The 40649-nt window shown below is 63.7% G+C and carries 40 protein-coding genes and 1 pseudogene; 25 read left to right on the top strand and 16 right to left on the bottom strand.

The window, feature by feature from the left end; translation table 11 throughout:
- Positions 1-56: 56 nt before the first annotated feature.
- The 4 genes from BST44_RS30180 to BST44_RS23435 all read right to left on the bottom strand — a co-directional run bounded on the left by BST44_RS30180 (position 57) and on the right by BST44_RS23435 (position 3634).
- Positions 57-1022, bottom strand: a complete 966-nt coding sequence (locus BST44_RS30180; RefSeq protein WP_158086674.1) for an IS3 family transposase — start codon at positions 1020-1022, stop codon at positions 57-59.
- Between the two features lie 294 nt (positions 1023-1316).
- The gene (locus tag BST44_RS23445) at positions 1317-1955 is read right to left on the bottom strand and encodes a TetR/AcrR family transcriptional regulator (RefSeq protein WP_083179448.1); all 639 of its coding nucleotides are present in this window, start codon (positions 1953-1955) and stop codon (positions 1317-1319) included.
- A 171-nt stretch (positions 1956-2126) separates the two neighbouring features.
- Positions 2127-2306: a hypothetical protein gene (locus BST44_RS23440; protein ID WP_047323905.1), complete on the bottom strand. Its 180-nt coding sequence runs from the start codon at positions 2304-2306 to the stop codon at positions 2127-2129.
- A 26-nt stretch (positions 2307-2332) separates the two neighbouring features.
- Positions 2333-3634, bottom strand: coding sequence for an MCE family protein (locus BST44_RS23435; RefSeq protein WP_047323916.1), 1302 nt, complete (start codon positions 3632-3634; stop codon positions 2333-2335).
- A gap of 886 nt (positions 3635-4520) precedes the next feature.
- Here BST44_RS23435 and BST44_RS23430 point away from each other — a divergent pair.
- The 3 genes from BST44_RS23430 to BST44_RS30175 all read left to right on the top strand — a co-directional run bounded on the left by BST44_RS23430 (position 4521) and on the right by BST44_RS30175 (position 6911).
- Complete coding sequence (locus BST44_RS23430) at positions 4521-5588, top strand: IS110 family RNA-guided transposase (protein WP_192579516.1); 1068 nt, start codon at positions 4521-4523, stop codon at positions 5586-5588.
- 14 nt (positions 5589-5602) lie between these two features.
- Positions 5603-6337, top strand: coding sequence for a TetR/AcrR family transcriptional regulator (locus tag BST44_RS23425; RefSeq protein WP_047323904.1), 735 nt, complete (start codon positions 5603-5605; stop codon positions 6335-6337).
- Between the two features lie 397 nt (positions 6338-6734).
- Positions 6735-6911, top strand: a complete 177-nt coding sequence (locus BST44_RS30175) for a hypothetical protein (protein WP_156181225.1) — start codon at positions 6735-6737, stop codon at positions 6909-6911.
- Between the two features lie 2 nt (positions 6912-6913).
- Here the strand turns inward: BST44_RS30175 and BST44_RS23420 are convergent, their stop codons facing one another.
- Together BST44_RS23420 and BST44_RS23415 are read right to left on the bottom strand one after the other, a co-directional pair.
- Positions 6914-7123, bottom strand: coding sequence for a hypothetical protein (locus BST44_RS23420; RefSeq protein ID WP_047323903.1), 210 nt, complete (start codon positions 7121-7123; stop codon positions 6914-6916).
- A 184-nt stretch (positions 7124-7307) separates the two neighbouring features.
- Positions 7308-7934, bottom strand: coding sequence for a TetR/AcrR family transcriptional regulator (locus tag BST44_RS23415; protein ID WP_089150880.1), 627 nt, complete (start codon positions 7932-7934; stop codon positions 7308-7310).
- A 319-nt stretch (positions 7935-8253) separates the two neighbouring features.
- Here BST44_RS23415 and BST44_RS23410 point away from each other — a divergent pair, with 319 nt between their 5' ends.
- From BST44_RS23410 to BST44_RS23395, 4 genes are read left to right on the top strand one after another with little or no spacing between them, the layout of a single operon-like run.
- A complete protein-coding gene (locus tag BST44_RS23410; protein ID WP_244184918.1) occupies positions 8254-9204 on the top strand; it encodes a tyrosine-type recombinase/integrase in 951 nt (316 codons plus the stop codon).
- A 57-nt stretch (positions 9205-9261) separates the two neighbouring features.
- Positions 9262-10383: a tyrosine-type recombinase/integrase gene (locus BST44_RS23405; RefSeq protein WP_208619873.1), complete on the top strand. Its 1122-nt coding sequence runs from the start codon at positions 9262-9264 to the stop codon at positions 10381-10383.
- Between the two features lie 50 nt (positions 10384-10433).
- Positions 10434-12857 carry a tyrosine-type recombinase/integrase gene (locus BST44_RS23400; protein ID WP_142274664.1) on the top strand — a complete coding sequence of 808 codons (2424 nt, stop codon included), beginning with the start codon at positions 10434-10436 and terminating at the stop codon, positions 12855-12857.
- Entirely contained in the window at positions 12854-13441 is a 588-nt protein-coding gene (locus BST44_RS23395; protein WP_083179445.1) for a hypothetical protein, read from the top strand. Before BST44_RS23400 ends, BST44_RS23395 begins: the two co-directional genes overlap by 4 nt.
- Positions 13442-13444: 3 nt before the next feature.
- Here the strand turns inward: BST44_RS23395 and BST44_RS23390 are convergent, their stop codons facing one another.
- Together BST44_RS23390 and BST44_RS23385 are read right to left on the bottom strand one after the other, a co-directional pair.
- The gene (locus BST44_RS23390) at positions 13445-14479 is read right to left on the bottom strand and encodes a tyrosine-type recombinase/integrase (RefSeq protein WP_083179444.1); all 1035 of its coding nucleotides are present in this window, start codon (positions 14477-14479) and stop codon (positions 13445-13447) included.
- 147 nt (positions 14480-14626) lie between these two features.
- A complete protein-coding gene (locus BST44_RS23385; RefSeq protein ID WP_083179443.1) occupies positions 14627-15241 on the bottom strand; it encodes a PAS and ANTAR domain-containing protein in 615 nt (204 codons plus the stop codon).
- Between the two features lie 72 nt (positions 15242-15313).
- On the opposite strand from BST44_RS23385, the gene BST44_RS29725 reads away from it, so the two are divergent.
- The 10 genes and pseudogenes from BST44_RS29725 (at position 15314) to BST44_RS23340 (ending at position 24263) form a co-directional block, all read left to right on the top strand.
- Entirely contained in the window at positions 15314-15559 is a 246-nt protein-coding gene (locus BST44_RS29725; RefSeq protein ID WP_142274663.1) for a hypothetical protein, read from the top strand.
- Positions 15560-15774: 215 nt separating this feature from the next.
- Positions 15775-16515, top strand: coding sequence for a GAF and ANTAR domain-containing protein (locus BST44_RS23380; RefSeq protein ID WP_244184917.1), 741 nt, complete (start codon positions 15775-15777; stop codon positions 16513-16515).
- A 201-nt stretch (positions 16516-16716) separates the two neighbouring features.
- Positions 16717-16893: pseudogene (locus BST44_RS31050) on the top strand (tyrosine-type recombinase/integrase); the annotation flags it as partial.
- A gap of 103 nt (positions 16894-16996) precedes the next feature.
- Positions 16997-17632, top strand: coding sequence for a hypothetical protein (locus BST44_RS29720; RefSeq protein ID WP_136246050.1), 636 nt, complete (start codon positions 16997-16999; stop codon positions 17630-17632).
- 79 nt (positions 17633-17711) lie between these two features.
- Positions 17712-17969, top strand: coding sequence for a hypothetical protein (locus BST44_RS23365; RefSeq protein WP_074021056.1), 258 nt, complete (start codon positions 17712-17714; stop codon positions 17967-17969).
- 137 nt (positions 17970-18106) lie between these two features.
- Positions 18107-18619: a hypothetical protein gene (locus BST44_RS23360; protein ID WP_047323914.1), complete on the top strand. Its 513-nt coding sequence runs from the start codon at positions 18107-18109 to the stop codon at positions 18617-18619.
- 446 nt (positions 18620-19065) lie between these two features.
- Positions 19066-21018, top strand: a complete 1953-nt coding sequence (locus BST44_RS23355) for a hypothetical protein (protein WP_047323898.1) — start codon at positions 19066-19068, stop codon at positions 21016-21018.
- Positions 21019-21321: 303 nt separating this feature from the next.
- Positions 21322-22830 carry an AlbA family DNA-binding domain-containing protein gene (locus BST44_RS23350; RefSeq protein WP_232512930.1) on the top strand — a complete coding sequence of 503 codons (1509 nt, stop codon included), beginning with the start codon at positions 21322-21324 and terminating at the stop codon, positions 22828-22830.
- Between the two features lie 187 nt (positions 22831-23017).
- Complete coding sequence (locus BST44_RS23345; protein WP_047323896.1) at positions 23018-23257, top strand: hypothetical protein; 240 nt, start codon at positions 23018-23020, stop codon at positions 23255-23257.
- A 226-nt stretch (positions 23258-23483) separates the two neighbouring features.
- On the top strand, positions 23484-24263 hold the full coding sequence (locus tag BST44_RS23340; RefSeq protein ID WP_047323895.1) for an SseB family protein: 780 nt from the start codon (positions 23484-23486) through the stop codon (positions 24261-24263).
- A 197-nt stretch (positions 24264-24460) separates the two neighbouring features.
- On the opposite strand, the gene BST44_RS23335 is transcribed toward BST44_RS23340, so the two are convergent.
- Complete coding sequence (locus BST44_RS23335) at positions 24461-24997, bottom strand: hypothetical protein (protein WP_047323913.1); 537 nt, start codon at positions 24995-24997, stop codon at positions 24461-24463.
- Between the two features lie 198 nt (positions 24998-25195).
- Between BST44_RS23335 and BST44_RS29715 the strand changes: the two genes are divergently transcribed.
- The 3 genes from BST44_RS29715 to BST44_RS23325 all read left to right on the top strand — a co-directional run bounded on the left by BST44_RS29715 (position 25196) and on the right by BST44_RS23325 (position 27136).
- On the top strand, positions 25196-25333 hold the full coding sequence (locus BST44_RS29715) for a hypothetical protein (RefSeq protein ID WP_167380249.1): 138 nt from the start codon (positions 25196-25198) through the stop codon (positions 25331-25333).
- Positions 25334-25545: 212 nt separating this feature from the next.
- Positions 25546-25992 (top strand): hypothetical protein, encoded by a 447-nt coding sequence (locus tag BST44_RS23330; RefSeq protein WP_047323894.1) that lies wholly within the window; start codon positions 25546-25548, stop codon positions 25990-25992.
- Positions 25993-26314: 322 nt separating this feature from the next.
- A complete protein-coding gene (locus BST44_RS23325) occupies positions 26315-27136 on the top strand; it encodes a hypothetical protein (RefSeq protein ID WP_047323893.1) in 822 nt (273 codons plus the stop codon).
- 55 nt (positions 27137-27191) lie between these two features.
- Here BST44_RS23325 and BST44_RS23320 read toward each other — a convergent pair whose 3' ends face one another.
- On the bottom strand, positions 27192-27821 hold the full coding sequence (locus BST44_RS23320; protein ID WP_047323892.1) for a uracil-DNA glycosylase: 630 nt from the start codon (positions 27819-27821) through the stop codon (positions 27192-27194).
- 123 nt (positions 27822-27944) lie between these two features.
- On the opposite strand from BST44_RS23320, the gene BST44_RS23315 reads away from it, so the two are divergent.
- A complete protein-coding gene (locus BST44_RS23315; protein WP_047323891.1) occupies positions 27945-28973 on the top strand; it encodes a hypothetical protein in 1029 nt (342 codons plus the stop codon).
- A 613-nt stretch (positions 28974-29586) separates the two neighbouring features.
- On the opposite strand, the gene BST44_RS23310 is transcribed toward BST44_RS23315, so the two are convergent.
- From BST44_RS23310 to BST44_RS23295, 4 genes are all read right to left on the bottom strand, one after another.
- Positions 29587-29925 (bottom strand): hypothetical protein, encoded by a 339-nt coding sequence (locus tag BST44_RS23310; RefSeq protein WP_047323890.1) that lies wholly within the window; start codon positions 29923-29925, stop codon positions 29587-29589.
- A gap of 13 nt (positions 29926-29938) precedes the next feature.
- Positions 29939-30601, bottom strand: coding sequence for a hypothetical protein (locus tag BST44_RS23305; protein WP_136246053.1), 663 nt, complete (start codon positions 30599-30601; stop codon positions 29939-29941).
- A gap of 190 nt (positions 30602-30791) precedes the next feature.
- Complete coding sequence (locus BST44_RS23300) at positions 30792-31034, bottom strand: hypothetical protein (protein ID WP_052955347.1); 243 nt, start codon at positions 31032-31034, stop codon at positions 30792-30794.
- Between the two features lie 467 nt (positions 31035-31501).
- Positions 31502-33358, bottom strand: coding sequence for a transposase (locus BST44_RS23295; protein WP_136246054.1), 1857 nt, complete (start codon positions 33356-33358; stop codon positions 31502-31504).
- A gap of 423 nt (positions 33359-33781) precedes the next feature.
- Here BST44_RS23295 and BST44_RS30700 point away from each other — a divergent pair, with 423 nt between their 5' ends.
- Complete coding sequence (locus BST44_RS30700) at positions 33782-34825, top strand: hypothetical protein (protein WP_047323887.1); 1044 nt, start codon at positions 33782-33784, stop codon at positions 34823-34825.
- A 66-nt stretch (positions 34826-34891) separates the two neighbouring features.
- On the opposite strand, the gene BST44_RS31375 is transcribed toward BST44_RS30700, so the two are convergent.
- Positions 34892-35014, bottom strand: coding sequence for a hypothetical protein (locus BST44_RS31375; protein WP_257790680.1), 123 nt, complete (start codon positions 35012-35014; stop codon positions 34892-34894).
- 320 nt (positions 35015-35334) lie between these two features.
- On the opposite strand from BST44_RS31375, the gene BST44_RS23285 reads away from it, so the two are divergent.
- From BST44_RS23285 to BST44_RS23275, 3 genes are all read left to right on the top strand, one after another.
- Positions 35335-35925, top strand: a complete 591-nt coding sequence (locus BST44_RS23285) for a helix-turn-helix domain-containing protein (protein WP_047323886.1) — start codon at positions 35335-35337, stop codon at positions 35923-35925.
- Positions 35926-37212: 1287 nt separating this feature from the next.
- Positions 37213-38181, top strand: a complete 969-nt coding sequence (locus BST44_RS23280) for a ParA family protein (protein ID WP_047323885.1) — start codon at positions 37213-37215, stop codon at positions 38179-38181.
- A complete protein-coding gene (locus BST44_RS23275; protein ID WP_083179449.1) occupies positions 38178-38786 on the top strand; it encodes a hypothetical protein in 609 nt (202 codons plus the stop codon). The genes BST44_RS23280 and BST44_RS23275 overlap by 4 nt, the downstream gene beginning before the upstream one ends.
- 7 nt (positions 38787-38793) lie before the next feature.
- Here the strand turns inward: BST44_RS23275 and BST44_RS30170 are convergent.
- Positions 38794-40649, bottom strand: a 1856-nt coding sequence (locus BST44_RS30170) for a hypothetical protein (protein WP_083179441.1), incomplete at its 5' end; no start/stop codon positions are given.

The raw sequence follows: 40649 nt of genomic DNA, 5'->3' as shown, positions 1-40649 counted from the left end.
ACCGGTCAAGCATTTCCGTTGTTGGCGTGTCGTTTACGTGATTCAGCCGGCCACGATTAGCCGGTCAACAGGCAGTCGCCCACGGTGCCGAATGAGCCGAGCAGGCCCCAACGTCTCATGTTCTCCCCGAAGCTCCAGGACGTAAATTGCGTGCCGTGGTCGGCGTGCAGAATGGTTGGGCTACTTAGGGTTCTGTTGTCGACAGCCATGTTGACCGCGTTGTTGACCAGTGCGGTGTCGGCGGTGGTGGAGAAGGTGCGGGCCACGATCATCCGTGAGAAGCAGTCCAGGATCGCGCAGCAGTACACCTTGCCGTCGCGGGCGGGGTGTTCGGTGATGTCGGTGCACCACAGTTGGTTGGGCCCTGTGGCGGTGAATCGCCGATTGACCAGGTCGACTGGGGTGTCGACACCGATCAGGTTGGGCTTTCGTCGCCCCGGACGCGGCAGCCCGTGCAGGCCGTATTCGGACATGATCGAGTTGACCAGCTTGTGGTTGACGTTCATCTCGTAGTCGGCCAGCAGCGCGGCGCGGATCCGTCGGCGGCCGTAGGTGCCGCGTGATCGTTGGTGGATCTCGGTGATCGTGTCGGCCACGATCAGTCGTCGCACTTCGCGATCCGGGACGGGTCGTCGCCGGTGGTACTGCAGCAAGGACCGCGTTAATCCTGTTATCCGACAGGCGGATCGGCCGGAATGTCCTCGCGCGATCAGTCCTTCAGTGATCGCGCGTCGGCGTTTTGGGGGCACCACCGCCTGCTCGTCGAACAATTCGCACGCATCGCGGGTGAGGGCCAGCTCGGCCTCGAGCTGCGCGATGCGCTTGTAGGCGGCCGCCAGCTCGTCGGCTTCCACGCTCGGAATGCCCTCGATGAGCCCGGCGTCGATGAGTGCCTGACGTTTCCATCGGAACAGTGTGGCCTGACAGATGCAGGTCTCGGCAGCCAAGGCGGCAACGGGTTCCCCTGATCGCAGCCGTGCAACGATTTGCCGGCGCACCGAAGACGAATACTGACGGGGCATGTGACCTCCCGATGATCACTCTGCCCTCGACTCTCACAACCCTGGACCAACAACACGGGTACAGATCTGTTGGACTCATTCACAGGGAACACGCCAGGTCAGCCTGCCTAGGCGCGGCCGCATGTACCGAATCAGGATCGCTGACCAGGAAGCGGATGAGCGGGACGGCGTCGTTGGGGGCGGTGCCGTCCATCACCGTGGTGGCGTCGGGTGAGTTTTTGGCGATCTTCGACGGGGGATGGTCGGCTTCAGCACAGCTGAGCCCAACGGGTCACCATCATAACGGCCGTCCCGCTAATCCTCGGGTGGGCAAAGCGCCCCTTCCACGAGTTGGCGCAGCATTCGGGTCATGGCCACCATCTCCGGGTAACTCCGGACGTAGCCCGCGTACACCCCCACGCCGCAACCCACGACGAGCAGCGGTTCGACCATTGCCGATGCATCAATATCCGCAGCGAGTTCGCCGCGCTCAATCGCATCGTTGACGAAGCGTGTCAATACTTTCCGAATGATCCAAAGGGGATCGTTTTCGGTGCCAACCAATTCGGGATGGCGCTGCGATTCGATTACGCCAGTGACTAAAAACGCAGACCCGGCGGAAGTTTCCGAACCGGCTCTCATCGCCGCGGAGATGAACGCCATCAGGCGAGCCACCAGCGAATTCTCGATGTCCGCATGTTTAACACCGGCTCCGATGACGCATTCGTTGGTCTCAACCAGCACTTCCTGATACAACGCTCGCTTGCTCGAGAAGTAGTGGTTGATCGCCGGCCGGCTCAGTTCGGCGCGCGCGGCGATGTTTTGGAGCGTCGCGCCGTCGTAGCCGCGTTCGCTAAACACCAAACGAGCAGCTTGGACAATTCGCTGACGCGCGTCGCCGGCCGTCGCGGCAGGCGGGCGGCCCGGTCTGCGATTACCCTTTTGCGGCGCCATTTCAGTGTGTCATTTGCCGCGGTGCGGCATTAGCGGTTTTGGCGGCATGATGCCAAGTGCGGGTCGTCGCCTCGATCATTCCATGCGAATGCTCATCGATTCCACGCGGGTGTTCAACAAAAGCCGCAGTGGAATACCGGCTCGCGAATCGGCTGCGCCCCGCGAAGGCAATCACCACTGGCCGATATTGCTTGCGCCCTGGATGAGCCTGACTGGGATCTGCGCCACGTGATGCTGCATCACCGGGATCTGCTTGATGACCAGATCCGCGTCGGCGCAGGATTGCGTCGAGAGCTGTCCCGGATGCTGACTGTGCTCGCACGCGAAAACCCTCCCACCACAAAAGCTCATCGCCCACTCTATGCGGGAATGCCCATTTATGGGTTGATTGTGTTATCCCCTACCTGGCGGCCCCAGACGTATTCGATCGCATACGGCGATCCAGTGTCCAGGTGGTTGTACGGTGCAAGGCTGTTGCCGGAGTCCATCACCAACTCCGGTGCGGGCCACAAGTCGTGGGTGATCGGCTGCCAGCACCCCGGGGCTCCCCCGGGCCCACCGCGGGCGTTCACCCGCGGCAGGTTCTCGGGGTAGATGTAGGGGTTGGGCGCCCCACCGACCACCCCGGCGACACCGCCCACCAGCGAAGCGATGACGGGCGCCGCGGACACCGGGTTCGCGATCAGTCCCAGCCCGGAGAGCACCTCGGTGTCCATGTTTAACGAGTAGCCGTTGAAGCCTCCTTCGGAGGCACCCGTGATGGGCACGATGTCGTGGTAGTTGCGCAGGGCGCAGAACAGTTCGGGGCTGTAGGTGTCCAGTAGCTGGGCCGTGGGCACCAGGTCGGCGGCGCCTCGCGCCAGATACGGCCCGCCCTTGTTGAACAGCTCGGCACCGGTGTTACCGAACCCGGCCGCCGCCAACAACGCCTGATCCAAATCCTTCTGCTGCGCATTGATGGTGCGCGAGGTGATCACCGCGTTGTTCAAGAAGTCGAACAGATCCGGCGACGCATCCGCATACGTGTCCCCCAGCGCCGCCAACCGCGCAATATCCTTGCGCGCCTGCGGCAGCTGCGGATTCACGTCATCAAGCAAGGCGTTAGCGTTGGTCACCGACTGACCGAACTTCTCCCCCAACCCCGTCAACGACTGCGCCGCCGCGCTCAACGTCAAATTCAGCTTGACCGGATCCACCTTCTGCGCAATCGAGGTGATCGTCTGAAACAAGGTATTGATCTCGGTGGTCACCGACCGCGCATCGATCACCGTGTGCGACGAAATCTTCTGCGGCGACGGATGAGCCGGGGTCGTCAACGCCACATACTTACCACCGAACACCGTCGTCGCCTTGATATCGGCATTCACATTCGACGGAATCAACGCCAAATACCGCGGATACACCTCCAAGGTGAACTTCGCCGCCGGCTTCCCATCACGCACCGTCTCCGCGATCTTGCCCACCCGGCCGATCTGCACCCCGTTATAGGTCACCTTCGAACCCGGATCCATCAGTGACCCGGCGCGGGTGGCGATCATGGTCAGCTGCGTCTTTTCGGTGAAGGCACCCCGGAACTGCCCGTACACCAAGGCCAAAATCAGCGCGAAAACGAGCAACACGGCCACGGCGATCCACTTATACGGCGGGGTCCGCGGGGCGTTGGTCTGAGTCCTGACCAACGTCCAGTCAGCGTTTCGGTACCTCGCGCAGGACAGCACGTACCCTCCTTGGCGCGCAGGTGATTTGACGATGGCGATGCACCATCGCCGAAACCTTGTCAGTTTCATGAGCGGCGTAAGCGAAATGCCAGCCGGGAGGTTAGTCTGATCGGCTCCTCGCGCAAGTGGTCATGCATTTCCCGGGTCATTAGGCCGTCGTCGAGGTATGAGCAGCAGCGAGGCGGGTAATGACGTGGACGCACGCGGCCTTGGTCGGCCGGCGGCGGTCGGTGCATGCCACTGGTAATCGCGCGGCCGGTGAGCCTGAAATCCCGAACCGCACGTGTCCACACGTGAGGCTTGGTTGGCGCAAGCAGCATATTCATTGCAGACCATCGCTCTCCGTCTGCGCGATTTCGCTCGCACAACTCGGAAAGCTCGTTCGACAGCCAGACGACATGGCATGTAGTGGCAGCATCGAGGAGCTTGTGAGCCAGGGATCGTTCGACCGTTTGCCTGACATGAATCCTCCTCCGGCGTAAAGGCGGATATGGATAAAGGACTACTAGTAGCGCTACACTACTACTAGTAGCGCTACACCACTACCAGTAGTGTTAGTTGCGTTGGGACGGGTCAATCGTCCGATGCAGGCACGATTCGGTGCGTGCCAGGTACCCGCGGGGCTTACGGTGATTTCAGTGTCAGGGTGAGGTCGCCGCGTGTTGCGGTGGTTGGATCCTGATCACCTGGTGTCTGGCTCATAGGCTCGGTGCTGCCTTCGGGTTGGCGTGCATGCGTTTTGTCGGCATCAGGTGTGAAGGACCGGCCGGCGTGACTTGATAGGAGCGTGGCATCCCCCCCGACTGAGATGTGTCCGCCGACCGGCCCAACCGTCACCTCACAGTGAATGGAGGCAACCACCATGGTTGTTGTTGGAGCCGATGTACACAAGCGCACGCACACCTTTGTCGCGGTCGACGAGGTTGGGCGCAAGCTCGGGGAGAAGGTCGTCGAAGCGACCACCGCCGGGCATGCTGGAGCGGTGATGTGGGCCCGGGAATGTTTCGGTGCCCAGCTGGTGTGGGCGATCGAGGATTGCCGGCACCTATCAGCCCGGTTAGAACGCGACCTTCTCACCGCAGGGCAGCAGGTCGTGCGCATCCCACCGAAGCTGATGGCTCAGACCCGTGCCTCAGCACGCACGCGCGGTAAGTCTGACCCCATCGATGCACTGGCGGTCGCGCGCGGGTTTCTGCGTGAACCTGATCTGCCGATTGCTTCTCATGATGAGATATCGCGCGAGCTGAAGTTGTTAGTTGACCGCCGCGAAGTCCTTGTGGCACAACGCACGGCGACGATTAGCCGGCTGCGTTGGCGAGTCCATGAACTCGATCCCGAACGGGCCCCCAAGGCTGCATCGCTGGACCGAGCCAAACACCGCCAGATCCTGGGCGCGTGGCTGATCACAGTCCCGGGCCTGGTTGCCGAACTGGCTTGTGAGGAGTTGGCCGACATCACCCGGCTCACCGAGCAGATCGATGCGTTGGCCAAGCGCATCGGCGAACGCGTTCGCGCCGTGGCGCCTACCCTGCTGGCAATACCGGGCTGTGGGGACTTGACCGCGGCCAAACTCGTTGGGGAAACCGCCGGAGTGACTCGTTTCAAGAGCGAGGCCGCCTTCGCTCGCCATGCCGGGGTGGCGCCGATCCCGGTGTGGTCAGGTAACAGCGCGGGCAGGGTCCGCATGACTCGCTCTGGAAACCGGCAACTCAACGCGGCCGTGCACCGCATCGCGGTCACCCAGATCCGCCTCCAAGGCTGCGGGCAGGCCTACTACCGCAAACGCGTCGCCACCGGCGACTCCAAACACGAAGCCTTGCGCTGCATCAAACGACGCCTATCCCGCATCGTGTTCAGCCGTCTCCACACCGATCACCACAACCGGACCCAGCCTTGCCAAACGGCAGCGGCTTGACATAGGAGAAACACATGGAGCGCGACGCCCTTGAATTCCCCGTTGACGACGATGACGACGTCGACCCACGCCGGCTACGCTCAAGGACCCGGCTATTGGATGCTGCCACCACGCTCCTCAGCGCCGGCGGCATCGAAGCCGTCACCGTTGACGCGGTCACCAAAGTCTCCAAAGTCGCGCGCACGACCCTGTATCGCCACTTCAGCAGCTCCACTCAGCTGCTGGCCGCCACGTTTGAACGGCTGCTGCCGCAGGTCCATCCACCGCCGGGGACGGGTCCGTTGCGCGACCAACTCATCGAACTGTTGAGCCGACAAGCCACGCTGTTCCAGGAGGCACCGCTACACGTCACCACACTGGCTTGGGTCGCGCTTGGCCCAGCATCAAATAGCAGCGCCCAGGAAACCTACGATCGGCACGCGCTGCGGACACGAATCGTCGACCAATATCGCCAGCCGTTCGATCGCCTTTTGCAAAGCCCCAAAGCCCGCGCCGACCTCGATGAATTCGACCCGCAGCTGATCCTGTGTCAACTTGTGGGGCCACTCGCGTTCGCTCGACTCACCGGCATGCGTGCCATCGATCGTCAAGACTGTGAGCGCATCGTCGATGACTTCCTTGCCGCGCACCGCCGCCACGCCGATGAGCCCGCAACGCAGGCCCCCTCCGCAAACCAGCTTCCCGCAGCAGCCGCTCCGGCTACCCGAGTGTGGCCAATTGCCGACCACGAGATCGGCAACGACAGATAGTTCCGGAGGCGACCTGGACGGGTGGCCGCCACGCACCTGCGTCCCGCCGCTGTGCGGAAACGCGTACTGAACGCGGGCTGACCGCGAACTAATCCGGTAGCGACTGCCGTTTGCACCAGGTGCGCGGCGGTCGGGAATTGGGGTCATATCGGCGCGATCTCGGCCAGGATCAGCTGTACGCCGAGCCGTTCCGGCGCCGGCGATCTCGTCGAGACGCTCGATCTCCGGAAGCGTCTGTCGGGCGGCCATGGTGTCGTCGACGATGATCTGGCCTGGCCCGCCGCCGGCCGCGCTCGCGTTGGTGTCGCCGCTGTGGCTGCCACGTCGGTCAGGGCGCTCAGTTGCTCGTCGATGCGAATGGTTAGGGTTCGATCCGCGCGCTTAGGGTGTCAATCAGGTGAGCAAGCATCCGGCTTCGCTCCGCGTGGTGGTCGTCGAAATCGGCCGGTCAAGGCCTCGACAAGGCGCCGTGTTTGACCCGCATCCGGCCGCGGGCCAGGTCAGCGAGTTGTCCGGCGTCGCGCTCGCCAGCGATCAACGCCTCAAGCATGTCGCGAACCGAGACGGTGACTAGTTTCAACGCGCCACCGCCGGCACTTTAATCAACGCGTCCTCGAGCAGCTTAATCAACGCGTCCTCGAGCAGCTTCTCCAGCTGCCGCCAGTAGCGGGCGCGTCCGCCGGTCAGGTCGACCCGCAGCCGTGTGTAATCGTGCAGCCGCCGCCCCGGTGCCGGCGGCACGAACGATGGCCGCAGCATGCCGTTCTCGGTGAACTTGCCAGCCACACCGCGTCCAACTTGTCGTGCTTCACGTCGCGGACGTTGACCAGCCTGCTCGAAGCGCCAGTGCGTGACCCTCCCAGGTCGGGCCCGGCGCCAGGCTAAACCACAGGCTCACAAACCAGAGTGAAATGGCGTCGGTGGGCAACCCGACCACATTTTCACGCCTGCGAGGCGTCGCCGAAGGCAATCAGGGGGCTGAACCGCCTTGCCCAGTGGGTCGGGTGAGGCTGGGAATGATGAACTCAACGACGAGCGCTTGCACGGTGCGACCGGTGGGGGGTCGGCTAGGGATGATGGACCGGAATATTAGGTAGCCGGGCAGTAGGTCCCAAAGTTCGTCGTTAATGGCGGCGCCGGCGATATCACCGCGGTCGACGGCCTGCCTCAGGATGTGCTGGACCGAGGCTTTCCACTGCTCGAGGAACTGATGCCGTATCGCTTCGTTGAGCGCGGCGTTACGCGACACCTCGACAAGCACCGCGCGGATGGTGCTGGCGTGCTGGCGGGCCTGTTGGCTCACCAACTCCCCAAGTTCCAGCAAATCTCCCCGCAGTGTGCCGGTATCGGGCGGGACCACGACCTGGCGGATCCCCTCGATGAACGCGGTCAGCACCAATTCGGCTTTCGACGGCCATCGCCGGTACACCGTCGCCTTGCTGGCGCGGGCGGCGGCCGCCACCGCGTCCACCGTCAACCGGTCATACCCGTGTTGCTGCAGCAGGCTTAACGTCACCGCAAGCACCTCGGCCTCCCGCGGCGACCACTGTGAGGAGTCCGCGGGACGATCGGCGATCTGGGACACAGTGCCCACGATAGAACCGTCGCAGGTTTTGTTTCCCAGTGACTGTCCCCATCGGTTGGAGCCGTGGTCATGCGCGTTGGGTGCACAATTGGTGGATACCCAGAGCGTCTCATACGGCTGCCGGACTGATGTTGCCAAGATAGCTGTGGCGGCGTTCAACGTTATAGAAGTTGTCGAAGTAGTCGGCTATCGCACCGGCCAATTCCATGCTGGTCTCCCAGCCCGGGTGTTGAGCAGCTCGACCCGTATCCGGGCACAGAAGAACTCCATGGCGGCGTTGCCTATGCGCAATCCCCGCTGGTATCGGGCAACACGCGTCAATCATGGATAATTGCCGTTATCCATCAAATCGTGCGACCATTGCTTCATGGCACCGCCGCGTCCCGGCCACAATAATAGGGAATCCAGTTACCCGCCATGGTTTTTGGAATTCCTCGCCGATCGTGCGATACGCAAGCCGTCACCCCATACGATGAGGGCATACCGCCAAGATTTCGACGCCATCGCCACTCTGCTTGCCGACATCCCCGAGCAGGTCGTTGATTTGAGGCCCGATGTCCTGATCAAGGACGCGCTGCGGACCGCCTTCGCCACTTACGCGCAGACCCACTCGGCCGCATCGATTCGGCGATGCTGGTCGAACTGGAACACGTTGTGCGACTACCTCTATAGCCGCGACGTTATCGCAGCTAATCCGATGTCACTGATCGGCCGACCCAAAGTCGCTAAGACGCTCCCGAAAGGCCTTGGCGCCGAGACGGTTTCCGGGCTGCTGGCGGCGATCGATCTGGACCAAGGTTCAAGGCGCCGTTCCGACTGGTCCGAGCGGGACCGGGCTATCGTCCTGACGGCTGTGCTCGCCGGACTGCGGGCAGACGAACTGGTGCGTGCCGACGTCGGCGATATTCGACCCACCGATGGGGGAGGCGTCATCCACGTCCACGGCAAGGGAAACAAAGATCGCCGAATACCGATAGAACACGCCCTCATTCGCGAACTCGAGGCGTATCTGGGATCCCGAGCAGCTCGCTTTCCAGGCACGACAAAGCGGCGGTCCGCCGAAACCGGGCTTGCCGCCTGGGCGGCCACCGCTCCACTATTCGTCGGCAGCGACGGTAAGCGGATGACACGGGGCACGCTCCAGTACCGGGTACTACGCGCGTTCAAGAAAGCGGGGCTGAACAGTCAACGCGCCGCCGGAGTCTTGGTACACGGTTTCCGCCACACCTTCGTTATCTGTACTGCTTCCTACCGGATGAGGTACGTGGGTTCAGCGGCGTGACACGCCGGTGCCATACGAATATCCCCTACTTTGAGGCACGACAGTTACGTTCGACACGTGCCATCGTTTTGGGCCGAACGGGCGATCTCACCTCTCGACGGGTCTGAGCTGTGGGTGGTGCTCGATCCCGGGTTGGTGATGCACCGGGAAGCCAGTGACTTCCTACGGGCGCTGTACGGGGCTAGCCGATCGCCGCACACCATCCGTGCCTATGCCGGCCGGGTGGCCAACTTCATGTCCTGGTGCGCCGATCAGGGAGTCGAGTGGTCCTCGATCAGCTTGGCGAACTTGGCGCGGTTCAAACACTTCCTGGAAGCAACGCCGTACCGAGGCCGGCGGCTGCGCTCGGGTACGACGGTCAACGCCACGCTGACCGCGGTGTGCGAGTTTCTGCGGTTTTGCGCCAGAACCGGGATGATCGAACAGGCCGTGGCCGACCGGCTGGCCGAGCCGCGTTGGCTGCGTTTCACCCCGGCCGGCTTCGATACTGGCGAGTCCGGCCAGTTCCGCATGGTGCGAGCGCGGATGCTCAAATCCAGGGCGCAGACAACGTTTCCGGAGGCGCTGAGCCCCGAGCAGTCCGCACGGGTCCTGGCGTGTTGTCGACGACCTCGAGAACGCTTCATGACCACCCTGTTGCATGACAGTGGGCTGCGGATCGGCGAAGCCCTGGGACTGCGCAGGGGCGACTTGCACCTGCTTCCCGACTCCCGCCAGTTGGGTTGCGCGGTGCTGGGCGCTCACGTTCACGTGCGCCATCGGGCCAATCCCAATGGGGCGCTGGCCAAGTCGCGGTTTCCTCGAAGCGTGCCGACCAGCCAGGCGGTGTCGTTGGCGTACGCTGATTACCAGTTTGAGCGCAGCGAAATCCTCGGTGAGGATGACTGCGACATGGTGTTCGTCAACCTTTATCACGAGCCGCTGGGTGCGGCAATGACCTATCGTGCGGCGAAGCGTTTCTTCGAACGGCTGGCCACTGAGTGCGGTTTTGCGGTGCGACCGCACATGTTTCGGCACACAGCGGCCACGAATTGGGTGCGCGCTGGTGTCGATCTCGACGTCGTGCAGCGACTGTTGGGTCACGTCGCGCTGGGATCGACTGCTGTTTACCTGCATGCACGAGACGAGGACAAACGCCGGGCCGTGGAGGCTGTGGCCGCTGGGGAGCCCTACCGGTGAGCACGCCGGCGCCGCGACCGAGGGCCGACGCCGAGGCCGGTCGGGGGTCGGTGAGCGATGCCGGCTGGCTGGAATGGTTATCGGCCCACCTCGAAACCGCGTGGCGGCCCGATGAGTGGGACGGAGCGTTGTGGCTGTTCACCGGCGATTTGGACAGCGAACGCACAGCTGCATGGCGGTGTCGCACTCCCGGCTGTCCCACGCCGGCACGAAGCTATAACGGCCGCTGTTTCGGTTGTCGACACTCCCTGTCGAAGGCCGGTGTCTCTGAGGAGGAGTTCGACCGCCAGCCCCGCCGTCGGTCGACTCGCCCGGTTGCCCGAGGTGTGTGTACGGTGCCCGGCTGCGAGTGCGAGCTGGACTGCCGGGGCTTGTGCCGGCGGCACGCGCTGGATTGGCGCAAGGCTGGCGGCGGGCCGGTGGAGGAGTTCATCGCCTCGGCCCAGCCGCTGCATCGCAGGCCGCCGTGTTTGGTAGCTGGCTGCGCCCGTGAAGGCGTCGCCCGGCACGGATTATGCAAATATCACGGCATTCGCCTATACCGAGAGCGCGGCGGTTCGCTCTCGCGCGAGGAGCTGGCCGCCTGGGTTGCCAAGGAAAAGCCCCGGATCGCCAGCCACCAGTTCTGTTTGGCTGACCTGCCACAGCTGGTGCGACTGGAGTTGCTTTATGCGCTGCAACGCCGCGACGAGTCTCCACCTTCGCTGGACCCGTTGCAGGTTCGCATCCTCATCAGCCGCCTGGATGGGGCCAGCTCGGTGCGCCGCGCCGATCCTGAAGCGGTGTGTGAAAGCGGTGGCGTGCAATACAACGGGACCATCAAGGGCTTCTACAGTGACCTGCGCCGCCATCTGGAACGAGCCTGGACCTACTACACCGGCACCGATCCCTATGCCGGCGATGTGTGGCATCTCGAGCTGTTGGATTTGCAGTCCAATGGGTCGCGACGCTGGCCGGCGACCCAGGGCACCGTCGACTTCGGCGCGATCGAGCTGCGCTGGTTGCGGGAGGTGCTCAAGGACTGGGCCCGTAGCACCCGCCCCTACGTGCAAGGACTGCGGCAAGCGCTGCGGGCCTGCCAGGTGGCCTCTCAAACGCTGGTGGCCGCCGGGCGCACCGATCCCGCCATCCTGGGTGCGGGTGACTTCGTCCTCATCGAGCAGGCCATCGCCGAGTATCGCCGCGCTGATGGCTCTCTGTACTCCGCGAAGTACCGCATTCAGCTGTTGCGGGTGTTTGACCAGATGATCGAGCACGCCCGCACCAACGCACTGATGAGCGAGGTGCCCGACCCGTTCCGGCCCTCGCGGCGCCGTTACCGGCTGATCGAGGAAACCAACGAGGAACAGTTGGGTAAAGCGCTGCCCGAGAAAGTGATTCGTCAACTCGACCAGCATCTATCCCTGTTGGGCCCGACGGGGCCAAACGGCTCGATGAGCGCCGCAGACCTGCGGGCCATGCATCAGACCATCTACCAGATCCTGCGTGACACTGGCCGGCGCCCCGGTGAGATCGTCAGCCTCAAGGTCGGCTGCGTTGAGGTGATCGACGGCCAACACAACTTGGTCTATGACAACCACAAGGCCGCTCGGCTGCGTCGACGCCTGCCCATCACCAGCGAGACCGCCGAGATCATAATGGCTTGGCAGCATCGCCGCACACAGCTGCCCACCGCGCCGGCGACTCGCCAATGGCTGTTTCCCTCCCCGCTGCTGCGCTCCCGCCAGGCCCGCGGGCACCTGATCGCCTCCAGCGTCGGGGTGTCGTTTCGTTATTGGACACAATCGATTCCCAACATCGACGGTGAACTGCTGGGTTCCGACGGGACACCGCTGCCGTTCGACCGCGCCCTGATCACCCCATATGTGCTGCGGCACAGCTACGCTCAGCGTCACGCCGACGCCGGCGTACCCGTCGACGTGCTCAAGGAGTTACTCGATCACCGCTCGATTCAAACCACGTTGGGCTACTACTCGGTCACCCATAAACGCAAGCAGCAGGCCATCCGCGCCGTGGGATCGCTGGCCATCGACGCCTCGGGCAAGCCGAGCTCGTTCGCCGACCCGCTGGCCTACGAACGGGCCTCAGTGTCGGTGCCGTTCGGCAACTGCACCGAACCGTCCAACGTCAAAGCCGGTGGCGGCGCCTGTCCGATCAGATTCCAGTGCGCAGGCTGTGGCTTTTATCGCCCGGATCCCTCCTATCTTCCCGCGATCGAAGAACACCTCCACTCGCTGAAAGCTGACCGAGAAACCGCCCGGGCGATGGAGGCCGCTGACTACGTGATCGCCAACATGAGCAGCGAAATCGAGGCGTTTAACCGTGTGGTCGACACCATGCGGCGCCGCCTGAGCGAACTCGACTCCGAGCAGCGCACCGAAATAGACGATGCCAGCCGGATCCTGCGCCGCGCCCGCGCCGCCCGGCGCATTCCGATCACCCCCGTGTCCACCTCGGGTAGCCAAACCGGATGAGTACCACCGCGGCCAACCATTCTCGCGCCGCAGCACTGAAAGCGGCCCGCACCAGGGACAGTGAGCTCAAGCGGCGACGGACACTGGGCGCGCTTGAGGCGATGGAAGCCAGCGGCGCGTCGATCACCTTCACCGCGGTCGCTAACGCCGCCGGGGTGTCCACCTGGCTGGTCTACGCCGAAGGGATCCGCGAACATATCGATGCCGCTCGAGCGCGGCAGGCCAACGACTCCCCCGCCCCAACGCCAACGCCGCCCGGGAAACACACCACGACACCGGCCAGCCTTCGCACCGACCTCGCCATCGCCCGAGATCAGATCAAAACACTGCGCGCCGAGCGCGACAAACTCCAACAGCGCCTCCGCCTGCAGCTCGGCGCCGAAATCGAAGGACCCGATCGAGCGCATCTGACCGCACGCGTCGCCGACCTGGAAGCCCTCAACCGTCGACTCGTCGCCGAGCGCGATGCCCGCACCGTCGAGGCCGACACCGCCACAAGGCATGTCGCCGAACTGCAAGACGAGCTCAGCGCCGCACGAGAAAGCCTGCGACGCGTCATCAAATCCCAAAACCGCACACCATGAGGATCAAGACAAAAGGCCATAGAGCGGGTTTCGAGCTGCAGCGGCACGGTTCTCGGCGCCGGCACCGTCGACGTAGCGCTGCGACGTCACCATCGACTCGTGTCCGAGCAGCTTCATCAGCGCGTAAACACTGGTATCGACGTTGGCCAGTTGTGTAGCGAACTCATGCCTAAGGGCGTGTATTAGAGCTCCACGCGCGCGTTGATTATTCAGGCCAGCCTTCTTAAACGCCCGAAGGACCCGGTATTGCAGTACGCCGCGGGTGATTCGGTCACCGTTGCTGCCGACGAACAGGGCCGCGGTCGTCGGCCACGCCGCGATCCCGGCGCTCGGGCCTCGACGCTTGGTGTCGGCGGGGAATCGGAGCGCCCTGGAGTCCAGGTAGCATTCCACAACGTTGATTAAGCCCTCTTCCACCGGGATTCGGCGATCCTTGTTGCCCTTACCGCGCACGTGAAGGACACCGCCACCTTCGGTGGTGGTGCGGATGTCGCCCACGTTGGCGCGGATAAGTTCATCAGCCCGCAATCCCGCCAGCACCGCCGTCAGCACCAGGGCCGCGTCGCGTTCGGGCCAGTCACTGCGCCGCGGCGAACCGCTGTCATCGTCAATCGCCGCCAACAGCCCCGACACCGTCTCGGCGCCAAGTCCCTTGGGCAACGACTTGGCGACCTTGGGCCGGCCGATCAACGACATCGGATTGGACGGAATCCGTTCGCTGTTATAGAGGAAGTCGCACAACGTGTTCCATGTCGACCAACAGCGCCGGATCGACGCGGCCTCGTGATTGTCGGCGTAGGCGGCAAACGCCGCCCGCATAGCGTCCTTCGTGATCGCAGTGGGTATCAGCTCGCCGATCCGTGCACGATCGCCGGCCAACAGCGAGGCGATCGCGACAAAGTCCTGCCGGTATGCCTTAGCCGTGTGCGGCGATGGCTTACGGACGGCGCGATCGGCCAAAAACGCCGAGAACCACGGCGGAAAGCCCGGTTCCAAAGTTGAGGCGTCATCACCCGATCTACACGACGTCGTCGCCATAGACTTAATCGTCGCATCAAGTTCGCCGGACACTCGGGATCCGCTCGCTATGCGGGCGGTGTCGCCAGCACAGGATCTACTGCATGACCGCCATACTGCGGTGGCATCGCACTATTCATCCTTCTTAGCTCTGGATGACGCGACCGGCTACGTGGGCCCGCCGGGGCGCAACAGGCGCTGATGCGCTGTCATCAGCGCCTGGTCGAAGCGGATCTTGCCCACAATTGCGCCCGTCGCGGCGGTTCGCAGGTCGGTGCCGATCTGTTCGGCCAGCAACCGCAGTTTGATGTTGTGTTCCTGGGACAGCCATTTGAGAACGCCGAACGCAATCTCGGCATCGACGTCGTAGACGAGCATGAGCATGCCCTTGACTTGCTCGATCGCGGCGCGGTTGTCGGCGATCTCGTCGACGCGGGCGGTGACCAAGTCCTGGCGGGCACGTTCGGCCGGGGTGACGTCGAGATAAAAGCCGTGAGTGCCGATGACCGCACCGTGCTCGTCGAGGAACTGATCCCCGATCATGATGACCCAGCGCACTATGCCATGGGCGTCGATGATGCGGTGCCGGCTGCTCAAGGCCCCGCGGGTATGGGTGATGTCGTCGATGGTCGCGGCTACCTGATCCCGGTCGTCGGGATGTTTGTGGGACAGCACCAGCTCGGTGGTGGGGCTCACCGTGCCGGGCTGGTATCCGTGCAACCGCTGCACGTAGTCCGACCACTCCCAGCGTTGGTCATCGAAATAGAACCGGAACCATCCCATCCGCTCCGGGGAAACCGCGGCCAACGTGTCGGCGAAGCCGGACTGGTCAGCATCAGATGAGGCTTCGCTAGGGTGACTAGCGGTGTCGTCGGCCCCGGTCGAGGCCGCACTCACCCGAACCTGGGCAGCTCGGATCTGGGCGGCATCAGCGCGCCGCTGCGCCTCAACCGCACGGTCGGCCGATTGCCGGGCACGCTGGGCCGCGCGATCAAGATCCTGCGCGGTAAAGGGACGCCGCGCATCGAGCTTGGTGCGCCGCGAGACGGCAATCTCTCGGGCGCGCTCAGCGGCCCCGTGAGCAGACCTCAACATAGTTGAACCCTATCGCCCTAACACACCGTGAGCGCCCGGCTGCCAGTCGATGTGATCAGGCTGCCGCGGCCCCGTTTGTTCAGCCCAGCGCTGACAGACCGGCGCGCCGTGTCTGAAAACTCCGCCACCGGGTAGCACCTCTCACAGGCGGATGCGGTAGTCCGGACTGTCGTACCGCTTAGCCCCCGGTTCGTCATGAAGCGGCGGCCGGGGGCGACCTTATGGCCAAAGCGTCGGCTGCGCTCGCCTATCGTCTCGATATGCCCGAAAAACCACCGCCCCCTGATCCGACCCAGGTCTTAGGCGACCTGGCCATCGAGTTGCAGGGACAAACCGACATCGAGGCAACACTGCAGGCCATTATCGAGGGTGCAGTCGCGATCGTACCGGGCACGTGCTGGGCGGGAATCTCGATGATCAAGGGCGATCACATTGAGTCACGGGCGCCCAGCGACCCCCTGGTCGCTGAACTCGATAATGCACAAGCCACCTTGAACGAAGGGCCCTGTGTGAGCGCGCTACGCGAACACCACACCGTCCTCATCGGCGATATGGCCAGCGAAACCCGATGGCCGCGCTTCACCCAGGCAGCAATAGACCGAGGTGTCCAAAGCCTGTTGGCGTTCCAACTATTCGTCCGCCACGAGAATCTCGGAGCGCTCAACCTCTACGGCGAGCAAACCAACGTGTTCAGCGACGACTCGATATTCGTTGGTGAAGTGCTCGCCCAACACGCCTCCGTAGCGATCGCCGGTGCGACCGCCGAATCCCACTTCCAGGCCGCTCTGGCCAGCCGCGACACCATCGGACAAGCCAAAGGTATTCTGATGCACCGAGAAAACCTCTCCAGCCTGCAAGCCTTCCAACTGCTCCTCAAAACCTCGCAACGGGCCAACATCAAACTCATCGACATCGCCCGCTTCGTCGTCGACCAACACGAATCAGGACTCCGCCCCACCTAAGATTCAAAAAAGCTATGCGCCCGAGGCGGCTGAGACAGGACCTGCTCCTACCTCGCCTCTCTACATCTGCGCCAGGCGTCCTCGCCGCCCGACCGACTGAAAAACTGATCTCGGCCGCCGAGAATCGCGCCCCACGTGTCTTACGTGTCCGACACTTAGAAATCTAAACGACAAGCGCTTTCGCAAAAATCAGTTCAGATAACCTACGCCACCGAACTCGCCAACGGGAACGTCAGCGTGTACGCGCTGATGAAGCTTCTTGGACACGACTCGATGGTGACCTCGCAACGCTACGTTGACGGAGCCGGCGTGGAGAACCGTGCAGCCGCTGCGCAAAACCCGCTGTATGGGCTGATCGAAACCGCTCGGGAACCATAAAGCTCCCCAGTCTTTCTGCAAGATTCTACGTTACGTCAGGTAGTCCTGATGAACCAGCTCAGTTGCATCAGGATATCTTGACGCACCGACTAGACTCCCATCCATGGGATGGGAGCATTCGCTTGGCGACCGTGGCAGCGAATGGCACGAGGGGTTCATGGCCGCCGAGTTCGACGATGGCCGCGGCGCGCTGGGAATTCTCGGCACCGGAATCCCACCAGGACACCTTGCCGTCGACCAGTATGGCGACGGTACATGGGGCCAGGAGGCGGTGCGCCGACACGGCGGTGACGCCGCGTTTGTGACCAGGCCCGCCGGCGACGTCGTTGGCTGGCGCGTTATCTGCAACTGCTACGCGCCTGGTGACGTAATGCCCAGGAAACGCTGGGTCAGTCAAGAGCTTTGGACGCGCGTTCCCTCCCCGGTGCGACACGATCCCGCTGCCTTTCGTATTTTCGCAGCAGACGACGACGTCCTGGATGTAGTCAGTGGCGGTGATGCGGATGAGGCGGGCCACGCCGTGTGGTGGAACGAGCACATCAGCGACATCGACGCCGAAGCTGAGATCGCAGCCGCACTCGCGGTGATTCGTTCTGGCGAACGACAATTGGATCGGGCCGTCCTGCACGCACGCGGTCGACAGATGTCGTGGGCGAGAATTGGTGCAGCAGCTGGCATGTCGGCGCAATCCGCTCATGAGAGATGGGCACAACGTGTGCGAGAGGCATCTCATGAGTGACCATAGCCCTACAGGCAGCAGTTGCCCCACGACGTACCGGCTGCTGCAAGGGTTCAGAGCCAGTTTCGAGGATGGCCCATTGCGGCAGCGGCTGAGTGGGCAGCCCGAATGGCACATGTACGACGACCATGCCGGGCATCTGGCGAGCTTCAGAGGTGATAGCACTGACGCCATCAGAAGCGCCATGCGCTTGGTGATGGACCGGGGTGACTTCGGCACTGGTGACTGGTTTCTCGTGGCCTCCGGTGAGTACGAGTTCCGACTTAACAATGTCGGCATCGCACTCCGAGCGGAAGCGTTACGTCGGCGTGAGGGAATGGATCACGGTGGTGAGTGATCCGGATCTGGCCGCGCACATCTACCCAACCGGTGCACGACGCGGTGGGTAAGGCCCGCGATCGAGGCGAAGGTGAGCCCGGCGGGTGGCTTCGGCAGGCTGCGACCAGGTTGGCGGCGCTCGCGGACGATCGCGGGATGACGATCTCTGTCGCCGCTGCGGAATCCCTTTTACGAGAGAGGCTTTCGCGCATCGCGGACCGTCTTGGCATCAGCTGGCACCAGGCGCAGCGCAGTTTCGACGTATCCGCCCTAGACGCTTTTGCCGACCGGTTAGTGGCAACGTTCGCTACTGAGGAACCTGGCGGTGACCTGTTTTCCCTTCCCCGCACCGCACAGATCAGCGTTTCCGGGCTCGGCCGGCTTATTGCCGGTCTGGCCGAAAGTCTGCTCGCGTGTGAGCGCACCGCGGCGCTTGAAGACGACGAACGCGCGGCTCGCCGACTCGAGATCACCGAGCTGCTGTCCGTTGCTGGGCTTATGCAGTCCGAGAGCTCGCAGGGCGATGTGTCTGCTCCCCCGGCTATGTTTCTCCGCATCGCACGCATCTTCACCACGGTGGCTGACCTCACCGATCAACCCGAACTGGCAAACACGTTAAGGCGTGACGCCATCCGTGCGCGAACTGCTGCGGTACCTGAAATGAACTAGACCAGGTTGGTTCAGTCTTCGATGGCTGTCTCTTTGACCGTGGGCCTAGTCGAAGCCGCCTTCTTCATCAGTCTCGCCGCCAATGGATCGCCGGGCTCGACCCATTGGGCGGCCCGAACGGTCCTAAAGCCACTGACGGTTCAGAACACACCGTCAGTGCTGAGTCCTGATCCTGCTTCACGGCCCAAGACCATGCCCCGTGGTCAGCTCCGCTGATCAACTACATATGTCGTCGGCGGTCGTCACCACGCTCCCCGCCGGCCGCCGCTCGATTCCGCCACGACTTGTCGGGCGGCACTTCTACCCTTGATGCTTGCGCACTCGCCAGACATCGACGCCGCGCTGACGTGGCTCGTCGCTGTGCGCCGATCGATCCGCGACCAGGGCGGTGATCCGTCGACCCGCCAGATCGAAGAGCTGCTAGAACGAGAGAGGATTTGCCGCCGATGGGTAAAGGCGCCCGAATCCGAAAGGAGCGCGCCGAGAAGCGCGACCACGAACCTGCGCAGTTGAAGGGCGGGAAGTCCAACCCAAAGCCGACGGGAAATCAGCCGCCGCCATGGCCGCCGTCGGGAAAGATGCCGCCGTTCGGGCTGGCTGGGGGCTGGCCGTCCGAAGATCCGATCTCAAAGGTCATGTCGTTCGTGAGCTCACAGCCGCAGCTGATCGTGTGCGGCCTCTTTGGGCTGGACCCAATTACATACGACGAACGTCGCGAACTGCTTGGCGGGGTCAGCCTTTACCACTCCCTCGAGACCGTCGCCTGCGTGCAGGCGCAGTGGGACGTGGCCTACTCGACCACCCGGGGCGTGCGTGACGTTGAGGGCGACTTCCTCGCCGGCGGGGGCGAGGGTGGCCTGTCCGAGAAGGTCCTCAAACGAATCATCATCTATGGCGACATGCTCATCTCGCCCCGCGCGACAGCACAGCTGCAGCGCGAAATCATCGAATACGCGTCGACGGATCACGCCGCGCCGGCGATCGATCGCAATACCCTGACGCAGCTGCTGCTGTCGATCACGACGGAGCAAAATCTCAACTCTGAGTTCGCGGGCGACGTGCCCACCACGGATGAAATCGCGAAGCTTCAGCACAAGCTGCCGAAGATGGGCCTCGAAGAGCTGCATGAATACGCGAAACCCCTTATCCAGGGCGAAATCGCGTCGGCACTCTTCAACGCACCGCTGAGGCTCGAGATCGTACTTTCAAACACCTACGATCTGTGGTTCACCAAGTGGGCACCGAGATCTAAGACCACGGGATTGGGCGCGACGCCCGCCGAGGCCTTCAAGATCGCCACCGAGGTCGAACTGATCGACATCATGCGGCTGGGGCTCCGTATCATCAAGCGCAGCACCAAGAATCAACAGGTTCGGTTCAGCCGCGATGAACTGCTCGCCGACGGCGCCTCCGAGGCGGCGATCGACTACCTCTTCACTAACATGGCGCTGAAGCTGGACGATTTCAAGACGAAGCTGCAGGAGGATCGCAACGCCGGGGAAATCGGCCACCAGCGATACACCCTCACGCGGTACCCGTTCCTCGCCATCAACGACAACGCATTCGTCACCATCCGCCACCAGTGGGCCCTCGACCGCCTCTGCGGCGGCCAGCTCTACTTCGAAGCGTGGGCCAGCCTCCCCGGATCGGCCCGACATCGGTTCAAGACCGCGATGAACGACGCCTTCGAACAGTTCGTCGCGGGCATTCTCCACCGCATCGTCGACAAGTGCCCTCATCTACTCGCGATTGCCGACGAGCCCGACATGCAGGCCGCATGGACGCAGAAGAAGGGCGTAGAGCCGTCGGTGTGCGACTGGTTGATTCTCGGCAAGGATCACTGCGTGGTGATCGACGCGACAAATCACGCGGTGAAAGAGGATGCGGCGCAGGGGCTAGCGACGTGGGAAGCCTACAGCGCCGACGTCGAGAAGATATTCATGGATACCGACCACGGCAAGTACAGTCAGCTGCTATCCACCATCGACCTCGTCCAGAAGCACCGCGGCTGGGAAGGCCACAAGGTCGACAACAAAACGATGTACGCCCCGCTGGTCATCGTGCCCGACGCCGGCGTTACCAACGGACTGTTGGCTCAGTTCGACATCAATATCCGAAGCGTGAGGGCGTTCAAGCATCTTCAGCCGCAGGTGTACGCACCCGGCATCGTTCCGCTCTCAGACCTCCAACTGCTGGAGGGTATGGCAAACATCGGGGCGAAGGGCGGCAAGAACCCCAACATGATGGATCTGATCGCGAAATGGCGCACCGCAGCTTCGAAATACGGCATGGCGTCTTTGCAGCTGTACCTCCTCAGCTATGGCGCGCCGACACTGCCGCTGAGCGACCACATCCTGAAGAACAGCGGAATGGTGATCAACCTGCTCAACGGCAACTAGGCCGGGCGCAGATCGCTGGCGACGGTGCACTAAGCGCTAGTGGAACAATATGGGACTCGACGTTCGTCGGTATCTCGATGCTCATTGTTGAACAACGGTCGGCGCCGGCGCCTGAGAATCGATCACACATGCGGGCATCTCTCGCGCGGCGCGACCGTATCGCTGGGCGATGTTCGGTTCCAGAGATCTGGTTTGACTTTTCGACCGACCGCAACTGCGCGACGCACCGTGGTGGCGGGAATATGCTCGACCGCTATGGGTCTCAACCTAGATACGAGGGCGTCGTTTCGACGCAGCCACCGCTTGGACAAACTCGTCGAGGCGATTTTTCACGCCTCCTCGACCACCACACCCGAGACCCATTGGGTCGAGTGGAAAAGCACCCTGGATTTCTCCAAGGCCAAGGACAAGGTCAGCGCCGCCAAAGCGATCATCGCTTTCGCCAATCGCGACCCGGTGAACGCGGCCCGCGAGTGCGGGGGCGAAGCGTACCTCGTCGTGGGCGTTTCACCTGTCGGCGTGCTCGACGGCGTCGCGGTACACGACGCGGCCGACCTCGCCGCGATGCTGCGAACCTACGTCGACGGACCACACTGGGACGTCGACTACGTCGAGTTCCGCGGGCAACACGTCCTGATCATCACGGTCGCACCACCGCAGCCCGGCGACCGGATCCACTCCCTGGTCAAGGACTACGAGAGCTACAAGTCCGGAACTGTGTTCCGCCGCGGCATTTCCGGCTCCGAGCCGGCAACCCATCGAGAGCTCAACGAACTGCAGAACCGGCTCCTGCAAGACCCCCCGGTCTCTGACAGCGACGCGTTCGACGAGGCAATCAGCAGCGGCAACTACCGTTTGACCGGCCGGCTGCTCCGCAGCGCCGCCCGTGGTGTGATCGACGCATGCAGCGACCCTGAACGATTCCCACCCGGCTTCGCTAGTCGTGTGCCGACGGAGCAGATCATCCAATACGTCGAGATCGCTGATGGCTACCGCACGGCCGCAGCGCCTTTGCTTCCTCTCGTCATCGAAGGCTGTCGCGTCGAAAGCGCTTTCCTTGAAGTCGAATATCGACAGCTCATCACGGCGCTCGCCGAGCCGAGACCGCTTGCCCAACAGAGCGGTTCGCTCATCACGAGTGTCCGAAACCAACAGCTGGAAGCGTTGGCAATGCTGCCAGCCACGCTCACGATGTACGCCGGCACGATCGCGGCAGTTGAACACGAGAACTATCGCGCCGTCCGCACTCTGACCGTCGATGCCACCGTCGATTGGTCCCTTTTCACGAACCGCAAGGTGGCGGTCCTCGATAAGGCTGGCCCCTGGGAGATTGTCGGCCACGAGCGGCATCTCGGACTTGCCCTACGTGCCGCCCAGACAGGCGCACTCACCAAACAGCTGCTGGAGGACCTCGCAGCGGGTCGACTTCCGCGCCGACCGGTCTACCCAGTCTCGGATTTCTTGTTCGATGCGCTGCGGTCGTACTTTCCCGACCGCACCGATTCCCAGTACATCCGGCTGTTCGATGCCGCCGAGCTCCTTTTCGCCCTTGTTGTCAGCGATCTGGCGGCTCAACGTAACCCAGGCCTCCTCGACCAACCCTGGCTGGGGCTGTTCGTCAAGCACGCGGCCGAGAGCTACCCCTTCGAGGAGACCGAGGTGGCGCACATGTTGATGGACGCGCGAAGCGCGGGCGACCAATGGCCACCCCTAGAAGCCGGTCTGTTCGGGGGATCAAAGAAACGGCTACAGGAAGCCGCAGACACCGTGTGGACGGCTACTGTGGCGCAGCTCCGCCGCGGACCTTTCTGACCAGCTAGTCGCGAGGATGCCTTCGATAGACACTGACTGCCCCGTGCTGGCTCGATGGCGAAACGGCCAGTCGTCCTGAGTCATGCGACGCAGACCGAATACGCGAACTGCGCTGAGACTGTTCCGGATTCCGCGGTCCCCATCGGCTGGCCACAACCGCTGACGTGGCGGTGGCACGATAACAGTCATGGATGAGAAGGTGCCCACTGTCAGCGTGCGGTTGTGGCGTGCCGACGCGATCGTCTTGGCCGACTGGCTGGCCCATACTGATCTGAACACGGTACCGGTCACCCATCCGGCGCAAAAGCAGGCGCTGGCAGATCTTTTGAGCCGATTTGAATGGGCTGCCGACGAGGACGTGACCGCGGCAACTGCCGAAGAGATCGCGGCAGCCCAGGCCGAAGTGGTCCGCGATATGGGTTGGTGACACACCTGAGCGGGCTGGGCACTCGCCCCAGCACGGTCAGGTAAACGATCTGCACATCGCCAGTCCGCTCACTGCGGCTTCTGGCGTACGTGTAGACCGCCGCGCTCGTCACTACCTCGAGGCGGCGCGGTAAAACTCCGAAAGCCGGGCGGCGGGGCGATATCGTCTGAGGCGGGGGAACCATCGCTGGTCGTTATCCGAGATAGGTCAGGGGCTTTCACACGACATGACACCTGCAGGCTACCCCGATCGCGCCAGACTGGTGGACAACGTGGTGCTGCGGCGAGCCGTGGCAGCGTTCGCCGCCCAGCCCAACCAACGCGGCGCGGTTGAGGTGCTGCGGTTGTGCATGTACGGGGAGGTGCTGTTGGACATCACCGGCTCTGACGCATTGACCGGTGAACCGTTCGCCACGGGCTCGCACTTGCAATTCCGGGGCGGCACTGGCCCCAATGGCGGTTCGGCGCTGTTCTGCTACACCCGCAACGAGGAAATCGCCCGCCTGCACCCGCCCGGTGCGACCACCGCGTCACTGGTTCAGCCGGCCATCGGGGCGCTGGAGCTGGCCCGAAGCCAGGGCAACGCATGGCTCTACATTGATCCGGCCGGGCCCACATGTGCCCTGTCAGCCCCCGAGATTGATTTCGCGTTGCGCAACGGCAACAACGAGCGGCTCAAGCAGGCCCTAGCCGACCACACCGACGGGAAAGCCGACAGGCAGGCCGTGGTGCAGGTGCTGCGCGACAACGGCCCTATGGTGCTGGCCGGCGATGATTCGCGCGGCGGAGTGGGTGTTCGCATCACCACACATCCGAACGGCACGACGAGCATCTTCGCCTTCACCAGCGCCCCGGAAGTCCTGGCCTTCAACCCTGCCGACGCGGCCATATCGCTGACGATCGAGCAGGTGGTGCACATGGCCCGCGAACAGGGGCACACCGGGATCGTCATCAACCCCGCCGGCCCGTTCCTGTGGGTTTCGTTGGCCGAGCTCCTCGGCGAATAAACGCGGTTGGGAGTGAAATCAGCTGTGCTCCAATGCAATCAGGGCTACGGAGATACGGCTGTTAAACACCTGGGCGTAGGCGCCAAAGCTGGCCGGAAGAGCGACCCGACGTTGTTTGCAAAGGTGCCCATGCTTGTGGTCAGCTACCGTGCCTGGCCGACGTCATCGACGACAAGTAGCGCACCGACCGCAGCCAGTCATCCACCGTCTGTCAGATTGCCGATGGTGGTCGTGGTATCAGATGTGGCGATGAACCCGGTGTAGGTCTGTCCTGAGCCGATTCGGCAGGCCAGTGCAATCGTGTCGGTCCATACGCAGATTGCGTCGTCGAATGCGTATGCGGTGTTCTTGGGTAGCAGGTTGAGCGGGTGGCCTTCGAACTCGGGCTTACTGCCAGGGCTTGGGTTTTCAACGCTGGTGAACTTGATTGGGCTGACGACGGTGCCTGATTCGAACAGGCTCACTGTGTTCGCTCCTCCAGGGGCGCTAGCGAACGGCCCGGTGCAGTTCATCGCATACATCATGCGGTGATTGGATGACGTGCAGTACAGGCCGCTGGGTGTGCGGAAGCCGCGCACTGAGTAGGCCAGGCCGGGGCGCACCGTGTAGTCGCTCTCAGATGCCTTTGGGTAGGAGGAGAAGTCTGGGGCGGCCGGCGCAGCCTGCGCGGCGACCGCCGGGACCGTGGCCAGCATGGCCAGCAAGCCCGCGACCGCCTGGCCGATCCGATTCATGACATCCATTATCCCTGCGCCCCGGTGGTGAACGGACGCTTTTTGATGGGTGAGGACGCCAACAAATGCCTACCGTGATATACGCCTACAGCACAGACTGGATGAATGAACTGGCATGCTCAACCGCCAGGCAGGCCACTGAAGGGGAGAACGCGCGTGAAAAGGACCCGCCTATATAGCCCAGTGTTCTTCGCCGTGATGGCTGCGCTATGCCTGATCCTGTTCGTGGTAAACGTCATCCACGGCACGTGGCTGGGCTTGATCAGTACCGGAGGCCTCGCGGTGTTGATGGGTTACCGGGCGTGGTCCGGCAGGCGCCGCACCAACCAGCAATAGACCTACAACGCAACACCGCTGCTAAAGCAGGCAAGCACGTGGTGCTGACCCGGACTCGCGGGCGACCTTAGGACATTTCCCCTGCCAAAACGCACTGCGTGGTGTCGTTCACGCGAGCTACACGCGCTAACCGCACCGACTTGTGCGTGATCAGCAAGTACGTTGGTCGCGTGGTCGCCAACAGTGTCCGTAGCCGCAGGATCGCTCGAGGGTTGCTGGCGCTGGTGTGCGTGGCTGCGGCGGCCGCAGGCGGGGTCGTCGCGTGGCGCATCGATGAGCGGGCACAACCGTGTTGGAGTGTGCGGCAATTCATCGAGTTCAACCGCGATACGCAGGCCTCGCTGAAAGCCAAGACGCGGTTCGCGCCGCCCGGCTCGTACGAACCAGACGTGGTACCGGCTGCCGGCGACTACCAGGCCTGGCTCGACGGTCTGCAGCAGCACGCCGGCCAGGTGACCGCACCCGAGCTGTCGGCGCACGCGCAACGAGCCGCGGCGCTGGCGCGCGAATTCATGAAAGATGCCAACCAGATGAACGCCGAACTGGACAAACAAGATCCCTTGAAACCGCAACTGCCACCATCGGCGAAGGCGGCAGGCCAGGTTAACCGCGAGTTCGGCGACGAATTGGCCACGCTGGCACGCGCCTGCCCGACCTGAGCGCGCCGCCAGCCACTCGCGCCTCTCTACTGCGCCGAGTGACGAGGCGATGCGATGTGTGAAGCGGCCGGCGGGAGGCCGACACCCCGCTCCCCTACCCCTGCTGGGCGCGAGCGCGCGACGACGCAAGGAGCTCCGCTCGTCGCCGATAATGGTGAGGGTGACGGGCTGTTCGAGTAGCGCCGCGCTACGGCTGATGAGCCGGCGCCGGCTGTGGCGGTTGTGCCTGCCGGCTGTGGCGTGTGTGGTGGCGGCGACTGGTGCGTGCGCTGCCCTGGATCGTAGCTCCGAGGCCCGCCACCTTCAGGCTGAGATAGCGAAGATGCCTGGGGTCGACAGCGTTAACCCCGGCTATATCAACGATTTTGAGAACGGCGCGGAACTGAAATTGGTGGTCACGATGCCTAAGGCAAGCGAGGACCAGATCGCCGCGGTCGCCTCGCGCATCACCAGCATCAAAGGCAGCGATTTCGACGGCTACCGTCAGTCCTGTGATTTCGTCGTCGGCGATGAACTTGAGGTGATACGCGGCGCGCAGCTCGACCCCGCCCAGATCGTCGACGACACACACCGCTTGCGCGAACTGAGGACCCGCGTCCCGCGCTCGGCAATCCAATGGTCGCGTGACGGTACTAGTTCGCGGCTCGAGGTATGGGATGTCGAACACACCAGCGACGTCTTGACCGCAGCGTTGGCGGCCGTCAAGCCCGAACCGATGACCGTCTATATCCGTTCCGCCGAACCGACGAAGTACCCGACTTGGGAAGTCGGCGTTCCGATCAGCGGCGAGCAGCGCGCAGCGATCGATGCGTTGCTGTCGCGGCTGGTGCTGCCGGTCTATTACGTTCGCATCGACAGCGCGAAGATCACCGAACTATCGGCATACATCACCGACACTGCCCGGGCCTACGGTGACCTCAAATCAGTAATCTCCACGGTGGCGCCAACCAAACAGCAACCGTTGCAACTGGAGTGGCACCTCATGGTCGAGCCTGACAATTTTCACCAGTTCACCGGCTCGCTGACGGTGCCGAGCTGCCCCCAAGACAAAGGGGCCCCCAAATCCCAAGCCCCTCAGGGCAATCAGACCGCGGAGGCAGCCGCACTGCAGCGGCAACTGCAAAGCGCCTTCACCGCCTGTTGATACTGCCCTGCCCCGCCCCCGCGCCTGTGGCTGTTTCGGCTGAGCCTCGCCGGAGTTATGGCGCCGAGTCGAATCCCCACGCGATCGCACGCGCCAGCGAATGCACATACTGCTCGCGAACGAGACGGTCGCGGGTCATGATGTGATACGGGTGCGGAGGAAACAACAGACACGGCTCCCCAGGGTGATCGTCACGGCGGGCCCGCGGCACCCGGAAAGGCCAATTCAGCTCCCGCGCCTCCGGATATACCTGCACCAGCGCCGCTTTCGCGAACTTGCCGACGCCGATCACCAGCCGCGGACGCACAATATCTCGCAGCTCGCTCTGCAAGAACGGCAAGCAGTTCGCGCTCTCGTGCGGACGCGGATCGCGATTCCCGGGCGGATGACAATGCAGTGAGTTCGTAATGAACAAATCGGCCTTGGCGATGCCTGCGCGCTGATAACAGCGATCCAGGATGCGACCACTACCTCCGAGGAACGGCTCTTGCGCCTTCATGCAGCCCCGGCACAGTGCCTCCCCCACGATCGCCACCGGCGAATCGACCGAGCCAAAACCCGGTGCCGATTCGGTCACGCCTGGCTCATTCAAACGGTCCGGGTCAACGCATTTGCGGCACGCCTTGATCCTTCGATCGAGTGCGGCCTTCTGCCGCTGCCGGGCATCCGCTGTCACCTCACCCACCGGTCCCCATCAACCTCAATCGCAACCACCACTGGCGCGACGCTACCCACCGCGCACCCTCCCAGGCAGGAAATCGGAATGTTCACCGACCGACGCTGACCGGGTGCGGCAGACTGGTCCGCCGTGCGGGTACGTTTTTTCCAGCAGCCCTGGTGGATCCGCTGGCTGGCCGACTCGGTTTTCATCGGGGCCATGCTGCTTGTGTTCTGGTGTGTGTATGTCACACACCCTTTCGAGCGAGCCGCACCAATCGTGCTTGCCCTGGCCCTGGTGGGCTTCAGCGCGGCGGCCGGAGCGGCGTCAGCCCTGGGCCAGCGTCCCGCCCGTGCGGCGTACACCGAAGCGCTGCGGGGACTGAATCAGGCCGAGCGTGCCGAGGCGGTTCGGGCATTACGTGAAGGTGCTCTGCCGGCCCGTCATCGGGTGTTGGCCGGCGCGATCCGCTGCGGCGCTGTCGTTGAAGCCTATTACCAGCGGGCCAGCCGCGGCCGAACCACGCAACTGATCTCGGCGGCCCTCCTTGCTGTTGTCGGGATCGTTTCCGTCTTCCTCAGTGACCCGCGCCGCGGCACCCTGTGGCTGTTGATGGCCGCGCTGTTCGCCGCGCAGACGGTGCGCCGCGAGCGTGTGCGCACAAAGCTCAACACCCACCTGGCGCAGCTACTCGCGGCCGCCGACCGCTCCCCCGAAATCAACGCCGACGACATCGCGCCCCCACCCCTACCGCGGCGCACCAGCTGGCAAATCGTTTTGTTCGTCGTCGTAGTGGGCGTGGCGGGCATCGGCTTCACCCGATTGGCGAATCATCCACGCCGAGACTGCCGCGCCGCCGACGCCGCGGTCAGCTTCTTAGCCGACAATTCCGATCTGACCAATCTGCAGCTCATAGTGACCGGCGGCCCCGATTTACGCGCCTACCAACATTGGGCCGAGCAGCTCTCCCACTTCGCCGCCCAGGTCTCAGCTCCCGACATCGAGCCTCACCTGCGTGCGATGGCCGATCGCGCCAGCGATGCGGTTTCCCTTGTCGCCCAAGCCCGTACCTCCCCGCCGCCGCGCCCGGTTATCGACTTACAGAGCGCCTACGGGCAGGACATGCTCGCCATCATCGACCAAGAACGTTCCTTGACCGCTGCATGCCGGCCGCGCTGAGCTCTTGACGCCGCGGGCAAGGCGAACGCACCGAGTATGCGCGTGGCATTCGAGCGACGTCCGTACGAGGACGTCGAAATCCTTGCGTCCGTGTGCATTCGGTTGATGAAAGTTCAAGCGATGGCAGCGTTTGGCGACGAGTTCCTCCGGGCTCGGCGCCCGGGGCGTACTGGGAGCAATTTTGCCACGGGTTTCATGGCCCTAAGCCACCTACAATCAGAAATGTGGAGGGTCAGAAAGAGCGCCGCCTCGGACCGATCGGATCGGAACTTCCGCCGTTAGGCCCCTGGTGGATCCTGTTTGACCGGATTCTGGCGGCCTCCCGGCTCAGTCCACCGCGCTTATACCGACTGTTGTGGGGCCTTCAACCTCGCGCGCCGAGACACAGCAAACGAGGACGCCAGACCACGGGGCCCGGGCTGGTCGCGGCCCTAGACGCCCAACTTTTCGGTGGGCCCACCACCAGCCCTTGCCCACAGCGAAAGGTGAGAGAAAACTTCCCCGCTTTCCGGAGCGAACTGGCAAACGGCCCACAACGCCGACATGAGTGAGCGTTCAGTGTCGAAGTGGTTGCCTCGGCATGGACGTCCCGGTCGTGGGCCGTCGCATTCAGCTAGCGCTCCGTCTCGATCTGGCCGATAAGTGCATCAAGGTCGCGGCGAAAGTTGGGCCCGGTGCGCATACGCATGTAGACGTCGCGGTCGATGGCATAGACCCCAGGAATCGGATCCGCCAGGTGGTGTGCCAGCAGCGACTCGTTGGGCTCGGTGTCCAGCTCACCGGCATTGAGCCGACGCTCGAATTCATCGCGAAGTTTCAGCCTGGCGCCATCTTCAGTGTCGGCTATCACGTGCCAATCCGACTTCGGATACCAGGCCTTCCACGACTGATCGTTTTGCCGCTCAACTCGCGGCCGAACGACCACTACATACTCTGGCGTGCCGCTATCCATGGGGTTTCTCCAATCAGTCTGGCCAGTGGCCGCTGATATCGGTCGGGGACGAGAAGATGGCAATGGTTCCATCGGGGAGCAGTTCGCGGCAGGTGAAGCCGCCGCTCGGCCGAGGTAGGCACCACACGATGCCGGTTGGTGGTGTTGGGCCGGTACCGTCGTCGCCACTCGCGTCATCATGTGACTTCGGTGCATCGCTCGATAGGGTCTGATACCCAGCGGCGAGCTGACGCAGCGTCGCCGACACCCCCTGATATTGGGTTTTCGTCGCCTGCAGTTGGCCCTGCATCGCCGACAGATGCTGGTTCATCGCCGCCATGATCAGCTGGGCCCCCGCCGGCGACCGACCTAACGTAGCGGCCTGAGCCCCTACCGCGCGGGCCTGATCACGAATCAACCCCGAGGCCACTCGGCCCTGCTCGCCGATCACACCACCCTGCGCAGCGGTCTGCGTCAACTCCTCATCCAAGCCTGCAGCAGCGGTTCGGGCTCGCTGATATGCGCCAGCCACCCGGGTCACACCACCGCGCAGCCCGCTCACACCCTTCGGCGATGCAGGCACCGACCCGCCATCAGCAGAAGCAGGCAACTTGCCGCCCTCACCGCCGGCCGGATACAAGTCATGCGCACGGGTCAGCAGCCGGTCCACACCAGCCACAAACGCCGCAACACTCACCCCTCAAAATTAGCCGGAGCTCTGTCGACAATGCCACGCCCAAACCCACCAAGCTCCGTGCCAGCTCGACGCAGATGTCGTGCATCATGTGCTGGGCAGACGCGGCCCTCCTCCCGGCGCACCGACCTGACATAACCATCCAGGCGGGAGGAAGGGTGCGAGCCGGGCTAAGCACTGAGATTCCCTTCAGTTACTGCCTTAGCGGCGAGTCAACAAAGCCGCCGTCGGGCGGTGGAAGTGGAAGCGGTACAACCACTCCCCCGACGTCGGCCGCATAGTGAGCGGCTTCATCGGACTCGGCGTCGGTGTAAGCGCGCACGGCGGCGGGCTGGCTGGGTACCCGTACCAGCAGAGTGAAGTCAGCGATCTGCACGTCGCCAGTCCGCTTGCTTGGGTTCTGTCGAACGTGCAGATCGGCGCCATCATCGCTCATTGCGTCATTATCGGCCCTGTGCGCACTCTTCGACCGCTTCGCCCCTCACCTCGATCGGGCACGCTAACATCAGTCATGCCCAGCGATCCGGGCCGAAAGGGTCGACGGGTCATTCCAAGGGGTGGACTAATGACCTGTCCCGGGACAGACGCGCGTTCCCAGACAATCCGGCCCGAAGGCTCCGCGCGCTGTTGTCGTTGGTTTCAGTCGGGCGGTTCCCGAGCTGATCTGAAGAGAGCGTGTCGGTGTGGTCGTGCCGGTAGGCGCTGTCCGCGCGGCCACGATGAGTGCGCGCATCTGCAATGCGATACAGTGCACGGTTACAACGTGTTTCATGCGCGGATAGCGTGTGGGTGTCAAGCGACTTCGCCAACGGGCGATCCAGTCGAATCGAATTCGTTGGTGAGTGTCTGCCAACCGGAGAAGGAATCGATCCTTTTGGCCCGGATCGCTGGGCATGACTGATGTTAGCGTGCCCGCTCGAGCATTAATACCGTCGCAGACAAATCCGGGTCATAGGTGCGCCCGCAGGCGCGGCAGGTGAGAACACCGTTGCGTTTTTGCGTCTCGGCGGGGTTCTCGTGTCCGCAGCCGGCGTGAATACGGCTTAGCCCGGCGGCGGGCACCACCGTGATGGGGACCGCGTCGCGCGTCGCAGCGGCGATGATGGCCTGGCGCAACAGGCCGGGGGCGGCGTGCTCGCGACGACGGTCGATCTCACGCTGCCGGTCGGTAGGTAATGCGCTGCGCTCCAATGCCCCTCTGGTCACGTCGGCGACGTTCGTGTCGTCGACGACGACTCGTCCACACTGGCTGACGAGGGTGTGGGCGACTTGGCGCCATAGATCATCGCGGTAGCCGCGGGCTCGCGAGCGCCCGTGGCCCTGCTGTTGCCACCGCAGTCGATCGCTGCGCCGCCAGGCTTCTAACTGGGTGGCCATCTCGGTTCCGCTGTCACGCCAGTGCAGGGCGAGCGCGGCGAATCGCGCCGGTGAGCGCCACTGTGCCACCGCGGCGGCGGTGAGCTGTTCATCCGGGCGGCCGGGATGGGGTATGGGCCCATGCTCATCAAGCCAGTCGGTGAGCTTGCTGCGGATGCTGTCTAGGGCCAGGTCTCGCGTCGATGCCGTATGGCTGTGGCGCTGCAGTCTGGCTGCGATCACCGCCGGCGCGATGATGCGACCCGAGACGCCCTCGGTGACGGGCACAATGACGTGTGCAAGTCGGCGCGGAATCGTTATCGGTTCGGTGGCACGCCAATGGGCGACCACGGTGCCGCCCTCGCTGGCTTGCCAACCCAAATGTATTGCCACGACGGGACGCTCGCTCCGTTCGGTGGCAACCGCATGGGGTATGCGCGCGGTGATAGATAACCGTGCCCGTAGGTCGGCCCCGACTCGAGTGACTGTCAGTTGCGCGCCGACGATGTCGGCTTCGGCAGGAAGCCATCGATGAGCCTGAACGGGCACATCGATCCATTGTGGTTGGCGGCCAATGGATCCGCAGCGCAGTCGGACGGTGACTCGTCCGGCGCGCCGCTTCTCGGCGCGCGTCATTTCTGCCCACTGTTGCGGTCTGATCCATGGCATGTGCAGGACGTTGTGGTAGCGGCCGGCGGGATCGGCAACCACCAGCGGAGTGCGAGGCGGTCGGCCGGCGGTCCGCTGTAATTGCACCGCGATGGTGCCGGTGCCGTCGAAGCGGTGGTGGCGTAGCGTCGCGGGCTTGTGTTGTGCGCGCTGCTGTTGGATGCGTCGCACCGCGACTTTATGTTGGTCCACGATGTAATTGAATGTCGCCCAAAACAACTGGTCGCCCGTCGGTGACTGACAGTAGCGGCGATAGAGACTTTTCTGGTCGGCGGCAAGCTGCGCCCCTCGGTCCCGACGCCGTTGTGCGGCAGCGTCTTTGACTTCAGCGATGGCGTCGCGTCGGAGCTGGCGCGCAGACCTGAGCGCGGCTCTAGCATCACACAACTGCTGCGCGAGGGGCGAATCAACAAGCTTGTCTCGCGCGGCGATCCGAGCTGCTTTCAGTGCCGCCGCGGCAGATTCAACGCGTTCCTCGGCGGCGGCCACCTGCACTTCAGCGGCGGCTACTGAGGGATACGACGACCAAATCTCCTTTATGTCTTCGTCGTAGGCGAGCTGCAGGCTGACGAGGTCCTCACGCAGATCGTGTGCTAGCCGCAGTTGTTGGCGCAGGATGTCGGGCAGCTGCCACCGGTAATGCACACCCATGGTGTGAACTGTGATCCGCGTCGAGTCTCCAACCTCGACATTGGCGGCCCGCTCTGCCGCCTCTAACTCTCCGTCGGAGGCCACCCACATATCGTTGCACAATGAGCGTCGCGCGCTGAGGCACGGCTGATGCCGCCACGTAGTCGCACACGAAGGCGCCGCGGCCCGACCGCCACGCACGACCGCATCTGATGGTCGTCTCGCGCTGCTTGGCTTTCTTAGACGCGTGGCGAATTCGGGCGGCCGCGACTAGAGGTTGCTGAGAATCGCCGATTTGATGCTGTCACGGGATATTTCGAAGTTGGGAAGGCGTAGCTGTGGCATTGGCCCATTAAGTCAGGCTAACTTTGGTGGGTGAGTATCGCGGCATTTCTGGCGGGGGTCGACCGTATCCTGACGCGCGCGCATAACCTGTATCCCGCTGGTGGGCAGGGCGGCCCGTTTCCGGCCTCGGGTGGTGGCTCGGCTCCTGCGTCACCGGCCGGTGTTGGCGGGTTGCGAACCGGTGTGACGCGGGCCGCCGGCTCCTATCAGCAGGCGCGGACCAGCGCTGCGGGCCTCGACCAGGAGGTGCAGCAGGCGGCCGAGCAGGGCGGCACGATCGGCGCGCAGGGCCGACTCGGGTCCGGGGTGATTCGCGACCAGGCCCGCGCTGTGGCCGCGGCCGCCGGTCCGATGGCCCAGTCACCGGCCGGTGCCCGCCTGGTGATGGCCGCGATGGACCAGCACCTCACCGCGATGCAGGGCCAGCTGCAAACGACGAAGACCCAAAACCAGGCAGTATCGGCGACCTTGCGGCAGACCGCGGCGGGATACCAAACGCTGTCCGATGGCGCCAAGGACTCCCCCGCTGACCCGACGATTCGCGCCGCGGGCTGGAAGCCGGGGGACCCGTTGCCGGCCGAGCCGGCCCCGCCGGGGTTGCCGCCGGTGGCAACGGACCCGCGTAACCCGTTCGTGGGCGATCCTCGTTTCGGATACTGGACCGACTATGTGCCACCGCCGTACACGGGTTCGACGCCGCCTCCGCCGGCCAAGCAGCACGTGCCCTGGGTGGACGGTCCCGAGGGCGGCCCGACCGGCTTTTACACACCTGGTAGGACCTGGATCGGCGACAATGATGCGCCGTTCGCCGCCTATGAGCAGCAGTACAAGTTCCGCATCGCTGGTGAGGACCTGACGTCCTACACCCAGGTGGGTCCGGGTGGTCAGATGCAGCGCTGGGTGGCCTACACCTATGAGGCGCAGGAGTTCCAGAACGTGAAGCTCAACGGGGACATCTGGGTCAAGACGCCGCCAGACGCGAGCACGGGAGGGTTGGGCGGCGTCAGCACCGGCGGCATCGGAGGGATCTCCATCCCGCCCAAGATTGGGCCGTGGCAGCCCATTACCCCGGCGCAGATCGCGACCCTGTCGGCGGCTAACCCGACGGTTAAGTACTACATGCCCGATCCGTGCGGGCAACAATTCACATTCGTCAACGGGACAGCTACCGGGGGAAACGCGCCGGGTCCGATCACCCCGAGCATCATCGCTGGTCCGCCCGGCTGATGCCCGAGCTGACTCGGCCGGCGGCCCGGGATCTCGAGGCTCTGCCCTAGCCTGTCACACCGGATGTCAGGAAACGAGTTCTCGAGTGCCGAGGTCTTCGCGCAACCGGAACATCACCAACGCTTTGGCGTCCTTGAAGCCCTGGCTGCGGGCCGCCTCGTCCAGCTTGGCTCGCGCCTGTGCAGTCATTCGCATTGTGAATTGGGCAGACATCCTGCGGTTTTCTGAGCCCCTGCGGCTCTTGCGCCGTGGCGTCAAATCGCTTGCGCTTGCCTGCTCTGCCACCTGACCCGCCCTCCTGAGGCTGTGACGTGCTCTTTTGCATCTATTAAGTGCATTAGTGCCATTGTATGCCCTCATGCGCCGTTGCGCGGTATTCCGCGCAACGAGTGTCGGGCTATCGGCATGTACTTGATAAGGGCATTCCAGCAGATTAACGGCAATGTGTGGCGACGTGCACGGGAGTACACTAAGGCCGTTGCAGGTGCGTCGCTGGAAGGACTCGCTTCATGGTGATGGGAGGTCATCCGCAGCGCGGCAGGCCCATCACCGGCGTCCCGCAAGCGGCCCGGATGCTGGGCCGCGATGTTCGCACCGTGCGGCGGATGATTGAGTCGGGCGAGCTTGAGGGCGGCGCCTCGCTCGCTCATAAGCGCCGCCAGTGGTTCGTCTACACAGACCAACCTCTACTCCAGACGCAGGGGCGAGCGCCGGCCGCAAGACCAGAGCACGGCGAAATTGCGGCCCTGCGAGCCGAAAACGCCGACCTACGTGCCCGGGCGATGGCAGCCGAAGAGGGCGAGCGACTTCTGCTTGCTGGGCAAGCGACTTTGCGGGATGCGTTGAGGCAAAGTCAGTCCACGCTGGCTGCTGTGATGGCCGCTAATGAGAACATGCTTCGCGGGGCCGACGGTTATCGGATGGCAGCGGATGGTTACCGCGGTGCGGCCGATGAATTCCGCCAGGGCGCTGCCGGGTACGTCGAGGTGGTCAAGCAGGCACAGGCCACAATCGGGATGTTGGAAAACGTTCTTGAGAGCTATAGCGACACAATCTCTCAGCACATCACCCCCGGCCATGCAGGCGCTTTGAACACCTAAGCCACGTTGTGCCGCGCTGACAAGAATGCAGGGCCCCTCCCCCATTGGCGATCGTTGTTGGCGTCCCGTGGCCGATTAGCGCCTCGTTCCTGCGTCCAACGGCAAAACGGGCGCTCGTCATTTCGTCACTGTGACGCGTTCGGGTGGGCGTCCTGCGACGCCCATCTCCGTACTGCTTTCAATATCGTGTCGGGCTGTCTTCTCGGTATCCTTCCGCAGGTGGCGACACTCGTGGCCCGGCGCAGCGTTCGCGCCAGAGCACGCCACCCGCTGCGCAGTACCGGAGCTGGTCTGCTCAGCCGCTGGGATCAGGCCGCGGCGCCACGTCGCGTCGACTGTCTGCGTTCGCATCTCAGTCCCAGTATGGCGAGGCACCCGCGTTCAGGTGACGAGCACCGTTCGTTTCTTCACTGAGTGTTCTGCCTCGCCCTCCGTGGGAATGAGTGCCTGCGCGACCACTTCGGCGCGGGTGTGCTAAACAATTGCCCGTATTCGGCGTCCAGGGTTGAGCTGACGCTGGTGGCCGCAATTGCGGTCTGGATCGTCTAGGCAGTTCGTGCTCAGGTAAGCATAGGCGCCGCCTTCCTGGCGTTGTGGGATACCTTCGGCACCGCTTCGGCACCCATGTGTAGCGCAATGTACGTACGAGCGGTGGCCTTATGCATAGGCCTCAGCGGATGCAACCAAGCTGCAAGGCGCGGGTAGGAATCCTGGGCCCGACAGCGGCCACAGCGGTCGCGCGTGTATGGCGAGACGCGTAGGTGCACAGTCATTGCGCCATCTGCCCGTGGGCGGTGGGCATGGTATTGCCCTAGGTATGCGTCTAGGTATTGGTGACAACCTTCTTCTAGGTATGCGGCGCAGGTCCGATACGCCCTGTGTGATGGGTCTTTACGGACGTTTGAAAGGGCAGGCCTAGCGCCAATGGGGGCGGTGGTGCACTGGGTGCGGAGGCGGGGGTGAGCTGAACCGACACTCTTTCTGTATGCAGGACTACTGCCATGCGACTGGTGCTCGCCCTGTCGCTCGACGCGAAGTGCCCCAGGGTGGCCGTGACGTGATGTGCGCCTGCATGCGGCGTCGGGCGTGTTGTGGCGACGTCGGCATACCGGCAGGTGCAAGGCCTTGCGGCGAGCCTTCTTTGTGGCTGGGCGCGTCGCGCATCGGCGCGCCGGGTTGTTGCCACTACACTTCGTGAACCATGACCAGTCACACGTTGCGGCGGTCGGCGCCAGGTGTCGCCGCGGGCGCCGGTGCGCCGCGAATTCAGCTGCAAGCTGCGCTGTCATGACCGACAGCATACTGACCGTGGACGAGCCGAAGGTGACGATCAACTGGGCGCGTCTCGGGCATGTTTACGTCGTGGGGAACGGTAAAGGCGGGGTGGGTAAGACGACGACGGCCGCGCATTTGGCTGCGTTGGTTGCCTCAGATGGTGCTCGTGTGTTGCTCGTCGACCTCAATGGGCAGGGCAACATCGCTCAGGTATTGGGGTTTGCGAACACGAGCGTCGACGATAAGGGACGGAACCTTTTTTCGGCGGTGACCGCAGGTGTGCGGCTGGCGCCGATACCGGATGTCAGGCCGAACCTGGACGTGGTTCCCGGGGGGAGTTTCGTCCGGCGTATCTCGACGACGTTGGCTGCCGAGATGGGTACTTCGCGCGATAACGGGGTGCTGTTGGCGTTGGCCGATGCGTTGCAGAGCGTGGCTTCCCAGTACCAACTCATCATCATTGACTCGCCACCGGAAAACCCGCTTCTTCTTCAGCTTGCGTTGTGTGCGGCTCGCTGGGTCATCGTGCCGATGAAGACTGATGGCACCTCGCGAGCGGGGTTGCGTGAATTGGCCAGCGACATTCGTGCGATACGTGACCACAATCCCTTCCTCGTCCTGCTTGCCGTGTTCGTGTTCGCTTCGGGCACCAAGGCGACCAATATTCGGCGTGAGCTCACCGAGCAGGTCGCCCAGGATCTGGGCGCCAATAGCGATTTGATGTTGAAAAGCTTTGTCCGCCAGGCCGAGGCCGTCGCTCGCGACATCATCAAGTTCGGCCGCCTTGCCCACGAGCTCGAGCAGGAGATACCCAACAATCCCAAGCATTGGGAGTTACGTCGAGGGACAGCCAGGGGGGCTACCGTCGTTAGTAGTACCGCTCGGCCGGTGGCTGAAGATTTCGCCAAACTTGCGGCCGAGATACTCAGCCGTGCTGCCCGTAAGCGGGAACAGATGATCGAAGAAGGAGTGTGGCCGTGAGCAACCTAAGACAGCAGGATCTTCCGGCAGAGGACCTTTCTGACCTCGGTGCGCCGGCGGCTCGGGGATCGGGGTTGTCTGGGCTGCTCTCGCAGAGCGCGGGCGAGGCGCCCGCCGCAGCCCCTCAGCCACGACGCGCGTGGGAGCCCGATGCCGAACACGATGCGGTGGATGCCGGTGCGACTGCGGTGGCCGCCCCCCGCCGGCCCGGGCGGCCGCGTACGCGCACCAAGCCTGTTACTGCGGTGTATGTCAGTCCGGGTGTCAAACAGCGCTTTGAGGCCTATCGGCACAAGCAGAAGGCGACGAATCTTCAGGTGGTTTTGGAAGCCATCAGTAGCAAGCACCATGAGCTGGCCGACATCATCAAGCAGTCGGCGTTCAGTACTGCACCGGTGAATCCTTTGTTTCCGGCCGATCCGTCGGCGGTGCGCTATGTCGGGGGAGGCAGCGTGCAGATTGGTTTCAGCGCTACACCTGAGCAAGAACAGGTACTTGACCGTATCGGCGCGGAGTTGGGTTTCGAGACCCGAAGCACCTGGATTGCTCCGGTGCTCAACGCGTTTTTGCCGGGTCGCAAAGACGGTGCGCCCGACCGCGGCTGATGGGACTCTAACCACCGCAGGCGGTCAGTACCCGGGCGCCGACCAAATCGACGAGCAATTCGATTGCCCGAGTTTCCTCGTCGATCGGGGGCGGTCCTGTGGCCAGCACGGCGCTGAGGTATTCCTCGTGGTGCCTATCGAACGCCTGGGCCAGCGTGAGGTCGGGGCCAGCCAGGCGATGTTGGGTGCTGGACTGGTCGTGTAGCTGCTCGCGGCTGAGTAACCAGGTGTGCCAGCTGGCGCGTTCTTGCTGGTGTCGGCGGGCGCGCTGGTTTTGTTGGTCCTCGAGGTGGTGGGCGGCGGCGACGTCGTCCAACGTTGTCGGGCCGGCGCTAAGGCGGCCACGATGCTGGGTAATCAGACCGGCGATTCGTAGGGCTGCGAGAGTCTCATAGCCCGTGGTGATGGCCGTGTGTGCCGCGGCGAACACGTCGCGGGGGCGTTGGATGTGCTGGTGCACGATCAGCTCGTAGATGCGCCGGTGACGGTGCCCGATGACCTTCCAGGCCAGGTGGACACCTTCGACTCGGATCGCCGCGACCGTCTCGCGGGCGACGCCCATCTGGTTCTGCTGGGTCAGCGCGTAGTAGTCGGGTTCATGTCCTTGTGCGATGCGCGTGCGCACCAGCGGTGAGCCCGGCAAGTCACGGGTTTTTCGGAGGAACTCCCAAACCGTCGTCTCACTGAGCAGTCCTGTGGCTAGCGATAGCGCTCGTCCGCCCACGCCTACCACGGGGACTCCGTTGATCACCTCTCCGGCCCGCACAGCATGTATCGCCAGGGCTTGGTAGACGGCCGCACCGATCCACCGGTAGCGGTGGCCGGGGAATTGCGCTTCCACCCAAGCCACTGCGTTGGCCAGCCACTCGCGATGCAGCTGTGGTCCCGCTGTGGTCCCCCCTGTGTGTACTTGTTCTTGTGCGCGGACTGGTCGGAAAAAGCTGCTGTTGGTGGCGGCCCAGGTCAGGGCTTTGCGCCAGTCGCGTTGCAGGGCTTTCTCGGCTCCGGCGCCATAGCGGGTGTAGGCGGTGGCCAGTCCGGTGTGCCAGGGGCGTCCTGGGGCCATGAGGGCCTGTACAGCGGCCAGGGTGTGGCCGTGTAATGCGGCGTGGGCCAGGACGGATTGGCGCGCTTCGGAGTGGCTTCGCCACGTCCGGTCGGCGGGTAGTTGGCCGGTGGTGGCGTAGGTGGTGATGCGGGTGGGCAGTGCGGTGTCGCGGGTGTATTCGGGGCGTAGTCGTTCGCGGGCGCCGCTGCCGGTGGTGGCGTCGCTGGGTGTCGAGATCGGTTTGGTGGTGGGCGATGGGCTAAGGGCGCCGAGCAGAACGTTGAGACGGGGGAGCAGGGCGGGGTCAGAGCGTGTGGTGAATGCGTCGATCGCGGTGGCTAAGGGGCCGTCGAGGATGCGGTGGCCGCCTTCGCGGCAGGGGGAGCCGGGGACGGTGATGCACCCGGTGCGGGTGTTGGCCATCGGGGTTTTGTCCAGGCTGGGTAGTCGGGCTTGCAGGAGCCGCATGAGGGGGTTGACTTCGGCGGTGGTGGCGGCGGTGCCGATGGCCAGCGGCACGATGATGTGGCGGCCGCCGCTAGTTGAGCGGTCGGTGATAGCGACCCCGCCGGCATCGGTGATCCAGCTCAGGGCGCGAGCGAAGTCTGCGTCGACGACCTGTTGGCTGTGGTGTTTGGTGTCGAAGTCCAGTGCGAGGACCTGGGTGCGGTGGTGTGAGTAGAGCAGGACCGCGGCCGGCACGGTGGGCAGGCGGCTGGTGAGGTTTTTGGTGCGGTCGAATTTGTTGGTGGTGGGGTCCCAGACGCGGATTGTGGGTCGGGCGGCGATGAGGGGGGCCAGTGCTTTCCAGGTGG

This window comes from Mycobacterium scrofulaceum (assembly GCF_002086735.1).
GTDB lineage: Bacteria > Actinomycetota > Actinomycetes > Mycobacteriales > Mycobacteriaceae > Mycobacterium > Mycobacterium scrofulaceum.
This window is presented reverse-complemented; position numbering and strand designations above follow the sequence as displayed.

Bases quoted from the DNA above. Each gene is read 5' to 3' on its own strand.
- BST44_RS30180 (WP_158086674.1), bottom strand. From the start codon at position 1,022: ATGCCCCGTCAGTATTCGTCTTCGGTGCGCCGGCAAATCGTTGCACGG.
- BST44_RS23445 (WP_083179448.1), bottom strand. From the start codon at position 1,955: ATGGCGCCGCAAAAGGGTAATCGCAGACCGGGCCGCCCGCCTGCCGCG.
- BST44_RS23440 (WP_047323905.1), bottom strand. From the start codon at position 2,306: ATGAGCTTTTGTGGTGGGAGGGTTTTCGCGTGCGAGCACAGTCAGCAT.
- BST44_RS23430 (WP_192579516.1), top strand. From the start codon at position 4,521: ATGGAGGCAACCACCATGGTTGTTGTTGGAGCCGATGTACACAAGCGC.
- BST44_RS23425 (WP_047323904.1), top strand. From the start codon at position 5,603: ATGGAGCGCGACGCCCTTGAATTCCCCGTTGACGACGATGACGACGTC.
- BST44_RS23395 (WP_083179445.1), top strand. From the start codon at position 12,854: ATGAGTACCACCGCGGCCAACCATTCTCGCGCCGCAGCACTGAAAGCG.
- BST44_RS23390 (WP_083179444.1), bottom strand. From the start codon at position 14,479: ATGGCGACGACGTCGTGTAGATCGGGTGATGACGCCTCAACTTTGGAA.
- BST44_RS23385 (WP_083179443.1), bottom strand. From the start codon at position 15,241: ATGGGATGGTTCCGGTTCTATTTCGATGACCAACGCTGGGAGTGGTCG.
- BST44_RS23380 (WP_244184917.1), top strand. From the start codon at position 15,775: ATGGCCAAAGCGTCGGCTGCGCTCGCCTATCGTCTCGATATGCCCGAA.
- BST44_RS29720 (WP_136246050.1), top strand. From the start codon at position 16,997: ATGGGATGGGAGCATTCGCTTGGCGACCGTGGCAGCGAATGGCACGAG.
- BST44_RS23360 (WP_047323914.1), top strand. From the start codon at position 18,107: ATGACGATCTCTGTCGCCGCTGCGGAATCCCTTTTACGAGAGAGGCTT.
- BST44_RS23355 (WP_047323898.1), top strand. From the start codon at position 19,066: ATGGGTAAAGGCGCCCGAATCCGAAAGGAGCGCGCCGAGAAGCGCGAC.
- BST44_RS23345 (WP_047323896.1), top strand. From the start codon at position 23,018: ATGGATGAGAAGGTGCCCACTGTCAGCGTGCGGTTGTGGCGTGCCGAC.
- BST44_RS23340 (WP_047323895.1), top strand. From the start codon at position 23,484: ATGACACCTGCAGGCTACCCCGATCGCGCCAGACTGGTGGACAACGTG.
- BST44_RS23335 (WP_047323913.1), bottom strand. From the start codon at position 24,997: ATGAATCGGATCGGCCAGGCGGTCGCGGGCTTGCTGGCCATGCTGGCC.
- BST44_RS29715 (WP_167380249.1), top strand. From the start codon at position 25,196: ATGGCTGCGCTATGCCTGATCCTGTTCGTGGTAAACGTCATCCACGGC.
- BST44_RS23325 (WP_047323893.1), top strand. From the start codon at position 26,315: ATGCCTGGGGTCGACAGCGTTAACCCCGGCTATATCAACGATTTTGAG.
- BST44_RS23310 (WP_047323890.1), bottom strand. From the start codon at position 29,925: ATGGATAGCGGCACGCCAGAGTATGTAGTGGTCGTTCGGCCGCGAGTT.
- BST44_RS23300 (WP_052955347.1), bottom strand. From the start codon at position 31,034: ATGAGCGATGATGGCGCCGATCTGCACGTTCGACAGAACCCAAGCAAG.
- BST44_RS31375 (WP_257790680.1), bottom strand. From the start codon at position 35,014: ATGACTGCACAGGCGCGAGCCAAGCTGGACGAGGCGGCCCGCAGCCAG.
- BST44_RS23285 (WP_047323886.1), top strand. From the start codon at position 35,335: ATGGTGATGGGAGGTCATCCGCAGCGCGGCAGGCCCATCACCGGCGTC.
- BST44_RS23280 (WP_047323885.1), top strand. From the start codon at position 37,213: ATGACCGACAGCATACTGACCGTGGACGAGCCGAAGGTGACGATCAAC.